At 33.2% G+C, this 57671-nt stretch carries 41 protein-coding genes, 4 tRNA genes and 3 rRNA genes (1 of these 48 running past the window's edge); 25 read left to right on the top strand and 23 right to left on the bottom strand.

The annotated features are described in order from the left end of the window. The 4 genes from BGS40_RS09845 to BGS40_RS08145 form a co-directional block, all read left to right on the top strand. Positions 1-257 carry the final stretch of a glycosyl transferase family 90 gene (locus tag BGS40_RS09845; protein ID WP_096738605.1) on the top strand. 355 nt of this gene lie to the left of the window's left edge, so the window shows 257 of its 612 coding nt (coding positions 356-612); its start codon lies beyond the left edge, outside the window; the stop codon is at positions 255-257. Between the two features lie 139 nt (positions 258-396). Beyond that, positions 397-472: transfer RNA gene (locus BGS40_RS08155), tRNA-Ala, on the top strand. A 3-nt stretch (positions 473-475) separates the two neighbouring features. Next, positions 476-551: transfer RNA gene (locus BGS40_RS08150), tRNA-Val, on the top strand. A 27-nt stretch (positions 552-578) separates the two neighbouring features. Beyond that, on the top strand, positions 579-1109 hold the full coding sequence (locus BGS40_RS08145; RefSeq protein ID WP_002783539.1) for a GNAT family N-acetyltransferase: 531 nt from the start codon (positions 579-581) through the stop codon (positions 1107-1109). Here the strand turns inward: BGS40_RS08145 and leuD are convergent. From leuD to leuA, 4 genes are read right to left on the bottom strand one after another with little or no spacing between them, the layout of a single operon-like run. Continuing rightward, the gene (leuD, locus tag BGS40_RS08140; protein ID WP_057035592.1) at positions 1089-1691 is read right to left on the bottom strand and encodes a 3-isopropylmalate dehydratase small subunit; all 603 of its coding nucleotides are present in this window, start codon (positions 1689-1691) and stop codon (positions 1089-1091) included. The genes BGS40_RS08145 and leuD overlap by 21 nt on opposite strands. A gap of 1 nt (position 1692) precedes the next feature. Continuing rightward, positions 1693-3105, bottom strand: coding sequence for a 3-isopropylmalate dehydratase large subunit (gene leuC / locus BGS40_RS08135; RefSeq protein WP_096738604.1), 1413 nt, complete (start codon positions 3103-3105; stop codon positions 1693-1695). Beyond that, complete coding sequence (leuB, locus tag BGS40_RS08130; protein WP_057035594.1) at positions 3092-4168, bottom strand: 3-isopropylmalate dehydrogenase; 1077 nt, start codon at positions 4166-4168, stop codon at positions 3092-3094. The genes leuC and leuB overlap by 14 nt, the downstream gene beginning before the upstream one ends. Next, on the bottom strand, positions 4165-5700 hold the full coding sequence (gene leuA, locus BGS40_RS08125; protein WP_002922281.1) for a 2-isopropylmalate synthase: 1536 nt from the start codon (positions 5698-5700) through the stop codon (positions 4165-4167). The genes leuB and leuA overlap by 4 nt, the downstream gene beginning before the upstream one ends. A gap of 319 nt (positions 5701-6019) precedes the next feature. On the opposite strand from leuA, the gene BGS40_RS08120 reads away from it, so the two are divergent. Continuing rightward, positions 6020-6649 (top strand): hypothetical protein, encoded by a 630-nt coding sequence (locus BGS40_RS08120; RefSeq protein ID WP_002876996.1) that lies wholly within the window; start codon positions 6020-6022, stop codon positions 6647-6649. Between the two features lie 35 nt (positions 6650-6684). Here the strand turns inward: BGS40_RS08120 and BGS40_RS08115 are convergent, their stop codons facing one another. The 4 genes from BGS40_RS08115 to ruvC form a co-directional block, all read right to left on the bottom strand. Continuing rightward, positions 6685-7329 carry an outer membrane beta-barrel protein gene (locus BGS40_RS08115; RefSeq protein ID WP_002872302.1) on the bottom strand — a complete coding sequence of 215 codons (645 nt, stop codon included), beginning with the start codon at positions 7327-7329 and terminating at the stop codon, positions 6685-6687. A 137-nt stretch (positions 7330-7466) separates the two neighbouring features. Next, positions 7467-7850 carry a preQ(1) synthase gene (gene queF, locus BGS40_RS08110; RefSeq protein ID WP_012006802.1) on the bottom strand — a complete coding sequence of 128 codons (384 nt, stop codon included), beginning with the start codon at positions 7848-7850 and terminating at the stop codon, positions 7467-7469. 245 nt (positions 7851-8095) lie between these two features. Then, complete coding sequence (gene flgE / locus BGS40_RS08105; RefSeq protein WP_096738603.1) at positions 8096-10711, bottom strand: flagellar hook protein FlgE; 2616 nt, start codon at positions 10709-10711, stop codon at positions 8096-8098. Positions 10712-10914: 203 nt separating this feature from the next. Beyond that, entirely contained in the window at positions 10915-11397 is a 483-nt protein-coding gene (gene ruvC / locus BGS40_RS08100; RefSeq protein ID WP_010891952.1) for a crossover junction endodeoxyribonuclease RuvC, read from the bottom strand. Positions 11398-11492: 95 nt separating this feature from the next. On the opposite strand from ruvC, the gene dnaA reads away from it, so the two are divergent. From dnaA to gyrB, 3 genes are all read left to right on the top strand, one after another. Then, positions 11493-12815, top strand: a complete 1323-nt coding sequence (gene dnaA, locus BGS40_RS08095) for a chromosomal replication initiator protein DnaA (RefSeq protein WP_002872304.1) — start codon at positions 11493-11495, stop codon at positions 12813-12815. A 159-nt stretch (positions 12816-12974) separates the two neighbouring features. Further along, positions 12975-14042: a DNA polymerase III subunit beta gene (gene dnaN, locus BGS40_RS08090; RefSeq protein WP_002872305.1), complete on the top strand. Its 1068-nt coding sequence runs from the start codon at positions 12975-12977 to the stop codon at positions 14040-14042. 28 nt (positions 14043-14070) lie between these two features. Then, positions 14071-16380 (top strand): DNA topoisomerase (ATP-hydrolyzing) subunit B, encoded by a 2310-nt coding sequence (gyrB, locus tag BGS40_RS08085; protein WP_002878709.1) that lies wholly within the window; start codon positions 14071-14073, stop codon positions 16378-16380. A gap of 25 nt (positions 16381-16405) precedes the next feature. Here the strand turns inward: gyrB and sorB are convergent, their stop codons facing one another. After that, complete coding sequence (gene sorB, locus BGS40_RS08080; protein ID WP_002853099.1) at positions 16406-16747, bottom strand: sulfite:cytochrome c oxidoreductase monoheme cytochrome C subunit; 342 nt, start codon at positions 16745-16747, stop codon at positions 16406-16408. 2 nt (positions 16748-16749) lie between these two features. Then, positions 16750-17988, bottom strand: a complete 1239-nt coding sequence (gene sorA, locus BGS40_RS08075) for a sulfite:cytochrome c oxidoreductase molybdopterin oxidoreductase subunit (protein WP_002859724.1) — start codon at positions 17986-17988, stop codon at positions 16750-16752. A gap of 203 nt (positions 17989-18191) precedes the next feature. Here sorA and BGS40_RS08070 point away from each other — a divergent pair, with 203 nt between their 5' ends. The 3 genes from BGS40_RS08070 (at position 18192) to BGS40_RS08060 (ending at position 25578) form a co-directional block, all read left to right on the top strand. Next, positions 18192-19499: a Na+/H+ antiporter family protein gene (locus BGS40_RS08070; RefSeq protein WP_072227286.1), complete on the top strand. Its 1308-nt coding sequence runs from the start codon at positions 18192-18194 to the stop codon at positions 19497-19499. 133 nt (positions 19500-19632) lie between these two features. After that, complete coding sequence (gene gltB, locus BGS40_RS08065; RefSeq protein ID WP_096738602.1) at positions 19633-24123, top strand: glutamate synthase large subunit; 4491 nt, start codon at positions 19633-19635, stop codon at positions 24121-24123. 9 nt (positions 24124-24132) lie between these two features. Next, positions 24133-25578 (top strand): glutamate synthase subunit beta, encoded by a 1446-nt coding sequence (locus BGS40_RS08060; RefSeq protein WP_002858828.1) that lies wholly within the window; start codon positions 24133-24135, stop codon positions 25576-25578. Here BGS40_RS08060 and BGS40_RS08055 read toward each other — a convergent pair whose 3' ends face one another. The 3 genes from BGS40_RS08055 to BGS40_RS08045 all read right to left on the bottom strand — a co-directional run bounded on the left by BGS40_RS08055 (position 25579) and on the right by BGS40_RS08045 (position 27138). After that, entirely contained in the window at positions 25579-26154 is a 576-nt protein-coding gene (locus BGS40_RS08055; RefSeq protein WP_002857688.1) for a ribonuclease HII, read from the bottom strand. Positions 26155-26186: 32 nt separating this feature from the next. Continuing rightward, positions 26187-26426, bottom strand: a complete 240-nt coding sequence (locus tag BGS40_RS08050) for a ComEA family DNA-binding protein (protein WP_002853093.1) — start codon at positions 26424-26426, stop codon at positions 26187-26189. A gap of 64 nt (positions 26427-26490) precedes the next feature. Continuing rightward, positions 26491-27138, bottom strand: coding sequence for a ferritin family protein (locus BGS40_RS08045; protein WP_002853081.1), 648 nt, complete (start codon positions 27136-27138; stop codon positions 26491-26493). A gap of 159 nt (positions 27139-27297) precedes the next feature. Here BGS40_RS08045 and ilvD point away from each other — a divergent pair, with 159 nt between their 5' ends. Continuing rightward, positions 27298-28974: a dihydroxy-acid dehydratase gene (gene ilvD / locus BGS40_RS08040; RefSeq protein WP_002857690.1), complete on the top strand. Its 1677-nt coding sequence runs from the start codon at positions 27298-27300 to the stop codon at positions 28972-28974. 11 nt (positions 28975-28985) lie between these two features. Here the strand turns inward: ilvD and BGS40_RS08035 are convergent, their stop codons facing one another. Both BGS40_RS08035 and BGS40_RS08030 read right to left on the bottom strand, forming a co-directional pair. Continuing rightward, positions 28986-29510, bottom strand: coding sequence for a YagU family protein (locus BGS40_RS08035; protein ID WP_002857701.1), 525 nt, complete (start codon positions 29508-29510; stop codon positions 28986-28988). 91 nt (positions 29511-29601) lie between these two features. Then, positions 29602-30828 (bottom strand): HD domain-containing protein, encoded by a 1227-nt coding sequence (locus tag BGS40_RS08030; RefSeq protein WP_002853125.1) that lies wholly within the window; start codon positions 30826-30828, stop codon positions 29602-29604. Positions 30829-30904: 76 nt separating this feature from the next. On the opposite strand from BGS40_RS08030, the gene queC reads away from it, so the two are divergent. Further along, positions 30905-31579 (top strand): 7-cyano-7-deazaguanine synthase QueC, encoded by a 675-nt coding sequence (gene queC, locus BGS40_RS08025; RefSeq protein WP_002858807.1) that lies wholly within the window; start codon positions 30905-30907, stop codon positions 31577-31579. 20 nt (positions 31580-31599) lie between these two features. Here the strand turns inward: queC and dsbI are convergent, their stop codons facing one another. The 6 genes from dsbI to BGS40_RS07995 form a co-directional block, all read right to left on the bottom strand. Beyond that, on the bottom strand, positions 31600-33126 hold the full coding sequence (gene dsbI, locus BGS40_RS08020) for a disulfide bond formation protein DsbI (RefSeq protein ID WP_002787430.1): 1527 nt from the start codon (positions 33124-33126) through the stop codon (positions 31600-31602). A gap of 11 nt (positions 33127-33137) precedes the next feature. Continuing rightward, positions 33138-33305 (bottom strand): disulfide bond formation protein Dba, encoded by a 168-nt coding sequence (gene dba / locus BGS40_RS08015; RefSeq protein ID WP_002779270.1) that lies wholly within the window; start codon positions 33303-33305, stop codon positions 33138-33140. A 105-nt stretch (positions 33306-33410) separates the two neighbouring features. Continuing rightward, entirely contained in the window at positions 33411-35189 is a 1779-nt protein-coding gene (locus tag BGS40_RS08010; protein ID WP_096738601.1) for a methyl-accepting chemotaxis protein, read from the bottom strand. Continuing rightward, entirely contained in the window at positions 35179-36093 is a 915-nt protein-coding gene (locus tag BGS40_RS08005) for a cytochrome-c peroxidase (protein WP_019260216.1), read from the bottom strand. The genes BGS40_RS08010 and BGS40_RS08005 overlap by 11 nt, the downstream gene beginning before the upstream one ends. Before the next feature lie 94 nt (positions 36094-36187). After that, complete coding sequence (locus BGS40_RS08000; protein ID WP_096738600.1) at positions 36188-37054, bottom strand: fumarylacetoacetate hydrolase family protein; 867 nt, start codon at positions 37052-37054, stop codon at positions 36188-36190. Between the two features lie 112 nt (positions 37055-37166). Beyond that, positions 37167-38069 (bottom strand): RluA family pseudouridine synthase, encoded by a 903-nt coding sequence (locus tag BGS40_RS07995; RefSeq protein WP_057095858.1) that lies wholly within the window; start codon positions 38067-38069, stop codon positions 37167-37169. A 77-nt stretch (positions 38070-38146) separates the two neighbouring features. Between BGS40_RS07995 and purB the strand changes: the two genes are divergently transcribed. Beyond that, the gene (purB, locus tag BGS40_RS07990) at positions 38147-39475 is read left to right on the top strand and encodes an adenylosuccinate lyase (RefSeq protein ID WP_096738599.1); all 1329 of its coding nucleotides are present in this window, start codon (positions 38147-38149) and stop codon (positions 39473-39475) included. 15 nt (positions 39476-39490) lie between these two features. Continuing rightward, positions 39491-41860 (top strand): ribonucleoside-diphosphate reductase subunit alpha, encoded by a 2370-nt coding sequence (locus tag BGS40_RS07985; protein WP_096738598.1) that lies wholly within the window; start codon positions 39491-39493, stop codon positions 41858-41860. Positions 41861-41898: 38 nt separating this feature from the next. Here the strand turns inward: BGS40_RS07985 and BGS40_RS07980 are convergent, their stop codons facing one another. After that, complete coding sequence (locus BGS40_RS07980; RefSeq protein WP_052795004.1) at positions 41899-43284, bottom strand: cation:dicarboxylate symporter family transporter; 1386 nt, start codon at positions 43282-43284, stop codon at positions 41899-41901. Between the two features lie 120 nt (positions 43285-43404). Then, the gene (gene thyX, locus BGS40_RS07975) at positions 43405-44028 is read right to left on the bottom strand and encodes an FAD-dependent thymidylate synthase (protein WP_002853111.1); all 624 of its coding nucleotides are present in this window, start codon (positions 44026-44028) and stop codon (positions 43405-43407) included. Between the two features lie 119 nt (positions 44029-44147). On the opposite strand from thyX, the gene BGS40_RS07970 reads away from it, so the two are divergent. The 10 genes from BGS40_RS07970 (at position 44148) to rrf (ending at position 57665) form a co-directional block, all read left to right on the top strand. Beyond that, positions 44148-45779, top strand: coding sequence for a CTP synthase (locus BGS40_RS07970; protein ID WP_052786624.1), 1632 nt, complete (start codon positions 44148-44150; stop codon positions 45777-45779). Then, complete coding sequence (gene recJ, locus BGS40_RS07965; protein ID WP_052786625.1) at positions 45766-47337, top strand: single-stranded-DNA-specific exonuclease RecJ; 1572 nt, start codon at positions 45766-45768, stop codon at positions 47335-47337. The genes BGS40_RS07970 and recJ overlap by 14 nt, the downstream gene beginning before the upstream one ends. Before the next feature lie 83 nt (positions 47338-47420). Then, positions 47421-48428, top strand: a complete 1008-nt coding sequence (locus tag BGS40_RS07960) for a type II asparaginase (RefSeq protein ID WP_257841733.1) — start codon at positions 47421-47423, stop codon at positions 48426-48428. 265 nt (positions 48429-48693) lie between these two features. Further along, positions 48694-51090, top strand: a complete 2397-nt coding sequence (locus BGS40_RS07955) for a molybdopterin-dependent oxidoreductase (RefSeq protein WP_096738596.1) — start codon at positions 48694-48696, stop codon at positions 51088-51090. Between the two features lie 2 nt (positions 51091-51092). Next, the gene (locus tag BGS40_RS07950; RefSeq protein ID WP_002871164.1) at positions 51093-51626 is read left to right on the top strand and encodes a hypothetical protein; all 534 of its coding nucleotides are present in this window, start codon (positions 51093-51095) and stop codon (positions 51624-51626) included. A gap of 452 nt (positions 51627-52078) precedes the next feature. Continuing rightward, positions 52079-53591, top strand: a 16S ribosomal RNA gene (locus BGS40_RS07945). Between the two features lie 102 nt (positions 53592-53693). Further along, positions 53694-53769 (top strand) — tRNA-Ala (locus tag BGS40_RS07940). Between the two features lie 8 nt (positions 53770-53777). Continuing rightward, a tRNA-Ile gene (locus BGS40_RS07935) sits at positions 53778-53854 on the top strand. Positions 53855-54386: 532 nt separating this feature from the next. Then, a 23S ribosomal RNA gene (locus BGS40_RS07930) occupies positions 54387-57293 on the top strand. 255 nt (positions 57294-57548) lie between these two features. Then, positions 57549-57665, top strand: a 5S ribosomal RNA gene (gene rrf / locus BGS40_RS07925). The 16S, 23S and 5S rRNA genes sit together here with 2 tRNA genes alongside, the layout of an rRNA operon. The last annotated feature ends 6 nt before the right edge of the window (positions 57666-57671 follow it).

Here is a 57671-nt window from a genome sequence, read left to right as displayed (position 1 = left end):
TTATGGAAGGAACTTTAAAACCAAATTATCACTTTGCTTTGATTGATAATGAGAATTTGTCAGCAGTAATTGAATATTTTAAAAGTCGCCCAAAAGATGCATTGGAAATTATTAATAATGCTCATCAATATATTAAGAAATTTTTAAATAAGAAAAAAGAATTCCATATAGGAATTTTGGTTTTGACCAAATATTTTTATTATTCTAGACAACTTGAACTTAACAAAAAAAGAGATATTTTAGAATTAATCAAATAGTAAAATTACTCTCATTAATTCTCTAATTTTTCATAAAAAATAAATCTTTTTATACATATATTACATCATAAATTAAAAATTTGATTTTAGTTTTCAGCCAAAAACAAGTAATATTGCGATAAAATCTCAGACTTATAAAGGGGCATTAGCTCAGCTGGGAGAGCACAACGCTGGCAGCGTTGGGGTCAGCGGTTCGAACCCGCTATGCTCCACCATATGGTTCCGTAGCTCAGCTGGTAGAGCACTACCTTGACATGGTAGTGGCCGTTGGTTCAAGTCCAATCGGAGCCACCATCACCCTTCCTTATACAAAGGATTATCATGCAAAACACTATCATACAAAAAGCCGTCAATAAAGATTTAAATTCTATACTTGAAATCACAAAAGATGCTTTAAATGCTATGAAAACTATGAATTTTCACCAATGGGATGAGAATTATCCCAATGAAATAGTTTTTCAAGAAGATATACAAGCACAAGAACTTTATGTGTTTAAAGAAAATGATGAAATTTTAGGCTTTATCTGTATCAATGAAAAATTTGAACCTGAATTTTACAAACAAGTTATTTTTAACAAAAATTATGATGATAAAGCCTTTTATCTACACCGTTTAGCTGTCAAACAAAATGCAAAAGGCAAAGGCGTGGCACAAAAACTTTTAAATTTTTGCGAAAATTTTGCCTTGGAAAATCACAAGGCAAGTTTAAGAGCAGATACTCATAGTAAAAATTTTCCTATGAATTCGCTTTTTAAAAAGCTTGATTTTAATTTTTGTGGAAACTTTGACATACCTAATTACCAAGATCCTTTTTTAGCTTATGAAAAAATTCTAAACCAAAAAGCTTTTTGAGTTTTTTTCATAGGCTTTGATTTGTGCTTCATGTTTTAAAGTTAAAGCTATATTATCAAGTCCTTCCAAAAGACAAATTCTGTGAAAATCATCTAAATCAAAAGAAAAAATCTTATCTTTAAAAAATACTCTTTTTTCCAACAAAGAAATTTCTATATTTTTATCTTGGGATTTTTTTAACTCATCAACTATTTCCAAAACCTTATCTTTAGCAAGTTCTACGGTAAGCAAACCATTTCCTAAGGCATTGTTTTTAAAAATATCCGCAAAAGAAGGTGCAATAATAGCTCTAATACCATAATCAACCAAAGCCCAAGGCGCATGCTCTCTTGAAGAGCCACTACCAAAATTTTCAAAACTCACCAAAATAGAGCTATTTTGATATTCTTTTTTATTGAGATTAAAATCCATATTTAAAACACTTTCTTTATCATCTAAATAACGCAAATCATGGAACAAATGCTTGCCAAAACCTTGCTTAGACACTGCAAGTAAAAATTGCTTAGGTATAATTTGATCTGTGTCTATATTGGCATATTCTAAAGGACAAGCTATACCTTTGTGTATAATAAATTTTTGCATATTAAACTCCTAAATACTTTCTATTATCACAAATAACACCTTCTATGGCACAAGCTGCTGCACTTGCAGGACTCATCAAATGAGTGATAGAACCTTTACCTTGTCTGCCTACAAAGTTACGATTTGAAGTTGAAGCAACTCTTTGACCTGAATTTGCTTTGTCATCATTCATACCAAGACACATAGAACACCCTGCATATCTCCACTCACACCCTGCCTCGATAAAAATCTTATCAAGTCCTAAATTTTCAGCTTCTTTTCTTACTTGCATTGAACCAGGCACGATTAAAGCTTTAACATTTTTATGAATTTTGCGCCCTTTTAAGATATCAGCGGCTATTTTAAGATCTTCTAAACGCCCATTTGTGCAAGATCCTATAAATACAATGTCGATTTTTACCCCTTCTATAACTTGATCTTGCTCTAAATTTACATAAGATAAAGCATCAAGCAAAGATTTTTGCTCACTTTGATTTTTAAAATCACTTATTTTTGGAATTTTTTCATCTATGCCAATCACTTGCGAAGGATTTGTTCCATAGCTAATTTGTGGTTTTATCTTGCTTACATCTAGAGTAATACTCTCATCATATTTTGCTCCTTCATCACTTCTTAAACTCTTCCAATACTCACAATACTTTTGAAATTCTTCTCCTTTAGGTGCAAATTCCTTTCCCTTAATATACTCAAAAGTGATCTCATCAGGAGCTATCATACCTACTTTCGCTCCAAATTCTATAGCCATATTACAAAGAGTCATTCTAGCTTCCATGCTTAAATTTCTTATAAGTTCTCCGCAAAATTCTATAGCATAGCCTGTGCCTTTTGCTGTGCCATATTGTGCAATCAAATACAAAATCAAATCCTTAGCATAAACGCCTTTTTGAAACTGCCCTTTACATTCGATTTTCATGGTTTTAAGTTTGGCTTGTTTTAAAGTTTGCGTTGCCATGACATGCTCTACTTCACTCGTGCCTATACCAAAGGCTAAAGCTCCAAAAGCCCCATGTGTTGCCGTATGAGAATCCCCACAAACTAAAGTAACCCCAGGTAAAGTAAAGCCAAGCTCAGGACCTACTATATGAACTATGCCTTGATTTTTATCTTCAAGTCCTAAAAGCCTTACTCCAAATTCCTTAGTATTTTGCATCAAAGTTGTAATTTGCTCTTTTGCCATATCAGAACAAGCATTTAAATCCACACTTTTAGTTGAAACATCATGATCTATGGTAGCCAAAGTTAAATCCGCTCTTGCCATTCTACGCTTAGCCATTTTAATCCCTGAAAATGCTTGAGGGCTTGTTACTTCATGGATTAAATGTCTATCGATATAAAGTATAGGAAGTTCGTTTTTGCCTTCATAAACCACATGAGCATCAAAGACTTTCTCATATAAAGTTTTAGCCATTATTATTCTCCTTTAAAATTTCTAAAATACAATCCCCCATTTCATCGGTATTTAAATACGACTTAGTATTTAAATCCTTGGTCATTTTTCCTTGCGCCAATGCCAAAGATATAGCATTTTCTATATCCTGTGCGGCTTGTTCTTCTTTGAAACTATACTTTAACATCAAAGCCGCACTTAAAATTTGAGCTATAGGATTAGCTATATTTAAATGAGCTATATCAGGCGCACTTCCACCTGCTGGCTCATAAAGTCCAAAACCTTTATCGTTTAAACTTGCTGAACTTAACAAACCCAAAGATCCATTAATGGCAGCTAACTCATCACTCAAAATATCACCAAAAAGATTTGAACAAAGCATAACATCAAAAATGCTAGGATTTTTTACAATCTGCATCGCAGCATTATCCACATACATGTACTCTAAGTTTATATCTTGATAATCTTTTGCAACATTTGCCACCACTTCTCGCCACAAAATAGAACTTGCTAAAACATTCGCCTTGTCGATTAAATGCACTTTTTTCTTTCTTATTCTTGCACTTTCAAAAGCGATATGAGCTATCCTTTCTATCTCTTTTTTAGTGTAAATTTCAGTATCATACGCACTTTCTTTACCTAAATCTTGCTTACCAAAATAAATCCCACCTGTAAGCTCTCTAACACATAAAATATCCACTCCTTTTTGGATAATCTCATTTTTTAAAGGTGAAGCATAAGTTAAACTTTCATAAATTTTACAAGGACGCAAATTTGCAAACAAATTAAAATGCTTTCTTAAAGGCAAAAGCGAGGCTCTTTCAGGTCTTTGATCTATGGGCAAATTATCCCACTTAGGCCCTCCAACAGAGCCAAATAAAATCGCATCACTTTGCTCACAAAGCTTTAAAGTTTCATCACTTAAAGCCACTCCATAAGCATCTATACTTGCACCGCCTATTTTAGCTTCATTAAATTCAAAACTAAAATTGTATTTTTGCGCGATAAAAGTTAAAATTTTTAAAGCCTCTTTCATTACCAAAGGCCCTATACCATCTCCTGCTAAGACAGCTACTTTATAAGTTTTCATGCCATTTTCCTTTCTTCTACTTTTAAAGAGCGATAAATCGCATTGTAAGCACTCACAAAAGCTTGTGCTGAAGCTTCTATAACATCTGTTGAAATTCCTTTTCCATGGAATTTTCTCCCTTTAAATTCCAAATCCACATCCACTTGTCCTTGAGCATCTACCCCTGAACTTTTTGCATTGATGCTATAAGCTTTTAGCGCAGGCTTTAAATTCGTTATCCTAGCAATGCAGTTAAAAACTGCTTCAACAGGACCATTTCCTGTGCAAGCTTCAGTTTTTAACTCTTCTTTAATACGCATACAAACACAAGCAGTTGGGATATTGCCACTAATCACGCTTAATTTTTCAAGTATAAATTTATTTTCTTCTTCATTTTCATAGCTTAAAAACATCAAAGCTTCCAAATCATAATCATACACTTGACCCTTTTTATCCGCAAGGCGTAAAAAACGCTCATAAACATCATCTAAATTATAAGTATTTTCATCATAGCCTAAATTTTCAAGGCAAGTTTTTATCATAGCCCTTCCACTTCTTGCCGTCATTAACATACGATTTTCATGAATTCCTATGGCACTAGGGCTTATGATCTCGTAAGTTTGCCTATTTTTAAGCACTCCATCTTGATGAATGCCTGAACTATGAGAAAACGCATTGCTACCCACTATAGCTTTATGCGAAGGTATACTTTCATTAGTGATAGCTGAAACTAATTTTGAAGTTTTAAAGATATTTTCACATTTAATATCAGTATAAAAACCTTTTAAATAATCTTTCCTAGTTTTTATCGCCATAACCACTTCCTCTAAAGCACAATTACCCGCCCTTTCGCCAAGTCCATTTATAGTGCACTCTATCTGTCTTGCACCTTGTAAAATAGCACTTAAACTATTGCCCGTTGCCATACCTAAGTCATTGTGACAATGCACAGAAATGATAGCTTTGTCTATATTTGGCACTTTGTTAAATAAAATTTTGATGATATTAGCAAATTCACTTGGTAAGGTATAGCCTACGGTATCTGGGATATTTATAGTTTTAGCGCCTGCTTTTATCGCATTTTCCACCATAAAACAAAGATTATCTATCGGAGTTCTTCCTGCATCTTCGCATGAGAATTCTACATCATCAGTATAAGATCTTGCTCTTATAATCGCTCTTTTTGCCATAGACAAAATTTCATCAAAATCTTTTTTTAATTTATCTTGCATATGCAAAGTCGAAGTGGCTATAAAAGTATGAATTCTAAAATGCTTTGCCACTTTTAAAGCTTCATAAGCCATATCTATATCTTTATCCAATGCTCTAGAAAGTGCACAAATAGTTGAGTTTTTAACCTTAGAAGCGATCTTTTGCACCGCTTTAAAATCCCCTTGTGAAGATACCGGAAAACCTGCTTCTATAACATCTACGCCTAAATTTTCAAGCGCTAAAGCGATTTGTAATTTTTGATTGATACTCAAAGAACTGCCTAAAGCTTGTTCTCCATCACGCAAAGTGGTATCAAAGATTATGATTTTATTATCTTTCATGATTTAATCCTTTAAAACCAAACAGACTGAATGAATTAAAAATTCAAAAACTTAACAACAATGATAAAAAATTAAAAATGTAAAAAATGATTAAAAATAAAATTGAGTTTTAGAGTGAGAGTTGCAGTAGCAGATTAAAAGTATTGTCTTTACTTTTTTGTTGGACTGAATTTGAAATTTCAAAAATTTGTTTCATCTTTTCCTCCTTTGTTAAAATTAATACTTAATGTATCATATTTTTAGTAAATGTGTTTGTAAAATTCTTAAATTAAGAAAATTATTGATATAATTGTAATTTTAAGTAACAAAAAGGAAGTTGATGTTAAAAGAACTCTTAGAGATTAAAAAAGAAATGGAACCTGTTATCCACGAAGCCAATGTGAAATTAAATGTCCTAGCTCGTGAAGTCATAGTCCGAAAAAAAGAATACGAAATTTATGGGCCTATGGTAGATCGTGTTTATCTTGATAATGCCATTTATGTTAAAGTTATGTCAAGTGGACGTGATGTAAAAACAGACAATGTGACTATAAAAAATGGTTTTTATATGGTTTTTGTTGCCCCTGAAAAAGAAAGCACAAAAGATATCAAAAATAAACTCAAAGTAGCTTATGAAGGACTTGATAACAAATTTATCGCTACACTTATACGCTCTTGCCAACGCTTTAAAGAGATCATAAACAAAACCCAAGCTACACTTGCTAAAGCTTCTAAAATGAATGTGGTAGTAAAAACGAATTTAGGTGAAGCAAGTGCTGCTCTAAAATTTAACATCACTATAGAATATACCAAAGAGAATCAAAAACTCACTCGTGAAAATTCAAAATCAGCAGGAAGTTTCAGAGATACTAAAACTTATATCAATCTTGTAGTAGAAAAAAATACAGAATCTCAAATTTGTGAAAAACTACTTGATGATGTTGAAAAATACTTTATCGGTGGAGGTTGATTTCATTAATGCAAGTTATAAAAACTTGCATTAGATTAAAATTTATAATTATATCCTAAATATACACCATAATTTGTTTGTTTAGGATCGTAAAAGTTTGAACCCACTTTATTTTGATAAAAATTTCTAGAATTATAATGAATTTGCTCTGCTTTAAAGCCTAATTCTATTTCATTATGTGGTGTTAAATCATATAAAGCACCTATTTTCGCTCCATAAAAATAACCGTCAAAATTTTGCGACAAAGATAAAAAGCTTGTTTTTAAGGTAAGATCTGTTCTTGCATATCCTCCATACACACCTAAAACAGCTCTGGTTTTTTCAAAAAGCTTAGGAGTAAAATCATAACCTGTGAAAAATTTATGTGTAGTAAAATCACCTTCGATTTGAATTTTAGGAGTTTTGATAAAATCACTAAATTCATCAGAATAATTATAACCAGCATAAATTCTATGATTTTCATTTAAACGATATCCAAGTTTTAGACCAAACGATGGTATATTACCTGAAATATCTCCATTAAAATTTCGCTTTGTATTCTTATGTTTTAACTCACTTTTTACTTGAGCATGCATCCAAGCTGCATCAGTACCTATAAAAAAACCAGAATTCTCATCTGCTAAAGCCAAATTTGAAAACAAAGTAGTGCTTGCGATAATGCTTAATAATTTTTTATTCATAACCTAACTCCTTATAATAAAATTCGATCTAAAAAATTTAGATCTTTTTATATTATATATTCTTCAAAGATTAAATAAGAATTTTTGATAAAATACTTAATCTTTGCATAAAAATATGTTAATATTTTACTCAAATATTATTTTGGCACTACCATATCGCTACAACATTCTATCACCGTATGTACATTTCCACGCGGGTTAAAATCCCCCACAACTTTAATCCATTTTGGTTTTAATTTATCTTTTAAAGTATTATAAATTTCATTGATACTTGCTTCATGTGAAACATTTCTATACATAAAAGTATTGATATAAAGTTTTATCGCCTTAAGCTCAACCACAAATTTATCAGGCATATACTCAAGATAAATCGTCGCAAAGTCAGGATAACCCGAACGCGGACAACAACACATAAATTCAGGTAAAGTGATTTTAATGATATAGTCATTTTTGGCATCATTTGGCCAAATTTCCATATTTTCTACATCAAATTCTTTGATTTCCTTTTCACCATAACGCATAAATTTCCTTAAAATTTAAATTCGAGCAAAAATTATAACAAAATAAGTTTTTAAAACGATTATGATACAGATAAGAAAATGCAATTTTATTGCAACTCACCCCCTAGCAAGAGTGAGTTAGCAATAAATTGAAGGCAGTTCAAGCCTAAGCCTAGTATTACAAGACTACCAAGATAGGCTTGTAAAGCAAGGCTGCTCCCTTTAAGGGAGCAAAAAACAATATTTTATAGAATACTAAGCTTAAATTATTGTTTAAGCTGGATTAGAGTTTGAAGCATTTGATCACTCGTTGAAATGGTTTTTGAGTTTGCTTGATAACCTCTTTGAATGATAATAAGCTCTGTTAAAGAACGACTTAAATCCACATTTGACATTTCAAGAGCTGAGGTTTTCATCTCACCACGACCTCCTGTTCCTGCTTCACCTACTACGATATTACCACTATTTGCAGTGACTTTAAAAAGATTTCCACCAATTTCCTCAAGACCTGAGTTATTTGCCACTGAAGCCATTGCTATTTTTGCTACAGCAAAGGTTTTGCCATTAGTAAATTCACCTAAGATATTACCTTTGTCATCCACACGGATAGCATCAGGTTTTAAGTTACCTGAAGTATAACCATCAGTTGCTTGTCCTGTTAGAGTTGAAGCGGAATTTGAGCTTACAAGACCGTCATTACTTCCACTTGTTCCAAAGGAAAGTTTGATTTGTTGATTTGGTGCGGCACCGTTATTTGGTGAAAAATTTATCGTTCTTGGTGTATAACTAGCTAAAGAGCCGTCATTGTTAAATCTTGCTGTTCCTACGATGATATTTGTAGGACCTTCGCCTGTAGTGTTGATCTCAGCAGGTTCAGGTACACGGATGATCATTTGCCATTCATTACCCCCATCTTGAGTGGTACTTTGCTTAACAAACTGCACTTCTAAAGTGTGTTTTGAACCTAAGGAGTCGTAAATTTCAAGTCCTGCTGAAAAAGCAGAAAGCTTAAGTTGCTCACTTTCTTTGATCTGATTTCCTATAACCAAAGGACCATCGAAAGCTTTAAAAATAGCAGTGAAAGCATCATTAGTACTTACAGTTCCTTGTTTGTTACTATAAGCTGTTATATTAAAACTCATATTTTTTGGATTTGTAGTTTGTGGTGTTCCTGGTTGTATTTGACCTGTATTAAAAGCATTAGCTGGTATAGTGGAATTTTCATTAGCATTGGAAATAGCAAAATGCCCATCTGCTGTTACCACTACTTTCACACTTTGATTGATATCTGCTAAAGCAAAAGTTCCACTTCCATCATAATCAACCCCATATCTAGCATCTCTTTGCAAAAGCTCTCTTAAATCTTCTGTGGTTCTAAAAGTTCTTACATTAGTATTTAAAAGTCCACCATTAACAGCATCCCAATAAGCTGCTGAACCTGGATCAGTTGGTCTTGTTGTTGGGTTATTATCATTATCTACGAACTGTGGTCCACCATCAGGATTATACATAGGACCTATATCCACAGGGTTTGAACTATAAATATATTTATGTGCTGTTATTATTTGTGCATTTAATCCACCAGTAAGTTGGACATTCGTAGCTGGTTGAGGAGGTTGTGGTGCAAATGTAATATTTGTAGCTGTCCACAAAGAAGAACCATTATTATTTATAGTTGGACCTTGATTACCACCATTATTACCAGTATTGTTGAAACTAAAGCTATTTGTATTTACATCCCATATAGCATTCCAAAGCTCACCTGCTGTATTGGTATTGGCAACCACAAGATTGATATTTTTCATATTATCTGTAGTACCATCGGCATTATCATTGACAAAATCAATTCCACTACCATCCTTATTTTTAACCGCTTTTACACCTGTTCCATCCCTTGTATCCGTTGGTGCAGTAAAGGTATTGATATAAGCAATAGCATCATCAATACTTTGAATATCAGCATTTTGAATTCTAACCCCATTTAAAGTTATATCTAAATTCACTTTTTGATTAGCTGTTCCCCAAAAAGCCGCAGTTTGATTTTGCTGTAAATTTGGATCAAAAGCATTTACTCCTACTTTATTGGTAGAATATGTTGCATCTGCATAAGATACCCAAATCCCTTGTCCATCTCTAAGATTTAATCCTGTGCCATTAGCATTAAATAAAGCTCCAGCATCTACACCCTTTTCAGTCACTTCTACAGAATTCTTAGAAGTCGTATAAAACTGAGTGGTTCCTGTATCATTTTCATCTTCTGCTCTTTGGGTTTTAGTATTCCATCCATGAACAGAATCAAGTGCATAAAGATTTCTACTTGAAGTTCCTATATTTAAACCGCTATTTAAATTCGCTTTGATAGCAACTTCAGTAGATTTTGCTGCAGGGATATGCATACCGGGATCGATAAAAATATTTTGTGGAGTTCTTGAACTATCTATAGTTTGATCATCCCAGTTGATATTCCACCCTTGGACAACAAAACCTGCATTATTAACAAAATTTCCATAAGCATCGAGTTTAAAATCCCCGCTCCTTGTAAGATAGTTTGTAAGACCACCATCATCACTCACCATAAAAAAACCATCACCATTTATAGCAACGTCAGTGTTTTTATCTGTGGTTTGAACTGAACCTTGAGAATGAATTCTAGTTGTAGAACTTACTGAAACGCCAAGACCGATTTGAAGTGGATTAGATCCGCCTCTTCCATCAGTTGGAGCTGTAGCGATTTTCACAGTTTGGCTAAACATAGTTCCAAAATCTGCACGAGAGTATTTAAAACCAGTGGTATTAACATTTGAAATGTTATTACCTTCAACATCCATCGCAACTTGATGTGCTTGTAGTCCGCTTACGCCAGACCAAAGTGATCTCATCATCTTAAATCCTTTATAAAATATTGCTTTAAAAAATTTAACGCTTTGGCTTTAAAAAACTTTTGCGTTTATGTGAAGTTTACAAGCAAGTTCTGTTCCAACTTTTGAAATTTTTTATGAATTTTTAAAAAATTTATAGAAAAAATTTAAAGGTATTTTAGGAGTTTATGAAGCTTTGGGCTTTTGTGTAATGAAAATTACCAAAATCACACCCTAACTCTTAAATTTGCTGCATGGGTTAAAGCTACTGCAATAGCATCTGTGATATCCAAAGGCTTGATATCTTTACTAAGTCCTAAAAGCCTTTTTACCATAAAAGCAACTTGTTCTTTAGTTGCTTTGGCTTTCCCTGTAACGGCTTTTTTTACTTGTAAGGGAGTGTATTCTGCAAAATCTCCATGAATTTGAAGAATTTTTAAAGATAGGGCTCCGCGAAATTGTGCGAGTTTTAAAACGGTTTTTGGATTGTAAGCAAAAAAGATATCTTCTATAGCCACCTCATCAAAAGAATGATTTTTAAAAATCAAGTCCAAACCCTCGCAAAGCTCTGTGATTTGATACTGTAAGGTACTTGGCTTTATCTTTATAAGTCCTGCTTCTATGAGAATGTTTTTTCCTTTGTCAGCTTCTATGATAGCATAGCCACAATTTCTCGAACCTGGATCTATACCTAAAATTTTCAAATTCATACCTTTTGAAAAATAAAATACAAAAGCGGATTTTAACCTTTTTTTATAAAATTTAAGATAAAATTTATACATTATGCAAAATTTAAAGAGAGATTATGAATCCAAGCCAAATACTTGAAAATTTAAAAAAAGAATTAAGCGAAAACGAATACGAAAACTATTTATCAAATTTAAAATTCAACGAAAAACAAAGCAAAGCAGATCTTTTAGTTTTTAACGCTCCAAATGAACTCATGGCTAAATTCATACAAACAAAATACGGCAAAAAAATAGCGCATTTTTATGAAGTACAAAGCGGAAATAAAGCCATCATAAATATACAAGCACAAAGTGCTAAACAAAGCAACAAAAGCACAAAAATCGACATAGCTCATATAAAAGCACAAAGCACGATTTTAAATCCTTCTTTTACTTTTGAAAGTTTTGTTGTAGGGGATTCTAACAAATACGCTTATGGAGCATGTAAAGCCATAGCACATAAAGACAAACTTGGAAAACTTTATAATCCAATCTTTATTTACGGGCCTACAGGACTTGGAAAAACACATTTACTTCAAGCAGTTGGAAATGCAAGCTTAGAAATGGGAAAAAAAGTTATTTACGCTACCAGTGAAAATTTCATCAACGATTTTACTTCAAATTTAAAAAATGGTTCTTTAGATAAATTTCATGAAAAGTATAGAAACTGCGATGTTTTACTTATAGATGATGTGCAGTTTTTAGGAAAAACCGATAAAATTCAAGAAGAATTTTTCTTTATATTTAATGAAATCAAAAATAATGATGGACAAATCATCATGACTTCAGACAATCCACCCAACATGCTAAAAGGTATAACCGAACGCTTAAAAAGTCGTTTTGCACATGGGATCATAGCTGATATAACTCCACCTCAACTAGATACAAAAATAGCCATCATAAGAAAAAAATGTGAATTTAACGATATCAATCTTTCTAATGATATCATAAACTATATCGCCACTTCTTTAGGGGATAATATAAGAGAAATAGAAGGTATTATCATAAGTTTAAATGCTTATGCAACCATACTAGGACAAGAAATCACACTTGAACTTGCCAAAAGTGTGATGAAAGATCATATCAAAGAAAAGAAAGAAAATATCACTATAGATGACATTTTATCTTTGGTATGTAAAGAATTTAACATCAAACCAAGCGATGTGAAATCCAATAAAAAAACTCAAAATATAGTCACAGCAAGACGCACTGTGATTTACCTAGCTAGGACACTTACGGCTTTGACTATGCCGCAACTTGCGAATTATTTTGAAATGAAAGATCATACGGCTATTTCACATAATGTTAAAAAAATCACAGAAATGATAGAAAATGATGCTTCTTTAAAAGCAAAAATCGAAGAACTTAAAAACAAAATTCTTGTTAAAAGTCAAAGTTAAGTGAAAGGATGTGAAAAATAAATTCTAGAGTGTGAAAAAAAGAAATTAAGCAAAGTATGATAAAATACAAATTTGATTATTTTGCTTTGAAGAATTTCACAATTTCAACAAGCTTATTATTACAACGAATTTAAAATTAAAATAAACCAAGGAGAAAAAATGAAGTTAAGTATCAATAAAAATACTTTAGAATCTGCAGTGATTTTATGTAATGCTTATGTAGAAAAAAAAGACTCAAGCACCATTACTTCTCATCTTTTTTTTCATGCTGATGAAGATAAACTTCTTATTAGAGCTAGTGATTATGAAATAGGTATCAACTATAAAATAAAAAAAATCCGCGTAGAATCAAGTGGTTTTGCTACTGCAAATGCAAAAAGTATTGCAGATGTTATTAAAAGCTTAAACAATGAAGAAGTTGTTTTAGAAACCATTGATAATTTCTTATTTATAAGACAGAAAAGCACAAAATACAAACTTCCTATGTTTAATCATGAAGATTTTCCAAATTTTCCAAATACAGAAGGAAAAAACCAATTTGACATTGATTCAAGTGACTTAAGTCGTTCTCTTAAAAAGATATTACCAAGTATTGATACAAACAACCCAAAATACTCCTTAAATGGTGCATTTTTAGATATAAAAACAGATAAAATTAACTTCGTAGGAACTGATACAAAACGCCTTGCAATCTATACTTTAGAAAAAGCAAATAATCAAGAATTTAGTTTTAGTATCCCTAAAAAAGCTATCATGGAAATGCAAAAACTTTTCTATGAAAAAATAGAAATTTTTTATGATCAAAATATGCTTATCGCTAAAAATGAAAATTTTGAATTCTTTACAAAACTTATCAATGATAAATTTCCAGATTATGAAAAAGTTATACCAAAAACTTTCAAACAAGAACTCAGTTTTTCAACTGAAGATTTTATAGATAGTCTTAAAAAAATCAGCGTTGTAACTGAAAAAATGAGACTTCATTTTAACAAAGATAAAATCATCTTTGAAGGTATAAGTTTAGACAATATGGAAGCAAAAACAGAACTTGAAATTCAAACAGGAGTAAGTGAAGAATTTAATCTTACTATAAAAATCAAATATTTACTTGATTTCTTAACTTCTATAGAAGAAGAAAAATTCACTTTAAGTGTAAATGAACCTAATTCAGCATTTATAGTCAAATCCCAAGGACTATCAATGATTATCATGCCTATGATTTTGTAATAAAACAAGTAAAAGATAAAGGAAAAATATGCAAGAAAATTACGGTGCGAGTAATATTAAAGTCTTAAAAGGCTTAGAAGCTGTTAGAAAACGCCCAGGTATGTATATAGGAGATACAAACATAGGCGGACTTCATCATATGATTTATGAAGTTGTGGATAATTCTATTGATGAAGCTATGGCAGGACATTGTGATACTATAGATGTAGAAATCACTACTGAAGGAAGCTGTATAGTTAGTGATAATGGTCGTGGTATTCCTGTTGATATGCACCCAACTGAAAATATGCCAACTTTAACTGTTGTTTTAACTGTCCTACATGCAGGGGGAAAATTCGATAAAGATACTTATAAAGTTTCAGGCGGTTTGCATGGTGTTGGGGTTTCGGTTGTAAATGCACTTTCTAAAAAACTTGTAGCTACAGTTGAAAGAAATGGAGAAATTTATCGTCAAGAATTTTCAGAAGGTAAAGTTATCAGTGAATTTGGTGTGATAGGAAAAAGTAAAAAAACAGGAACAACTATAGAATTTTGGCCTGATGATCAAATTTTTGAAGTGACTGAATTTGATTATGAAATTTTGGCTAAAAGATTTCGTGAACTTGCATACTTAAATCCAAAAATCACTATAAATTTTAAAGATAACCGCGTAGGCAAACATGAAAGTTTTCACTTTGAAGGTGGAATTTCTCAGTTTGTTACAGACTTAAATAAAAAAGAAGCTTTAACTAAAGCAATTTTCTTTAGCGTAGATGAAGAAGATGTGAATGTTGAAGTAGCTTTGCTTTACAATGATACTTATAGTGAAAATTTACTCTCTTTTGTAAATAATATCAAAACTCCAGATGGTGGAACACACGAAGCTGGTTTTAGAATGGGTTTAACTCGTGTGATAAGTAACTATATAGAAGCAAATGCAAGTGCTAGAGAAAAGGATAATAAAATCACGGGTGATGATGTGCGTGAAGGTTTGATCGCTATTGTGAGTGTAAAGGTGCCTGAACCACAATTTGAAGGACAAACCAAAGGAAAACTTGGTTCAACTTATGTGCGTCCTATAGTTTCAAAAGCAAGTTTTGAATATTTGACTAAATATTTTGAAGAAAATCCTATCGAAGCTAAAGCTATAATGAACAAAGCCTTAATGGCAGCTAGAGGAAGAGAAGCAGCGAAAAAAGCTAGAGAATTAACGCGTAAAAAAGAAAGTTTAAGCGTAGGAACTTTACCAGGGAAATTAGCTGATTGTCAAAGTAAAGATCCAAGTGAAAGTGAAATTTATCTTGTGGAAGGGGATTCTGCAGGAGGTTCTGCAAAACAAGGTAGAGAAAGATCTTTTCAAGCTATACTGCCTTTGCGTGGTAAAATTTTAAATGTTGAAAAAGCAAGATTAGATAAAATTTTAAAATCTGAGCAAATTCAAAATATGATTACCGCTTTTGGCTGTGGTATAGGTGAAGATTTTGATCTTTCAAAACTTAGATATCATAAAATCATTATCATGACAGATGCGGATGTTGATGGATCACATATACAAACCTTGCTTTTAACTTTCTTCTTCCGTTTTATGAATGAACTTGTAGCAAATGGACATATTTATCTAGCACAACCACCTTTATATCTTTATAAAAAAGCTAAAAAGCAAATTTATTTAAAAGATGAAAAAGCTTTGAGCGAATACCTGATAGAAACAGGAATAGAAGGTTTAAACTATGAAGGTATAGGAATGAATGATTTAAAAGATTATTTAAAAATCGTTGCAGCTTATCGTGCGATTTTAAAAGATCTTGAAAAGCGTTTTAATGTGATTTCTGTGATACGCTATATGATAGAAAATTCAAATTTAGTTAAAGGAAATAATGAAGAATTATTTAGTGTAATCAAACAATTTTTAGAAACACAAGGACACAATATCTTAAATCATTATATCAACGAAAATGAAATTCGAGCTTTCGTTCAAACTCAAAATGGCTTAGAAGAACTTGTGATCAATGAAGAACTTTTCACTCATCCACTATATGAAGAAGCAAGTTATATTTTTGATAAGATTAAAGATAGAGGCTTGGAATTTGATAAAGATATTTTAGAAGTTCTTGAAGATGTTGAAACCAATGCTAAAAAAGGTGCTACTATACAACGTTATAAAGGTTTAGGGGAAATGAATCCTGAACAACTTTGGGAAACCACAATGGATCCAAGCGTAAGAAGACTTTTAAAAATCACTATTGAAGATGCACAAAGTGCAAATGATACCTTTAATCTCTTTATGGGTGATGAGGTTGAACCAAGACGCGATTATATCCAAGCACACGCTAAAGATGTAAAGCATTTGGATGTGTAAATTTATCATTGAAGAAATGATTTCTTCAATGAGTTTTGTTTTGTAAGAGTATAGCTAGAGGAATTCTTCTTCTTGTATCGTATTTTTCTCCATAATATTTTTCAAGATAATTTAAAATTTTTTCTTCATCTTCAGGTTCTATTTCCCAAAGTCCTTCACTATCTTGCATCCATCTTATAGCTGCTAACCAAGCTTTTCTACTTGCATGCATGTTGGTAATGAGATTGGATCCATGACAAGCTAAACAATTTGCTTCCACTAAAGGTGAATCAGGATCGATAATCAATCCTGTATCAGGGTTAATTTCAAGATTTTGAGCCCAACTTGCACTTAAAAACAATGCTAAGATCAATATAATTTTTTTCATACTTAAACTCCATAAACATTAACTCTATGGCATGCATTATTGATATATCCTCCTGGATTCCACTGTGCTAAAACCATAGGTTGACTGTTACCTTGACTATCGATAGCTCTTGCCCAAATTTCATAATATCCTTTTGTTGGTATTGATATTTGAGCACTCCATTTTTGCCATGCTAATCTATTTAATGGTTTTTCTACCTTTGCTTTAGTCCATGTTACGCCATAATCATTGCTTATATAAACTTCACTAACTTCAAGTTCTCCAGCCCAAGCTTTACCTCTAACTTCAAATTTTTTATTTGCTTTTATTTCAGAACCATTTTTGATATTAGTAATTACAGATCTTATAGGCATTGATTCTATGATTTTCATCTCGCCTTTATAGTTAAAATCTCCTGGTTTTACCGGATTTACAGGAACTTTATAAGAACCTTCCATCTTTTCACCATCATGAATTTTATTTCTTACTGAAATTTTATAAAGCCATTTACCGCTTGTACTTGCAGGATAACCACCACAAACAAGTCTAAGTGGATAGCCATTGACTAAAGGAATATCTTTGCCTTCATAAGCCCAAGCTATTAGAGTTTCATCTTGTAAAGCTTTAGAAATAGGAACTCCTCTACTAATAGGTGAAGTTTCTTCACCATTTAATTTTGTATCTATGCCATAATATCCGATATAAACCGCATCATTTTTGATGCCACAATCTTTTAAAATATCTTTTAAACGCACTCCTGTCCATCTACCGCAAGCTACTGCACCATAACCCCATTGAGTTCCTTTTGTGCTAGGTATAACTTCGGATCTACCATTTCCACCGCATTCAACTGTTAAGGCATAAGTATAGGTTTTAAATTTCTTTTTTAAATCTTCTATGGTGTAAGATTTTTTATTGATAATGCTTTCTCCATCGATTTCTAAAGTCCAACCTTTGTGAAGTCTTTCTTTTATCGTTTCTAGGCTTGGTGGTAAGCCATTATTTCTAACAAAGAAATTTTCAGGTTTGGTAAAATCAGAATCAAGAGCATAAATTTCAGTTTCTGCTGTTAATGGTTTTTCGCCATGGTAGATAAGATCTTTTTTACCTTCTATTTTAAAATCAGGCAATTCTTTTGCCAAAGCCTTACTTCCTAAAAAATTCTCAAAAGAAAAATTTGACAATACACTGATGCCAAGCAAACCAAATCCTATATTTTTTAAGAAATTTCTGCGATCTTCTTTTTGATTGTTTTGTTTCATTGAAATATCCTTATATTTTTATGATTTTTTTATTTTATTATAAATTTTAGGAATTTAAATAATTGATTATATTAATCTTTTTGATTAAAAAAATTAATTATTTTTATAATTTTGCATATTAAAATAAAATCATTATATGTTCGAGTTTTATTACATTTTAACTAAGTTTTTTCTACAATTAAATTTTTAAAATTATTTAAGGAATAATTTTGACTTTACTTACTAATCCTATCATTATCAGTGTTGTTTTGATGACTTTACTTTGTTTGTTTCGTTTTAATGTACTTTTGAGTCTTTTGATCTCAGCTCTTGTTGCAGGTGTATTTTCTCATCTTGAACTCGTAGATACTATGAATATACTTATAAGCGGAATGAAAGAAAATTTAAAAACAGCTCTTAGCTATATACTTTTAGGGGCCATTGCCGCAGCGATTTCAAAGACAAATTTAACTGCATATTTGATTAAGATAGTAAGTCATTTTATATCTCATAAAAAATATTTATTGCTTTTGTCTATAGCTTTGATTTCTTGTTTTTCTCAAAATTTAATTCCTATTCATGTGGCTTTTATACCTTTGTTGATTCCACCTCTTTTAAGTCTTTTTAATAAACTTAAAATCGATCGTAGAGCGGTTGCTTGTGCTTTAACTTTTGGACTTACTACGCCTTATATGGTTTTGCCAGTAGGCTTTGGACTTACTTTTCAAGATCTTTTAAAAGATAATTTAAATGCAAATAATGTAAGTGTATCTTTAAATGATGTTACAAATACTATGTATTTCGCTGCTATTTGTATGATAGCAGGACTTTTTCTAGCGCTTTTTGTGTTTTATCGTAAGTCAAGAGAGTATCAAGAAGTAGAAATTGCTAAAGTGGATTTAGAAAATCTTGAAATGACGCGTAAAGAATGGGGTGTTTTAGCTGGGCTTGTTTTAACTTTAATTTTGCAAATTTTGACTATGAATTTACCTTTATCAGGGCTTTTGGGTTTTGTTTTAATGGTTATTTTGGGTGGAGTTGAATTTTCAAAAGTCAATGAAGTTTTTGATGATGGGCTTAAAATGATGGGTTTTATAGCTTTTGTTATCCTTGTTGCTGCAGGATATGGAGAAGTTTTAAAAGAAAGTGGATCAGTAGTAGATCTTGTAAATTCAGTCGTTCCTTGGATGGAGCAAAGTAAATTTTTAGCAGTATTTTTCATGCTTTTAATAGGACTTATCATCACTATGGGTATAGGTACTTCTTTTGGAACTATACCTATCATAGCTACGCTTTTTTGTCCTATTTGTTTGGAACTTGGTTTTAGTACAGCACTTATTATATTTATCTTAGGAGTAGCAGGAGCTTTAGGAGATGCAGGAAGTCCAGCCAGTGAAACAACCATGGGAACTACTGTAGGATTAAATGCTGATAAACAACACGATCACATTAAAGATACTTGCATACCAACTTTTATTTTTTATAATGGTCCATTATTGATTTTGGGTAGTATTATCGCCATGTTTTTATAATTTTTGCAAATCTATCAAAATATTTTTTAATTTATTTATTTTTAAGATAAAAATTATATCGATTTTAAAAAAATGTATGCTATAATCCTTATAAAGCTAACAAAATTTAAATCAGTCTTATAAGGAGAGCAAAATGGATTTAGAAAATATCCTAGAAAATAATCAAAGCATAGGTTTATATCACCCAAAGAACGAACACGATGCCTGTGGTATCGCTGCAGTTGCTAATATACGCGGTATTGCTTCTTATAAGGTTATTTGTGATGCTTTAGAAATTTTGATGAATCTTGAACACCGAGGTGGTGCAGGAGCTGAAGAAAATTCAGGTGATGGGGCGGGGATTTTAATCCAAATTCCACATGATTTTTTTAAAACTCAAGAATTGGGTTTTGAACTTCCTAAAAAGGGTGATTATGCTGTAGCACAGATGTTTTTATCACCCAATACTGATGCAAAAGAAGAAGCAAAAGAAATATTTTTACAAGGTTTAAAGGATAAAAAACTTGAATTTTTAGGTTTTAGAGAAGTGCCTTTTAATCCTAGTGATATAGGTGCAAGTGCTTTAAAAGCTATGCCTTATTTTTTACAAGCCTTTGTGAAAAAACCAAGTAAAATAAGTGCAGGACTTGAGTTTGAAAGAGTGCTTTATAGTACGCGTCGACTTATAGAAAAAAGAGCTATTAATGTGCCAAAATTTTATTTTTCAAGTTTTTCTTCACGCACCATAGTTTATAAAGGAATGCTTCTTTCAACTCAATTGAGCGATTTTTATCTTGATTTTAAAGATGTCAATATGAAATCAGCCATCGCTTTGGTGCATTCTCGCTTTTCGACTAATACCTTCCCAAGTTGGGAAAGAGCCCATCCAAACCGTTATATGGTGCATAATGGAGAGATTAATACCATACGCGGAAATGTTGATAGCATAAGAGCTAGAGAAGGCTTGATGCAAAGTGAGTATTTTGAAAATTTAGATGAAATTTTTCCTATCATAGCTAAGCCTAGCAGTGATTCTGCAATGTTTGATAATACTTTAGAATTTTTAGCTCTAAATGGTCGTACTTTAGAAGAAGCTTTTATGATGATGGTGCCAGAACCTTGGCACAAAAATGAAAATATGGAAAGCAAAAAGCGTGCTTTTTATGAATATCATTCTTTATTGATGGAGCCTTGGGATGGGCCTGCTGCTATAGTTTTTACTGATGGAGTGATTATGGGGGCGAGTTTGGATAGAAATGGTTTTCGTCCTTCAAGGTATTATCTTACAAAAGATGATATGCTCATACTTTCAAGTGAAACAGGGGCATTAAAACTTGATGAAAAAAATATCAAAGCCAAAAAACGCTTAGAACCTGGAAAACTTTTACTCGTTGATACAGCAAGAGGTAGGGTTATAGCTGATAATGAAATCAAAGAGCATTATGCTAATGCTAAGCCTTATAAAAAATGGCTTAAAAATTTAGTTGAACTTGAAAAACAAAAAAGCGGAGTTTATAAACATCAGTTTTTAAAAGAAGATGAGGTTTTAAAACTCCAAAAAGCTTTTGGTTGGAGTTATGATGAGCTTAAAATGAGTGTGGCTGCTATGGCTCAAAATGGTAAAGAAGCTATAGCAGCTATGGGTGTAGATACTCCTTTGGCTATACTTTCTAAAACTTATCAACCTTTGTATAATTATTTTAAACAACTTTTTGCACAAGTAACTAATCCTCCTCTTGATGCCATAAGAGAAGAGATCGTTACTTCTACAAGGATTTATCTAGGAAGCGAAGGCAATTTATTAAAACCCGATGAAAACAATGCAAAACGCGTAAAAATAGCCTTGCCTGTGATAAGCAATGAAGAACTTTTTGAAGTTAAGGCTTTAAATAAATTTCAAGTTAAAGAATTTTCTATACTTTATGATTATTCTAAAAAAACTTTAGAAAAGGCTTTAGATGAACTTTGCGTTAAGATAGAAGATGAGGTTAAAAAAGGTGTTTCTATTATCATTTTAAGCGATAAAGGAGTGGATGAAAAAAACGCTTATATCCCTGCTTTGCTTGCTGTTTCTGGAGTGCATAATCATCTAGTAAGAAAAAATTTAAGAACACATACAAGTCTTATCATCGAAAGTGGTGAACCTAGAGAAATTCATCATTTTGCATGTCTTTTAGGTTATGGTGCGACTGTTATTAATCCTTATTTGGTTTATGAGAGTATACAAAAACTCATTGCCAATAAAGATTTAAATTTAAGTTATGAAAAGGCGGTAGAAAATTTCATCAAGGCAAGTTCAAGTGGTATAGTCAAAATTGCTTCTAAAATGGGGGTTTCTACCTTGCAAAGTTATAATGGTTCTGCACTTTTTGAATGTCTGGGCTTAAGCTCTAAGGTGATTGATAAATACTTCACTTCTACAACTTCACGCATTGAAGGTATGGATTTAGAAGATTTTGAAAAAGAACTCATTGCTTTACACAAACATGCTTTTAACGATACACATAAGGCTTTAGATTCTAAAGGAATTCATGGTTTTAGAAGTGCTAAAGAAGAACATTTAATCGATCCGCTTGTGATTTTTAATCTTCAGCAAGCCTGTCGCAACAAAGACTATAAAAGCTTTAAAAAATACTCGGCTTTAGTAGATGAAAAACAAGTTAATTTGCGTTCTTTGATGGAATTTGATTTTAGTGAAGCTATCAGTATAGATAAGGTTGAAAGTGTAGAAAGTATAGTTAAACGCTTTAGAACAGGGGCGATGAGTTATGGTTCTATTTCTAAAGAAGCACACGAGTGTTTAGCACAGGCTATGAATAAAATAGGTGCTAAATCAAATTCAGGTGAAGGTGGCGAGGATGAAGAACGCTATGAAATCAAAGAGGGTGTGGATAAAAACTCAGCCATTAAGCAAGTAGCAAGTGGGCGTTTTGGCGTGGATTTAAACTACTTAAGTCATGCAAAAGAAATTCAAATCAAAGTCGCTCAAGGCGCAAAACCAGGTGAAGGCGGACAATTAATGGGCTTTAAAGTCTATCCTTGGATAGCTAAGGCTAGACATTCTACTGCAGGTGTGACGCTGATTTCCCCACCTCCTCATCATGATATTTATTCTATAGAAGATTTAGCTCAACTTATTTATGACCTAAAAAATGCTAACAAAGACGCTAAAATTTCAGTAAAACTTGTAAGCGAAAATGGCATAGGAACGGTTGCTGCAGGTGTGGCTAAGGCAGGAGCGAATTTAATCCTTGTTTCAGGTTATGATGGAGGTACGGGTGCAAGTCCTAGAACTTCTATACCGCATGCAGGAATTCCTTGGGAGTTAGGTTTGGCTGAAACACATCAAACTTTGATTTTAAATAAGCTTAGAGATAGGGTAAGATTAGAAACTGATGGAAAGCTTATGAATGGGCGTGATTTAGCCATAGCAGCACTTTTAGGAGCTGAAGAATTTGGTTTTGCAACCGCGCCTTTGATTGTTTTAGGTTGTACAATGATGAGAGTTTGTCATCTAAATACCTGTCCTTTTGGTATAGCCACTCAAGATACAGAACTTAGAGATCGTTTCAAAGGCAAAGTAGATGATGTGATTAATTTCATGTATTTTATAGCTGAGGAGCTTAGAGAATACATGGCAAGGCTTGGTTTTGAACGCCTAGATGATATGATAGGTCGCGTGGATAAACTCCGCCAAAAAAGTGTGCAAGGTAAAGCAGGAAAGCTAAATTTAGATAAAATTTTAAAATCCTTGCCTACTTATAATAGAACCGCTGTGCATTTTAAAGATTATAAAGACAATAAACTTGAAAAAACGATTGATTATAGAATTTTACTACCACTTTGTAAAAATGCTGTGGAGAAAAAAGAGCCTATCAAACTTTCTTTAGAAGTAGGAAATCAAAGTCGTACTTTTGCAACTATGCTTTCAAGTGAAATTTTAAAAACTTATGGAAAAGATGCTTTAGATGAAGATAGTATCCATATCAAAGCTATAGGCAATGCAGGCAATAGCTTTGGAGCGTTTTTGTTAAAGGGTATTAAACTTGAGATTGTAGGCGATAGCAATGATTATTTAGGCAAGGGTTTAAGTGGTGGTAAAATCATAGCAAAAATTTCAAATGAAGCCACTTTTTCACCTGAAGAAAATATCATCGCAGGAAATGCTTGTTTATACGGAGCTACAAAAGGTGAAGTGTATTTAGATGGTATAGCAGGGGAAAGATTTTGTGTAAGAAATTCAGGGGCTTTGGCTGTGGTTTTAGGAACAGGCGTGCATGGTTGTGAATATATGACAGGTGGACAAGTTGTAGTTCTTGGAGATGTGGGTGCGAATTTCGCTGCTGGTATGAGTGGGGGCGTTGTTTATATTTTTGGAAGACACAATGAAGCTCATGTAAATACCGAGCTTGTGGATATTAAAGATCTTAATGCTAAGGATGAAAAAGAATTAAAAGCTGTGATAGAAAAACATATCACTTATACAGATTCTAAAAAGGCTAAAGATATTTTAGAAAAATTCGATAAAAAAGACTTTTTTAAAGTCACGCCAAGAGATTATGAAAAGATGTTAAAAATGCTTGATCTTTGTAAAAATGAAAAAGATCCAAATTTAGCAGCATTTTTGAAAATCACACAAAAATAAGGAGTAAAAATGGGAAATGCAAGAGGTTTTTTAGATTTTAAAAGAATGGATTTTAAAAAAATTGCTCCTAAGGAAAGGGTTTTAAATTACAAAGAATTTACTATACCTTTGGATAAAAAAGAACAAGAAATTCAGGGCGGACGATGTATGGATTGTGGTGTGGCCTTTTGTCATACGGGTGTGATGAGCGAAGGAAAAGATGTAGGCTGTCCTTTAAACAATCTCATTCCTGAATGGAACGATCTTATTTATCGTTCTTTATGGGAAGAAGCTTATGAAAGACTTGATCTTACCAATCCTTTTCCTGAATTTACCGGTCGTGTTTGCCCTGCTCCTTGTGAGGATTCTTGTGTGTGTGCGATAAATGGTGTTAGTGTGAGCATAAAAAATAATGAATTATCCATTATAGAAAATGCTTTTAAGGAAAATTTAGTAAGAGTAAATAAACCTAAGCAATACAATGGCAAAAAAATCGCTATCATAGGAAGTGGACCTGCTGGGCTTGCTTGTGCTAACACTTTAAATTCACTAGGTTATAAAGTAAGTGTTTTTGAAAGAAGCGATAAAATAGGTGGACTTTTGATGTATGGTATCCCTGATATGAAGCTTGATAAAAGTATAGTTCAAAGACGGGTGGATTTGCTTAAAAAAAGCGGGATTGAATTTAAAGCGAATGAAAATATAGACAGCAAAGATAAGGTTTCAAAACTTCTAAAAGAATTTGATGCTTTGGTGCTTTGTACAGGAGCAAGCAAGCCTATAGATCTTGATATAGAAGGCAGAAAGCTAAAAGGGGTTGAATTTGCCCTTGATTTTTTAACGCAAAATACCAAAACTTTGTTAAAAACAGGCAAGGGTGCAGATATGGCCAAAGGTAAAAATGTCTTGGTTATAGGAAGCGGGGATACAAGTGTGGATTGTATTGCTGTGGCGACAAGACAAGGGGCTAAATCTATAGTGCGTTTTGAAAGAAGTCCAAAAAGACCTTTGCAAAGAAGCCAAAACAATCCTTGGCCTTTAAAAGCTGACATTTTTACTACTGATTATGGTTTAGAAGAAGCCATTGCTGTATATGGCAAAGATCCTAGGGAATATCAAAAAATGACAAAGAAATTTTTAGGAAAAACTCATGTAGAATGTGTTGAAGCAAATGATTTAAAACGCGAGTTTAAAGAAGGCAAGGCTATAAATGTTGAAATTCCAAATTCTAAAAAAACTTATAAAGCGGATTTAGTGCTTTTAGCTATGGGTTTTAGCGGGTGCGAAGAAGCTATCGCTAAAAATTTTGGAGTGAAATTAGATGAGAAAAACAACATAAGCACAGAAAATTTCCAAACCACTCATAAAAAAATCTTTGCTTGTGGAGATGCTAGAAAAGGACAATCTTTAGTTGTTTGGGCTATAAAAGATGGTATAGAATGTGCTTTGAGTTTGCATCAAAATTTAGCAAAATAATCATAAAAGTTTAAAACTTTTTCGGTGGAGTTTGCAAATTCCAAATTTAGCTATAAATTCTTTATGGGCTTTTGTGCCATAGGCTTTGTTTTTTTCAAATTCATAACAAGGAAAGTCTTTAGCTAAGAAATTCATCACCCTATCTTTACTAACTTTTGCGAGTATGCTAGCTGCACTTACTTGCAAAATGCTAGCATCGGCTTTGATTTGTGTTTTTATCCCGTTTATACCTAGGTTGGTGTTTCCATCATATAAGAAGTTATTTTCTGTTTTAAAATGCTTTTTTATAAGTTTTAAGCCTTTTTTTAAACAAGTGCTTAAGCCTAGTGCGTCGATTTGTTCTGAAGAAAAAGCAAGTATGAGATAGTTTGAATTTTTGATGATGATTTCATAAAGTTCTTCGCGTTTTTTTTCGCTTAGTTTTTTAGAATCACACAACCCATCAAGTTGTTTGTTCAGTTTGCAAGCTGCCATCATCATAGGACCTGCTAAAGCACCGCGTCCTGCTTCATCAATACCGATTAAATTTATATCAAATTCGTTTAAAAGTTCTTTTGTGTCAAATAAAGTTTTCAAATTTTTCTAAAAAGAAGGGCAAAAATGCCCTTTTATTCTATTGTGATATCATTTTTGATTTTTTCAAAAAGCTTATCACCTATGCCTTTAACTTTTTTAAGATCATCAATACTTGTAAAATTTGCTTCTTTGCGGTATTCTAAAATCGCTTTAGCCTTAGCTTCGCCAATACCATTTAAACTTTTTAATTCTTTTAGTGTTGCAGTGTTGATATTTACAGCACCAAAGAGAAAAGCTGTTAAAGCAAAAAATAAAAATAGTAATTTTTTCATTTTCTTATCCTTTTATTAAAAAATAATTATAATATTATCTTAAAAAGGATAAGAATTTCTTAACTTAACCCAAAAATTCACGTTTAAAATACTCTTTTGGTGCTTTACATAAAGGACAGGCTGCTGGAGCTTTTTTGCCACGATGTATATGTCCGCATACTTCACAAACCCATAATTCTTCTACTTCACTATTAAAAAATTCTTCTTCTTCGAGCATTTTTTTAAGCGCTAGATATTCTCTTTCGTGTTCAATTTCTACTTTACCAATAGCTGTAAATAATCTCGCTATAGCCTTTTTGCCTTCATCTTCAGCGATTTTTGCAAAATTTGGATACATAGTTGTGTGCTCATAGTTTTCACCTTCTGCAGCAGTTACTAGGTTTTTTGTAGTTACTTCTAAAGGTTTGCCATCAACGATTTCATGATAAGCTTTAAATTCTGCTCTTGCATGCCATTTTTCATTTTCAGCCGCTTCTCTAAAATGTCTAGCAACCGCATGCCAACCTTCTTCTTCAGCTACATCAGCAAATAAATCGTATTTGTTTCTTGCCATAGATTCGCCTGCAAAAGCTTTCATTAAATTTACTGCAGTTAAATCTGTAGTGATACATTTCATTTCTTCACCACAACAACTAAGCTTACCGCCACCTACATTTTGAACTTCTACTTCATTGCCACATTTTTGGCATTTATAGGTTTCATATTGTCTCATTTTGACTCCTTTTTTGATTATCAAAAAGTATTGTATTATAAAAAAATATTTTTGTCAATTAATAATTTTTATCATTTATGAAAATGTATATCAAAATAAATTTCACAAAAATTAAGCTTTGCTAAATATAATTTTAAAAAATTATTATCAGGAGTTACAATGAGAAGCGATGCGATAAAAAAAGGACATTTAAGAGCACCTAATCGTTCTTTACTTCGTGCTTGTGGTTTGAAAGATGAAGATTTTGACAAACCTTTTATAGGTGTAGCAAATAGCTATATAGATATAATCCCAGGGCATTATTTTTTAAATGATTATGCTAAAATCATTAAAGATGAGATACGCAAAAATGGTTGCGTACCTTTTGAGTTTAATACCATAGGTGTAGATGATGGTATAGCTATGGGACATGAAGGTATGCTTTATTCTTTACCAAGTCGTGAACTTATCGCAAATTCTATTGAAACAGTGATGAATGCTCATCAACTTGATGCTTTAATCTGTATTCCAAACTGCGATAAAATTACTCCTGGTATGTTAATGGGAGCTTTAAGGGTCAATGTTCCAACCATTTTTGTAAGTGGTGGGCCTATGGCTTCAGGAGTAACCAAAAAAGGAGAAAAGATCAGCCTTAGCTCTGTTTTTGAAGCTGTAGGGGCTTATGAATCCAAAAAAATTAGTGAAGAAGAATTTAAAGATATAGAATGTTCAGCCTGTCCAAGTGGTGGATCTTGTTCGGGAATGTTTACAGCAAATTCTATGAATACCTTATGCGAAGCTATGGGTATAGCACTAGAAGGCAATGGAACCATTTTAGCTTTAAGTAAAGAAAGAGAAGAGCTTTTAAGAAAAGCAGCGCGTCGTATTTGTGAAATCGCCCTAGATGAACGTTTTAAAATTCGTAATATTATCACTCAAAAAGCTGTGCGTAATGCTATGGTAGTAGATATGGCAATGGGTGGAAGTAGCAATACAGTTTTACACATGCTTGCCATTTCGCGTGAAGCAGGGGTAGCACTAGACATTAAAGATTTAAATTTCATCTCAAGTAAAGTTGCACATATAGCAAAAATAGCCCCATCGCTAAATAGTGTTTATATGGATGATATCCACAAAGCAGGCGGTGTGAGTGCAGTTATGGCTGAAATTTCAAGCAGACAAGGACATATTTTAGAACTTGATGCACTGACCATTACAGGAGAAAGTCTCAAAGAACGCTTAAAAAATGCCAAAATTAAAGATGAAAATATCATTCGTAAAGTAGATAATGCTTACTCAAAAGTAGGTGGGCTTGCCATTTTGTTTGGAAATTTAGCCGAGCAAGGTTGCGTTATAAAAACCGCAGGAATAATCGGAGAAAGAAAATTTAAAGGCAAAGCTGTTTGTTTTAACTCTCAAGATGAAGCTATAAAAGGCATTATCAAAGGCAAGGTGCAAAAAGGAAATGTTTGTGTAATACGCTATGAAGGTCCAAAAGGGGGTCCTGGTATGCAAGAAATGTTAAGTCCTACTTCACTTTTAATGGGTATGGGTTTAGGTGCTGATGTAGCTTTAATCACCGATGGTCGTTTTAGTGGGGCTACAAGGGGTTTAAGCGTCGGTCATATTTCCCCTGAAGCAGCTGAAGGTGGTCTTATAGGACTTTTAAAAGATGGAGATGAAATAGAAATTGATGTAGATGCTTATACTATCCATGCAAATGTAAGTGAAGAAGAAATTGCTAAACGTAAAAAAGAATTTGCATTGCCTCAAAAAGAGGTGTCTTCAAGATGGCTTAGAATGTATCAAAAACTTGTTAGCAATGCTAGTAAAGGTGCGGTTTTAGATATGGAATGAAAGGTTTCCTTTCATTCTTCTATTTCTTTGGTTATACGATTTCTTATATCTCTACGAACTATTTCCATGCCCCACAGCCAAACAATATGGCCAAAAATTTCAGACAGGTGTTCATCAAAAGGAATTTCAGAAAGTGGTGGAACTTCTGCAATTAAAGGCATTACAATAACATGGGCAAAAAGATAAACAAAAAATCCAAAAACTGCACCTTGCCACATAGTAATACGGTGCCATTTTTCCGCTATCATACAATAAGCCACTCCAAAAATAATAGAAAAACCGACATGTACTATAAAAATTGACAAAGGCATTTGCATACCTGAAAACATATAAGTCCAATCAGTAGGCAAGCCTAGTTGTTCTAGAAAAATTTTAGGTGGAGTAACACGTTCTAAAGCATCTGCTGGCCAAAAAACATTGGGATTTCTTGGAGGAAAAGGTACTTCCCAACCCCATTTAACAATAGCTCCGAAAATACCCGCTAATATACCTATAAAAAAGGCTAAAGTATAGCGCTTTTGAAAGTATTTTTTCATAATAACTCCTTTATATTTTATACAAAATAAAATTTGAATTTATAATATTTTTATTTAAAACATATTGAAAATAGTAGTATAAAAATCTTATTTAAATTTTAAAATACTCTCTTAAACTTTCACAAATTTCAAAAAAATTCACCCCATCTATGGTAGGATTTTCTTTAAAAAACTCATGCATTCCTAAAAAACCACTTTCAAGTTCTTTAGACTTTACACCATAACTTATACTAAGTCCTGCTTCTATATAAGCAGCAATTTTATCGCAGTATTTAAGCGCCTTACCATCTATAGCACCAAATTCATTTTCATTAAAAGAGCTTAAACTTCCGCTGCAAAGCTCGATTTTAGCATTTTTATAAGTGCGATTTTCAAACTCATTTTTTACAAAATTTGACTCACCGTTTCTACCTTCTCTAATGCCTAAAATATAAGAAAACTCAGCTCTTAAACCCTCAGGTACAAAGGGTAAAATTCTTTCATTAATAAGTTTCATTTCATAATCATTTATGATATCATGAAGTCCATCAATGCCGTATTTTACAGGGCTGATAATATCACGTGTTAAAGACTCTGGCAAATCATGAAACAAAGCACAATAAAAATTATTTTCAAGTCTTTTATCGCAAGCCTTGATTTTTAGTGAGTAAAAATATCCTAAAATCGCCACCACAAGCATATGTCCTAAAACCGCGGTTTCTGGTATGCGTGGAGTTTGAGCCCAACGTTTTTGAAAGCGAAGTCTTCCGCTAAGATCAATAATTTTGGCTATTTTTTGATTTAAAGCGATTTTTCTAGCTCCTATAAGCTCATAGTAATCTTCCAATTCTTCTTCAACTTTGTTTTTAATCTCATCAATATCATTTAAAAAAGCTGAGGTTTGATAAACTATGTTAAATTCCCATCTTGTAGCAAAATATGAAGCTGCTTTTAAGATAAGTCTTTCTTTAGCATAAGCATTACCGTTTAAATACGCTTCAAAACGCTTTAGAAATTCCCCATCTTCTATATCTTCTATCATAGGTTCGATTTTGCTTAAAACCCAAGCATTAACTTCAGCTTTTTTTTGACGCACGATTTCATGATACACATCAGGGCGTATATCAGTTACCACAACACGACTTAAAAACTCAAAAATTCCCCCTTCTATAATCACTCTCATATCCACATCTTTTTCCATTTTAGCGATAAAATATGCGATGATGAATTTATGAGCTTGTTTGTCAAGTTCAACCAAATTTGCCATTCTTGGATAATCATTCCAACGACTGATAGAAGCGGCTTTAAAAATGTGTTCTATGAGTTTTATGTTTATCATGCTTTTGCCTTTTTTGCAATTTAAATTTAAAAATTTTCGTTAAAATTGTGAAATTATAGCAAATTTAAGGATAAAAATGAGTAAAAAAGCACTTTGTATCATAAGTGGCGGTATGGATAGTACTTTGTGTGCTTATCTGGCCAAAAAAGAAGGTTATGAAATCATCGCTTTGCATTTTGACTATGAACAACGCACTCAAGAAAAAGAAAAAGAATGTTTTAAGCAAATTTGCAAGGCTTTAAAAGTAGAAAAATCTTATATTTTAGATGTGAGTTTTATCAAAGATATAGGGGGTAATGCCTTAACCGATAAAAGTATAGACATCCCTAAAAATGAGCTTTGTACAAGCGATACTCCACCTATCACTTATGTGCCTTTTCGCAATGGAATTTTCTTAAGTATAGCAGGATCTTTGGCTGAAAAGGAAAATTGTGAGAGTGTTTTTATAGGGGTGGTAGAAGAAGATGGCAGTGGTTATCCCGACTGTACTGATGAGTTTATACAAAAGGCACAAGAATTTATCAATGAAGGTACGAGTAAGAATTTCAAAGTTTGTATAAAAACTCCGCTTGTTAGACTAAACAAAGCTAAAATTGTAGAACTAGCCTTAAAAGAAAATGTACCTTTAGAACTTACTTGGTCTTGTTATGAGAGTGAAGATGAAGCTTGTGGGGAGTGTGATAGTTGTTTGCTTCGTTTAAGAGGTTTTGAAAAAGCAGGATTTAAAGATAAGATTAAATATAAGTCCTAGTTTTCACTAGGACTTAAAGCTTAGTTTAAAGTATAAAGCTTGTTTGCTCCATCTTGATAAGAAAGAATATTGATTTTTCCATCTTTAAAGAAAATGCTTCTAGCATTAGTGATAGAGCTTGGGAAAGCGATAGTTTTCACTACTTCTTCTTTGACTGGATCAATTACAGCAATCACATTGTGATTTTTGCTAAGTGCATAAATTTCCCCATCTTTAAAAGTCATAGAAGTTACATAAAGATCGCCTAAAGTTTTACCTTCTTTAAGATTTGCTTTTGGAGTAAATTCTCCTGAAAGAACACGATCTTTTAAAGAAACTTTAGAGATTACAAAAGTTTTAGCATCTTTGTTGTTTGGAACAGTTGCAAGATAAAGATAATTTCCATCTGTAGTCATACTTGCTACATGGTTAAATTTTGCTCTTACGGTATCAAGTCTTCCGCGACCTAAACTTTCGCCTTGACCTTTAAATTTATCATTGCCTTTTACAAAGTCAGCGTATTGTTTAGCGATATCTTCTTCACTTGCATTAGGATTTTTTGCAAATCTTAAGAAAGATTTGTTTGAGCCCATAAGAATGAATTTATCGTTCATATAAGGTATGATACCGATGATTGGATCGATAGAAGCTGAAAAATAAGGATCAAGTTCAAAACCTTCTTTAACGCTAAAATTATTATCTAAGAAAGCTACATCCCATTTAGAACTTGCTACAAATTCGTTATTGATATAATCAAGAGTATTGATGGCTTTGTCAAAATTTATGGTTTGTTCATTTGTGATTTTAAGCTCATCATTGATTTTTGCAAATGGAGCATTGTTGATATCATTATCAAATTTTATGCCAAGTTTTTCACTTGCAGGTGCAAAAGCATAATCAGGAGCTTTAACATCGCGTTTTCCTAAGAAAGAAATATTTTGCCATAAACCATTCCAACCTTCTTTACTCCAAATGATGTATTTTGGATTTAAACTAAATCTTACAGGATCGCCTTGTCCTACATAAGGAGGAATACCTGTGCTAACAAAGGCTTGGAAAACATTTGATGCTACGATGATAGCACTGATTAAAACTGCTGCAAAGCTAAATTTAGTATATTTTCTAAACTTTTCTCCATTTAGTTCAGCTTCAAAAGCATTAAATTTAGGAGCAAAAGCAAAAATCACACCTAAGAGCAATACAACAGCCCAAAATACTACTTCAGCCCAAAAATAAGTATGGATACCAAAAACTGCTAAACCAAAACCTTGATCTAAATCTCTATGAGCGTGATTACCATAGTGAGCAAAAGATTGATAAAGTCCTACTGCTGTCATGATTAAAAGAGCAGCAAGGTATTTACCTTTCATACCATAACGAACAATGAAAAGCGCCATTACACCGATAAAGATCATTGCTTCTCTTTGTCCCCAGCAAAGCGTGCAAGGACTATCGCCCAACATATAACCAAATATCAAATTTGCAATACCTACAGGCAAGAGTATAATCAAAAAGCCTGCTAAACACATTAGTGTGTAGAAATTTTTTGTTTTATTGATTTCGTTCATTTAGCCCTTCCTTACAGATTCATTATTGTTAATAGTGCGCCTGTTTTGTGGCCAACATAGAAAAAAACCATTAAAAGCCAAGCTACCATTACCAAACCAAAAGCCAAATTTTCTTTTTCTGGTTTTTTGATAATCAGTATCAAGGCGATTAAAACTAATAAAAGTTCAAGAAACTCCATAGCATCTCCTTTGAAATAAAAACTGCTAATTTTACTTGAAAAACATAAATTAAAAATAAAATTTTTATTGAAATTTCACGTTAAGTTAAATTAACGTGAAAAAAGTTACTGAAAGCTACTTAATTTTTCGGAGAGTTTAGAGGCACCATTTAGAACATTTTGAGAGATATTATTGATTTCACATGATAAATCTTTAACAGAATTTGCAAGTTCGTTAACTTTGTCTATATTTGTTCCTAGGATAAGCATTTTATCTTTTACTTCCATGCTTTTATCTTTCATGGTTTGGGTTGATTCTATAGAGCTTTCCAATTTATGCATAGAATTTACAAGTTCTTGTTGTAAATCATTGGTTTTTGAAGAGGTTTCTTTCATAGAATCATGGATAAGATCCATTAAGGCTTTGTTGTCATTGATTTGTTGGACTATAGTATTAACAGTAGCATTGATATTTAAAAGAGATTTGCTTGTTTTATCAGCAAGTTGTCCAACTTCATCGGCTACAACAGCAAATCCACGCCCATGTTCGCCTGCTCTTGCAGCTTCGATAGCTGCATTTAGAGCAAGTAAATTAGTTTGATCAGCTATATCTTTAATGGAATTTGTGATTTCTATAATATTATCCGCACTTTGGGTTAGACTATCCATATTGGCTACTACATTTTGTTCTTTTTCATTGTTTTCGTTTATTAAATTTACAAGTTCAGATAGAGTAAGTTCTACTTTATCCATTAGTATGTGCATATCTTGCATATTTTCTATACTTTCTTGTGCTAAATTTCCCGCAAGATTGATATGATCATCTAAAACATGAGTGATTTCTTTAACTCCTTGAATTTGTTCATGTTGAGAATTAGAACTGTTTTCAAGCATCATAGAATTGCTTTTGAGTTTTTGTGAATTTTGATGACTTGATTTAGCATTTTCTATGGCTTCTATGATCGAGTTTTGAACGGTGGATATAAATGAATTAATATATTGAGCGCTTTGTCCAAGCTCGCTTTTTGGATCTATGTTTAAACGAGAATGTAGATTGGCTTCTTTGCTAGCTAAATTAGCACTTAGTTTTTCTAAAGTATGAATTGGTATGATGACTTTTTTTAGTGTTAATAAAATAAAAAATACAAATAATACGATAGTAATTCCAAATACTGCCAAAGCGATATAAAATTTAAATAAATTAGATTGTTCTATAGTATTTTGGGTAAAAGTGTCAAGTTGTTTTAACTCTTTCATAAGGGAATTATTTTCATAAATAGAAGAATTATCTTGCATAATAGAAATTTGCTTTACAATCATTTTATAGTGTTTTAAAAAAAGTTGCAAATTTTCATTTTTTGCATCATTTTTGATTTCTTTCATAAGACTGTTGAGTTGATTTAATGTTGTTTTTTGTAAAATACTTTCAGTTGAAAGAACGCTTAACATGGAGTTCATTGTTTTATAGTTGTTTTTATTTGTTTCATGGTTTTGTTCCAATTCTTCAAAATAATTTTTAGCTAGTTCAAATAAATAAAGTTTTGAATTTACTGCTATGGAATTTGCGGATTTAAAATAATTAAGCTGAATTAGTTTGGCATTAAAAATTTCTTCTGCTTTGCTTATGTCAATCCCAAAAGTTTTAAGTTTTGCAAAGTTTTCTTGCATTTTTTTTATCGCTTGCACACTTGGGTCATAGTTGATAAAATTAAAACTATTTTGAAAAATAGAATTGATTTTTTCATCTGAAATTTCTAGTTGCTGAACTATGTTTATCAAGTCTTTATTGTCTTTAGATGAAGAATAGTTATTAAAAATAATAGCTAATAAAACAAGAATGAAAGTCAAAACTAGTGTAGATAAGATAATAAATTTTATCAAAAATGAACTTTTTTTATTTGTCATGATATTCTCCTGTTAAGCTTTCTAAGAATGCAACTATATTGTCAACTGTTTCTTGATCTAAAAATTTTCCTAGTTGATAGTAAGCCATAAACTGAACACAAGCATCTAAAGTAGGTATAGAACCATCATGAAAATAAGGCGCGGTTTTGGCTATATTTCTAAGACTAGGAACTTTAAATACCATTTTATCAGCTTCTCTTTTTGTGATTTCATAGCGCCCTAAATCTTCTTGGTTTGGGTATTCTTCAAAAATACCGATTTTTTGAAACATATTCCCACCTATATTTTGACCTTGATGACAAGAAATGCAACCATTAGCTTTAAAATCTTCATAGCCTTTTTTAGCTTGAGCTGAAATAGCATTTTGATCCCCGCTAAGATAGCGATCAAAAGGAGAATTTGGGGTGATTAAGGTTTTTTCAAATTCAGCAATTGCAAGGGCTATGTTTTCTACTGTAACTTCTCCATAAAGTTTTTTAAAAGTTTTCACATAATTTTCATTTGAATTAACTTTTTGTAAAAGAAGTTCAGGACTTAGCCCCATTTCTTTGGGATTGAAAAAAGGTACTGTAGCTTGTTCTGTTAAATCTTTAGCTCTGCCATTCCAAAATTGCACAAAATTAAACACAGAATTAAAGGTTGTAGGAGTGTTAAAGGGTTTATCGAGTTGATTATCAACTCCTATTGAAAATTCAAGCCCATCAACACCGTGTTGATCAAGTCTATGGCAAGTATTGCATGAAACTTTTCCATCTTTAGATAAACTTTTATCCATATAAAGACTTTTTCCAAGTTCAGCTTTTTCTTTATCATAAGAGATGGAATTTGGAATAGGGGTTATCATATCTACTGCAAAGACTATATTTGCATAAGATAAACATAAAATCATTATTATTTTTTTCATGATAAATTTCTGCCTTAATTTAAGTGTTTAAAATGACATTATAGTATAATTTTAGTAAATTATTTAATAATTGATATTTTTTATTTAATATTTTTTATTTTATTTTATTACAAAGTTCTCCTAAATTTTCTATGACACAACGCACTTTATCTCCTGATTTTAAAAAAGTAGGTGGATTTAACCCCATACCTACTCCACTAGGAGTTCCCATAGATATAATACTTCCAGCTTTTAAAAGCATGCCTGCGCTAAGTTCTTCTAAGACATAAGCAATATCAAAAATAAACAATTGAGTGTTAGAGTTTTGGCGTAGTTCATCATTGACATAGCTTTGAAGTTGGAGTTTAGGAGGATAAGAAATTTCATCTACGCTTGTGATATAAGGTCCCATTATAGTGCTACCTTCAAGACTTTTTGCTCGGTAGAATTGTTTGTGGCGTTTTTGAAGTTCGCGAGCTGAAATTTCATTGATAATAGTATAGCCAAAGATATAATCTTTTGCATCTTTAGCTTTGATTTTATAAGCATCTTTACTTAAAATAAATGCAAGCTCACATTCATAATCAAGCTGAGAAGTTACATCTGCATGTAAAGGTATATCGCCAAAAGGTGCCGTAGCTTGATTGCAGCGTTTTCCAAAATATACAGGATATTCTCTTTCTTCAAATTTTTCACCCTTAAATTTGGCAGATTCTTTGGCATGATCTAAAAAATTAATCCCAAGACATATAATATCTTGGCGAGGTTCTATAATAGGGGCTAGATAATTTTCTTGTGGAATTTCATAGGCTATTTTAGAATCCAAGTCTGTAAGTTTGTGTTTAAATTTATCAAAATGGATAATAAATTCATTCATATCGTTAGTTTCAATGTCAAGATCATCAAAACTTACAATTTTTCCACTAGAATTTAGTACTCCTAGATTGGGTTTTTGACCCTGTATAAAATTAACAAATTTCATTTGGAAAATCTCGCTTTTTTATTTAATTATACTTAAAGTTTTAGCAAGAATTATTTTTTTGTTTTAAAATTTGGTAAAAAAGTGATTGATTGTAGCGTAGTGAAACATCATTTTATTTTATAGAATTGTTGAAAATTTCTTTTATGTTTATTTTTGAGTTGATATTAAAATTTTGATTTTTATATTGAAATTTCAAACGATAAGAGTGCAAACACAAACGCAAGGCACCTGTAAGTTTTAAGCGTTCTTTGGGGGTTAATTTTTCATCTAAAATACTTTCGATTTGTTCTTTGCTAAGCCCATAAAGTGGATCGCCTAAAATGGTATGGTTTTTATAGTGTAAATGCACTCTTATTTGGTGTTGTCTGCCTGTTAAGGGTTTGCAGAGTAAAAGAGTAGCGTTGATTTTAGGAAAGTATTCTAAAATTTCAAACTCAGTGATAGCTTGTTTTCCTTCCTTACAAATTTGCATCCTTGTTTTTACATCATCGTAGTTTTTGGCTAAATTTATGGCTTTATCAATTATAAAATTTTCTTCTATTTTTCCGTTAGCTAGAGCAAGGTATTCTTTTTGAACCAGTTTTTTTTCAAACAAAGCTTTAAGATCAATTTGAGCTTTTTTATTTTTGGCTACAAGTATAAGTCCGCTCGTTTCTTTATCAAGTCTGTGTGCTACGCAAGCTTCTTTTCCCCAAAGATGCCAAATTTCATCACTAAGACTGTATTTACAATGTCTACCATTTGGATGACTTAAGATCCCACTTTCTTTTTCAAGTATGGCAAAGTCTTCATTTTCAAAGACAATTTCTACTCCTTTGGGATTGTTTTTATAGACTATAAGCTCTACTAAACCATTTAAAATTTCATTCTTTTTTTCTACTAAAATTCCATCACAAAAAAGTCTTTTTTTGTCTATGAGTTTTTGTGCTTCATTTATGCTAATTTTTAAATTTTCCATAAGGACTTGAAATGCCTTTTTTCCATTATTTGAGAGTTTTATTTTTATGTAAGCCATTTAATAACTTTCTTAGGATAATTTGATATAATTTCTGTTTTTTAAAATATAAAATTATAGCTAAAAAGGTTTCAAAGATGGTTGAAAGATATAGCAGAGAAATCATGGCTAAAAAATGGGACATGCAAGCAAAATACGATGCGTGGTTAAAAGTAGAATTAGCTGCTGTAAAAGCTTGGAATAAACTCGGTCTCATTAATGACACAGACTGCGAAAAAATTCTTAAAAATGCAAAATTTGATATTGCAAGAATAGACGAAATAGAAAAAACCACAAAACACGATGTTATCGCTTTTCTTACAAGTGTAAGTGAAAGTTTGGGAGAAGAGAGTCGTTTTGTGCATTATGCAATGACAAGTTCTGACTGTATAGATACGGCTGTTGCTTTACAGATAAAAGAGAGTTTGGAGCTTATTTTAGAAGATGTTTCTTTGCTTTTAGAAGTGATCAAAAAGCGTGCTTTGGAGCATAAAAATACCTTAATGGTAGGAAGAAGTCATGGAATTCATGGAGAGCCTATCACTTTCGGTTTAGTGTTAGCTATTTGGTATGATGAAATTTTGCATGCAAAAGAGCTTTTAGAACATGCAAAAGAAGTGATAAGCTATGGAAAAATCAGTGGTGCAATGGGAAATTTTGCCCATGCTCCTTTGGAATTTGAAGAAGAAGTTTGTAAAAATTTAGGTCTTAAAGCTGCCCCTGTTTCAAATCAAGTGATCCAAAGAGATCGTTATGCTCAAGTTATTTCTGCTATTGCAATTTTAGCTTCAAGTTGTGAGCAAATCGCTGTAGCGATAAGACATTTTCAAAGAACTGAAGTTTATGAGGCTGAAGAGTATTTTAGTGTAGGACAAAAAGGAAGTTCAGCTATGCCACATAAAAGAAATCCTGTTTTAAGTGAAAATATCACAGGGCTTTGTCGCGTGCTTAGATCTTTTGTAACTCCAGCTTTAGAAAATGTTGCACTTTGGCATGAAAGAGATATATCTCATTCTAGTGTTGAAAGATTTATTTTACCTGATGCTTTTATCACAGCTGATTTTATGCTTATGCGTCTTACAAATTTGATTGATAAGCTTTTGGTTTATCCTGAAAATATGATGAAAAATTTAAATCTTACAGGCGGACTTGTATTTTCAGGGAGGGTGCTTTTAGAGCTTCCATTTAAAGGCATTAGTCGTGAAGAAGCTTATAAAATAGTTCAAAGAAACGCTATGAAAGTTTGGGCAGATTTGCAAAATGGCAAGGCTGCTATCAATGAAAAAAATGAAAGTTTGTTTTTGTTAGCGCTTTTAAGCGATGAAGATTTAAGAAAAAGTTTGAGCGAAGAGGATGTAAGAAAATGTTTCGATTATAGCTACTACACAAAAAATGTTGATGCAATTTTTAAAAGAACATTTAAATAAAAATCAAGGAAGGCAATGAAAGTTATTAAAAGAAATGGTCGCACAGAAGAATTGGATGTTTCTAAGATCAAAAAATGCACCTCTGATGCTGTAAAAGATTTAGAAGGTGTGAATTTAAGCGAACTTGAACTCGATGCAAAGATTCAATTTCGTGATGGAATTTCAACTGAAGAAATTCAAAAAACTTTAATTAAAACTGCAGTAGATAAGATAGATATTGATTGTCCAAATTGGACCTTTGTTGCAGCTAGACTTTTTTTATTTGATTTATATAAAAAAGTTAATGGTATGAATCGCTATAATCATCTGCGTGAGTATTTTGAAAAGGGCGAAAAAGAAGGAAGAATCTTACTTGGTCTTAAAGAAAAATACGATTTAGATGATTTAAATGCTTATATTAAACCTGAACGCGATATGCAATTTACTTATCTTGGTATTAAAACTTTATATGATAGATACTTGATTAAAGATAGTAAAGGTATGCCTATAGAACTTCCTCAACAAATGTTTATGGCCATTGCGATGTTTTTAGCGCAGAATGAATTTAATCCTCAAGAATGGGCGAAGAAATTTTATGATTTAATTTCTAAATTTGAACTCATGCTTGCAACTCCGACTTTATCTAATGCAAGAACAACGCGCCATCAGCTTAGTTCTTGTTATATAGGATCAACCCCTGATAATATTGAAGGTATTTTTGATTCTTATCAAGAAATGGCTTTGCTTTCTAAATTTGGTGGCGGTATAGGTTGGGATTGGTCTAAAGTGCGTGCTATGGGTGGAAGCATAGATGGGCATAAAAATGCCGCAGGAGGGATTATACCTTTCTTGAAAATTACTAATGATATTGCCGTGGCAGTAGATCAGCTAGGAACCAGAAAAGGAGCTATAGCTGTTTATATAGAACCTTGGCACATGGATATAAGTGATTTTATTGATTTGCGTAAAAATTCAGGTGAAGAAAGACGCCGTGCTCATGAACTTTTTCCTGCTTTATGGATCAATGATCTTTTTATGAAGAGAGTAAGAGCTAATGATAAATGGACTCTTTTTGATCCTGCGGATACGGCGGATTTGTGTGATTTATATGGTGAAGCTTTTGAAAAACGCTATGAAGAATATGAAAAAGATGAAAGCATTACCAAAGAAATCGTAGAAGCTAAAGAGCTTTGGAAGAAAATTTTGCTAAATTATTTTGAAACAGGCTTGCCATTTTTATGTTTTAAGGATAGCGCTAATAGAGCAAATCCAAATGCTCATGTAGGAATTATTAGAAGTTCAAATTTATGTACTGAAATTTTTCAAAATACTGAGGCAAATTATTATCAAATTAAAGTAGTTTTTGAAAATGGAGATGAGCTTCATTTTGATGAAGAGCAAAAAGTTGTGATCGATGGGGGATATGAAAAACCAGCCAAAAAAATCTCAACTTTAGATAGTATTGATGGTAATAAAGTTTATATAGTAGAAAAATATAAAAATGATGGAAAAACAGCCGTTTGTAATCTAGCAAGTATAAATCTTAGCAAAGTATATACTAAAGAAGATATAGAGCGTGTTGTGCCAACGGCTATTCGTATGCTTGATAATGTGATAGATTTAAATTTTTATCCTCATAGAAAAGTAAAAGATACAAATTTAAAATCTCGCGCCATAGGTCTTGGAGTCATGGGTGAGGCACAAATGCTTGCTGAGGCTAAGATTTATTGGGGAAGCGATGAGCATTTAAATAAAATCGATGAGATTATGGAACAAATTAGCTTTGAGGCTATTAATGCGAGTTCAAATTTAGCTCTTGAAAAAGGTTCTTATGAAGATTTTGAAGGATCAAATTGGAGCAAGGGGATTTTTCCTATTGATGTAGCAAGTCCTAAGGCTAAAGCTTTAACTTTAAGAGAGGGCTTATTTGATCAAAGTGAATGCGACTGGGTTAAACTTAGAGAAAAAGTTAAAAAAGATGGTATGAGAAATGGTTATTTGATGGCCATTGCACCTACTTCTTCTATTTCTATTTTGGTGGGTACTACGCAGACTATAGAACCTGTTTACAAAAGAAAGTGGTTTGAACAAAATTTAAGTGGTATGATACCTGTTGTTGTGCCAAATTTAAGCCTTGATACTTGGCAATACTATACTCCAGCCTACGAACTTGATCAAAAAATTCTTGTAAAGGCTGCTGCTGTGCGTGGCAAATGGATCGATCAAGGGCAGAGTTTAAATATCTTTTTATCGCTTGATAAAGCAAGTGGGGGATATTTAAATGAAATTTATCAACTCGCTTGGGAGCTTGGAGTAAAATCTACTTATTATCTAAGAAGCGAAAGCCCTGATAGTGAAAAAGTCAATGTTGCAGATCGTAGCATAGAATGTGAAGGTTGCCAATAAATACTAAAACCCAATGAAAAACATTGGGTTTTAAAAGATTAAGAATTGTAAATTTCTTTATCTAGGGCTTTTAGATTTTTTGCAGTACAAAGTGCTGAAGTCATAGCTCCTGAGACATTACTTGCTGTTCTTGCCATATCTATAATAGGATCTATAGCTAAAATCAAACTTAGCATGACAAAATTATTACCAAATCCAATCCCTGTTAGCATAATAGAAGCTGCCATAGTTGCACTTCCAGGTACTCCAGCTATACCCAAGGATCCAATAACAGCTACCAAAACTATCATTAAAGCAAATGTAAAATCAATATGTGTATGTGTAGCAAAAGCTACAAAAACTGCCGCTAAAGCTGGAAAATATCCCGCACAACCATTAAGTCCTGTTGTTGTACCTATAGATGCTACAAAATTAGCTATAGCTGAATTAACTCCAAATTTATTTTGCAAAGTTGAAGTAGTCATAGGCAAAGTGCCCAAAGAAGATCTTGAGCTAAATGCAAATAACCATACAGGAAATGCTTTTTTTGCATATTTTATAGGGTTTAGCCCTTGTGAAGCAAGAAGTAAAAAATGCACCCCGAACATCATAAACATAGCTATATAAATAAGCATTATAAAAAGTCCAGCTGTTTTGATAGCTTCAAAACCATTGCTTAAAAGCACATTAGCCATCATACAAACTACAGCATAAGGCATAAATCTAATAACTGTAGCAGTCATGTTCATCATAATATTATAAAAAGTTAGGATAAAATTATGAAAACTTTTAAAGGCTTGTTCATACTCTTCTTTTTTAGAAATTTTTTTAGCACTAATTCCTATAAAAAAAGAAAAAATGACAATAGCTATAATATTTTCTTTATTAATAGCTGCAATGATGTTGCTAGGTATTAGCCCTAGTATAATATTTGAAAAAGTTTGAATTTCGCGAATTTGTTTATTTCCTTCATATATAGCAAAATTACTTCCTAAATCAAAACTATAACCTAAAAATATACCCAAGGTTGCAGCTATGGCTGTGCTAAAGAGTATCCAAAAAAGACTTATTCCAAGCAAGGAGGATATTTTGATATTTTTATCAATTTCTATAATTACTTTTATAATGCAAATGCTTACAAGAGGAACAACCAGCATTTTTATAAAAGCTACAAAAACAGAACTTACAAATGCAAACCAATGTTTTGTTTCGCTATACCAAAGAATATTACTTGCTTCTTTGGCATCTGGAAAATTTGCCAAATATTGCAAAGCAAAACCAAACCCCAAACCCATTAAAAGCGCAAATAGCATGCGAAGAGAAAAATTGATTTTTATATCCCGCATTTTTTTTAATGCGTAAAAAACAACACAAAGCATAGCAAGAGTAGTTATAGTATGAGCTTGTGAAAGCATTAGAAAATCTTGAAAAAATTGTTTATCCATAAAAAGTCCTTATAAGAAACTATAATCAAGCACAAGGTATTATGAAAATATACTTGCGTAAAGCTTGATTTTATAAATGGTAGCATAACAATATTTTAAATAAGATAAAATTAGTATGATTTATTCTATATCTTTATGTAAGCAATGTTCAAATATAAATTTGTGTTCTTGTGGCAAGGCTTCAAATAAAGCATTTGCTAAATTTCTAATCTCCCAAAGAGCTGATTTTGAACTACGCAAAGAAATGAAATTCTGCAAACTTCTTGCATTAATCGTTAGTGTAAGTTCAGTTTTATAGCTTTCTGGTAAGCAGTATTTGGCTATATCTAGACTAATGCTTTTTTGTAAAATAGTGCGTAAATTTTCTAAGGCTTTAATGCTTGCGTTATCAACCTCTTCATTACCACAAAGCACAAGATAACGGCTTGCATTTTCAAAATCTCCTATTTTAAATTCAGCTTCATTGCGAAGTTCTTTTAAGGTATAACGCGTGCTTTTTACACTAGGACTAGTGTGACGGTGTCTTGCAACTTCTTGTAAGCAAGCTCTTGAAATTCCTTGTATATAAAAAGTATAGTTTAGATGTTCTAAGGTTGAAGCGTGTTTGAATTTGTTGCCCACGCGATCGATAAGTTCTTTATCTTTTTCGCCACCGCAATCGCCTTTTTCAAAGCTTTGCCAACAAGTTCTTGTTGCATGAGAACAAACAGATAATGGAGTGTGAAAAAGTAAAGTGATTTGCATGCTTATTCCTTTTTTGATAAAAATATTTTTTGTAATTCTTGCATTTTTTACTTAAAATTCTAATGAAATAAAAAGTTTTATCAAGCTATAATTAGATAAAAAAATAAGGCTTATTATCAATGAAACAAACAAAATATATTTTTGTAACAGGTGGAGTTTTAAGTTCTTTGGGTAAAGGGATAGCCGCTGCTTCTATCGCAACACTTTTAAAAAATTCAGGGCTTAAAGTGAGTATTTTAAAAGCTGATCCTTATATCAATGTTGATCCAGGCACTATGAGTCCTTTTGAGCATGGAGAGGTTTTTGTAACTGATGATGGAGCAGAAACGGATCTTGATTTGGGGCATTATGAGCGTTTTTTGGATGAGAGTTTATCTCAAGATAATAACTTCACTACAGGACGGGTTTATCAAAGTGTGATTGAAAAAGAAAGGCGTGGAGAATATCTTGGCAAAACCATTCAAGTTATCCCTCATATAGTAGGAGAAATCAAAGATCGCATTAAAAAAGCAGGAGAAGGCAAAGATATACTTATCGTTGAAATAGGCGGAACTGTTGGGGATATAGAAGGCTTGCCTTTTTTAGAAGCTATTCGTGCTTTGCGTTTGGAAGTGGGTAAAAATAATGCTATGAATATTCATCTTACTCTAGTACCTTTTATTAAGGCTGCAGGGGAATTAAAAACAAAGCCAACTCAACATAGTGTAGGCGAGTTAAGACGCATAGGCATTAGTCCTGATATGATTATTTGTCGTAGTGAAAAAGCTCTTGATAGAGATTTAAAAGATAAAATTGCTATTTCTTGCGGGGTGGAAAAAAATTGCGTGATAGAAAGTGTTGATGCGGCTAGTATTTATCAAATTCCACTTAATTTTTTAAAGCAAGATATTTTAAGCCCTATTGCTGAAATTTTGGATTTGAAAAATTTAAAACCTAATATGGAAAATTGGGACTCTTTGGTAAAAAGAGTTATAGCTCCAAGCAATGAAGTTAAAATCGCTTTTGTAGGCAAATATGTGGATTTAAAAGAAAGTTATAAAAGCCTTACTGAAGCTATTATACACGCAGGTGCAGCCCTAGATACTAAAGTGGAGTTAAAATGGGTAGATAGTGAAAAACTTGAAAATATGGAAAGTGCTGAAGTATTTAAAGATGTGAGTGGAATTTTGGTTGCTGGGGGATTTGGATATCGTGGTGTAGAAGGTAAGATAAAAGCCATTCAATACGCAAGAGAAAATAAAATTCCTTTTTTAGGAATTTGTTTAGGTATGCAGCTTGCTTTGGTGGAATTTGCTAGAAATGTATTAAAACTTAAAGATGCAAATTCAAGTGAATTTAATGAAAAATGCCAAAATCCTGTGGTTTATTTGATTGATGAATTTATGGATACAAATGGAGAAAAACAAATTCGTACTGCAAAAACTCCTTTAGGTGGAACTATGCGTTTAGGGGCTTATAAATGTGATATCAAGGAAAAATCCCTTTTGGCTAAGGTTTATAATGAAGTAAAGAGTGTAAAAGAACGCCATCGTCATCGCTATGAAGCAAATCCAAAATATAGAGCAGATTTTGAAAAACACGGTTTGATTGTAAGTGGTGAAAGCAAAGGATTGATTGAAGCAGTTGAGCTTAACTGTCATCCTTTTTTCTTGGCTGTGCAGTTTCATCCAGAATTTACATCAAGACTTGAGCATGTTAATCCTGTGATTTGCAGTTTTATCAAGGCAGCTATAAACTATGAAGATAATTAATAAAAATGAAATTAAAAAAATTTTAGCTTCACGCTTTGAAAAAGATTTGCATACCAAACTTTGCGATCTGCCTTTGCCATGCTGTTTAAAGGATGTATATAAAGCAGCTAATCGCATCAAAGAAGCTGTAGAAAAAAATGAGAAAGTCGCTATAGTAGGAGATTATGATGTTGATGGAATCATTTCTTGTGTTATTATGGCAGAATTTTTCGATGATATAGGTTTTGATTATATTATAAGAATTCCGAATCGTTTTAAAGATGGATATGGATTAAATGCTGAGATCATCAACGAACTTGATGTAAATTTAATAATAACAGTAGACAATGGAATAGCTGCTCTTGAAGCAGCCAAACTCTGTAAAGAAAAAAATATAGATTTGATTATCACTGATCATCATATGCCTCAAGATGTTTTACCTGATGCTTTTGCTATTATCAATCCAAAGCAAAAAGATTGTGATTTTCCAGAAATTGAAATTTGTGGAGCTCAAGTCGCATGGTATTTGATAGCGGCTTTAAAAGAGGTGTGCAAGCTTAAATATGACATGTGTAAATTTTTAGAACTTTTGGCGATTGCAATTGTTGCAGATATGATGGAACTTAGAGATTTAAATCGTGCTTTAGTAAGGCGTGGTATAGATCATATTAACAAATCTAAAAGGGCTGCTTTTAGGGCTATTAAGCATTATTATCAAAAGGATAAATTTGCTCTTGATAATATAGGATTTTTAATTGCTCCGCTTATAAATAGTGCTGGAAGAATGGATGATGCAAGTATTTCTTATGAATTTTTACACACTAAAGATTTTAATAAAGCTTTAGAATATCTAGAGCAAATTGTTAGTTTTAATGAAAGTCGTAAAGATGAAGAAAAACAGCTTTTTGAAGATAGTTTAAATCAAATCGATGAAAACGATTCTTGTATTGTGGTATCGGGTTTAAATTGGCATGAAGGTGTTTTAGGGATTGTGGCAAGTCGTTTAGCTAAACATTTTAATAAACCTGCTTTTGTATTTTCTCAAAATGAAGAACACTTAAAAGGCAGCGCAAGAAGTGTTGGCAAGATTGATATTTTAGCTTTAATTTCTAAGACAAATTCTATATTAAGCAATTATGGTGGTCATAAAGGTGCTGCTGGAATCAGTTTAAACTCTGAAAATTTTGAACAATTTAAAAATAAAATCAAAAAAGAATGTTCGCAAATTTCTGAAAGTGAATTTTTGGATACAGATGAAATTTTAGGAATCTTAGAACCTAGCGAAATTGATTTTGAAATGCTTGAAATTTTAGAATCTTTTGAACCTTTTGGACATAAAAATCCACGACCTTTTTTTGTTTTAGAAAATCTTTGTGTAAAAAATAAAAAACTTCTAGGTAAAGATGAAAAACACTTAAAGCTTGTTTTAACTAAGGAAAATAAAACCATAGAAGCTTTATTTTTTAATTTTGATAAAGAGCCAGAATTGAATCAAAATATTTCTTTGCTTGGAAGTATTTCTAAGAATGAATTTAGGGGAATGGTAACTCCACAGTTTGTTGTTAAAGAGATTTTATAAAAATTTTTACTTATAATTTGCATTAATAACATTAAAAAATTAATATACAAGAGATTAAAAAATTATTTATATGTTGTCTTTTTATAGGAGTATGTATGAAAAAAGCTAAATCAAGGATTGCTATTTTAGGAACAGGCGGAACGATAGCAGGCTTCATTGATAGCACTATTGCTACAACAGGATATACGGCCGGAGCCATTGATATAGATGTATTAATTAAAGCAGTTCCGCAAATTAGAGATTTAGCAGATATTAGTTGGGAGCAAATAGCAAATATTGATAGTTCAAATATGTGTGATGAAATTTGGTTAAGACTTGCTAAAAAAATTGCTAAGCTTTTTGCTGAGGGGATAGACGGTGTGGTGATAACTCATGGTACTGATACTATGGAAGAAACTGCTTATTTTTTAAATTTAACCATTAAAAGTGATAAGCCCGTAGTTCTAGTTGGCGCTATGCGTCCATCAACTGCTATAAGTGCGGATGGTCCGAAAAATCTTTATAATGCAGTGGCATTAGTTGCCAATAAAGAAGCTAAGAATAAGGGTGTTATGGTAGCTATAAATGATAAAATTTTAAGCGCTAGAGGCGTAGTAAAAACTCATAGTTTAAATGTTGATGCTTTCTCTTCTCCTGATTTTGGGGATTTGGGTTATATAGTAGATGGTAAAGTCTTTTTCTATAATAATGTTACTAAAGCTCACACAAAAAACGCTCCTTTTGATGTAAGCAAACTCACAAGTTTGCCAAAAGTAGATATTCTTTATAGCTATTCAAATGATGGTAGTGGTGTCGCTGCAAAAGCTTTATTTGAACATGGAACTAAGGGCATAGTTGTTGCAGGAAGTGGAGCAGGAAGTATACACAAAAATCAAAAAGATGTTTTAAAAGAGCTTTTAAAAAAAGGGCTTAAGGTTGTTGTAAGTTCTCGCATCCAATCAGGTAGTGTGGTTGTAAGTCAAGAAGACCAAAATTTAGGTTTTATTTGTGCACAAGATTTAAATCCACAAAAGGCTAGAATTCTTTTGTTGCTAGCATTAACTAAAACAAACAATAATAAAAAAATTAAAGAATATTTTCTAAAGTATTAAAGTTTATAAAAATTAATTTCATTGCAATTGAGGAATAAAAATTAAGTTTATAATATTAAAAATTAATGCGAGTACTAGAGGTAATGTTTCGTTAAAAAGTAAATAATCAATTTTTATTTTAAAAAAATATTCAAATATAATTTTAATGATTTGATAAAAATTTAATTTTAATAATATAAATTATTTTTATAATTAATTTAGCATATTTTAAAACTATCGTATTATAATTAATTTGAAATTATTTCAAATTTAATAAAGGTATAAAATGGGTATTTCAAGAAGAAAATTTCTTAAAACTTTGGCCGCAACTTCTGCAATTGCTTCTGTAAATCCACTTATGGCAGCTAAAGAAACTAAATTTTATGATATAAAAAAAGTTCCTCATGCGACGCATTTTGGTGCATTTTGGGCTGATGTAAATTCAGAAGGTAAAATAGTAAAAGTTACTCCTCAGCAATCTGATAAACATCCTTCGGTAATTACAGATGCTATTATTGATAGGACTTATTCAGATACAAGAGTGAAATATCCTTGTGTTAGAAAAAGTTTTTTAGAAGGTAAGAAAAAACCTAGTTTAAGAGGTAAAGAGCCTTTTGTAAGAGTGAGCTGGGAAAAAGCCTATGAGCTTATTTTGCAAAAATTTAAAGAAACTCCTATTGAAAATTTATTTAATGCAAGTTATGGTGGTTGGGGACATGTAGGTTTATTGCATAATTGTAATTCTGTAGCAGGAAGATTTTTTAATACAGCACTTGGTGGACATATAGGTACAGATGGTGAGTATAGTAATGGTGCAGCTGGAAAAGTAAATGCTAGTATTATGGGAGATTTGGAGGTTTATTCTTTGCAAACAACCCATGAACAAATTTTAAAAAATACTCAAGTTTATGTACTTTGGGGTACAGATCTTTATAAATGCAATCAAATCGATTTTAAAGTTGCAAATCGTGGGAATGATGAGTATTATAAAAAGTATCGCAAATCGAATATAAAATTTATAAGCATTGATCCTCAATATACTCAAACTGCAGAAATTTTAGATGCGCAGTGGATTAAAATCCGTCCAAATACAGATGTAGCTTTGATGCTTGGTATTATGAATTATCTTTATAAAAGCGGAAAGTACGATAAAAAATTTATAGAAAAATATACCGATGGTTTTGATAAGTTTTTACCTTATTTATTGGGTAAAAGCGATGGTATAGAAAAAACTCCTGCATGGGCTTCAAAAATAACAGGTTTGGATGAAAAGGTTATTATTTCTTTGGCAGATACTTTTGTTAAAAATCGCACTTTTTTAGCAGGAAACTGGGCTATGCAAAGAGCACATCATGGCGAGCAAGCTGATTGGACTTTGATGGTTTTAGCAGCTATGATAGGACAGATTGGCCTACCAGGAGGTGGATTCGGCTTTTCTATGCATTATTCAGGTGGCGGACAGGCATTTTCAGGTGTAAGACTTCCAGTAGGTTTGCCGCAAGGTAAAAATAATCTTGATTTTAATATTCCAGCAAGTAGGGTTTCAGAAGCTATTTTAAATCCAGGTAAAACTATTAAATTTAAAGGTAAAGAAATTACTTTTCCTAAAATTAAAATGATGTATGTAGTAGGCGCTTCTATTTTAGGACATCATCCAGATACAAATGAGCTTATTCGTGCGATTCGAACTCTAGATACTGTTATTGTGCATGAGCCTTGGTGGACTCCTATGGCAAAAATGGCAGATATTGTTTTACCTTCAACTACAACTTTGGAAAGAGATGATATTAGTTTTGGTGGATCGTATTCTCAAGACTATGTTTATGCGATGAAAAAAGTGATAGAACCAGTTTTTGAAAGTAAGAATGATTATGATATTTTTGAAGAAATGGCAAAAAGAATAGGGGAAAGAGAACATAAAAAATTTACCGGAGGAAAAACAAAAGAACAATGGCTTGAAGGATTTTATGGAAGAAGCGATTGTCCTGATTACTTAAGTTTTAAGGAATTTTGGGATAAAGGTTTTATTCATTTTATGCCACCAAAAGAAGCCTATGATTTTGTAAGACACTCAGAATTTAGAGCCGATCCAGTCGCAAATAAACTTGCAACAGAAAGTGGTAAAATTCAAATTTATTCACCTAAATTTGAAAAATATAATTTAGAAGATTTTAAAGCACATCCAACTTGGTTTGAACCGGCAGAATGGTTGGGAAATGAAAAACTTACAAAGAATTTTCCATTCCATTTATTAAGTCCGCATCCAAGATATAGAGTACATTCTCAACTTGATAACACTTGGGTAAGAGATCTTTACAAGATTCAAGGTCGTGAGCCGGTGGTTATAAATAGTGAAGATGCTAAAAAGCTTGGTATTGCCCATGGTGAAGTAGTAGAAGTATATAATGATCGTGGAAGTTTATTAGCGGGTGCTTTTGTAACAGATAAAATTATGCCAGGAGTAGTTAGCATACAAGAAGGTGCTTGGTATGATCCTGAAGATGTGAATGATAGAAAACCAAGATGTAATGCCGGACATGTTAATGTTTTAACAAGTTCAAGGCCAACTTCAACCATGGCACAAGCAACAAGTGTAAATACTTGTTTAGTGGCTATTCGCAAGGTTAAAGGAGCTGTAAAACCTTATAAATCAATAACACCACCAGAAATCATAGGAGCTTAATAATGAAAAAGTTTTTAATTTTATTAACTTGTTTATGTGGAATTTCTTTTGCACAAGATGCATATATTTTTAATGAAAAAGTGGAAATTTTAGATCCGAAATCTAAAAAAGCCGTAGGTGAAATTTATGAAGGGGTTAAGGTTGAAGTACTTAAAAAAGAAGGCGATATGAGTCTAATTAGAGTTGGTGGATTTGCAGTGGAAAATGATCCAAAAACTTTGGCTTTTACTAAAGATGGAATTTATGTACTTTTAAAGCTTAAAAATCAAAATGTTTCTCCTATTATGGAATTTTGGGTAAAAAACAAAGATTTGACTGATAAAGAAATTGATGCTTGGGATGAGGTGGAATTGACTTATTATGATACTTGTACTTCTTGCCATGCAGCTCATAAACCAAAAGAACATTTAATGGAAGAATGGGATGCTTATTTATCGGCTATGCAGGGTTTTGCAAAAATTACTGATGAAGAAAAAGCTAGAATATTGCGTTTTTTACAATCTCATGCTAGCGATGGTCCTGTAAATTTAAATTAATTTTATTTTTTAATTTTCCAAAACAAGGCTAAATTCTAAGCCTTGTTTAATCCCCTTTTAAGTTTAATTGGTTATACTTTCATTTCCTTTTTTTGAAAAAAGGACTTAAAATCTTTTAAATTATAAAGTTTCACTAGCTTAGTAGATTTTATAAATTAACTCTTTTGGTTTTTGTCTTATAAACTAAAAGCTTTTTTATAAATCTTGTTTTTTAATTTAAAAACTTTTCTTTTAAAAATGATTTTTTGTTTTGTTCTTTTAACTTAGTATTGTTATTCAAATCTTATTAGTCAATCTTTGAAATCTAAATAAGTGATCGATTGAGCCAGAAAGATTTAGGCATAAGTAATTATGTAAAATCTATTCAATCTAATAATTAAAAAGATTAAAAGTTTTTCTTTTAATCTTTCATAACTTTTTCTTTGAAGAAAAAGATTAAACTATCTATAATTTTTATGGAGAGTTTGATCCTGGCTCAGAGTGAACGCTGGCGGCGTGCCTAATACATGCAAGTCGAACGATGAAGCTTCTAGCTTGCTAGAAGTGGATTAGTGGCGCACGGGTGAGTAAGGTATAGTTAATCTGCCCTACACAAGAGGACAACAGTTGGAAACGACTGCTAATACTCTATACTCCTGCTTAACACAAGTTGAGTAGGGAAAGTTTTTCGGTGTAGGATGAGACTATATAGTATCAGCTAGTTGGTAAGGTAATGGCTTACCAAGGCTATGACGCTTAACTGGTCTGAGAGGATGATCAGTCACACTGGAACTGAGACACGGTCCAGACTCCTACGGGAGGCAGCAGTAGGGAATATTGCGCAATGGGGGAAACCCTGACGCAGCAACGCCGCGTGGAGGATGACACTTTTCGGAGCGTAAACTCCTTTTCTTAGGGAAGAATTCTGACGGTACCTAAGGAATAAGCACCGGCTAACTCCGTGCCAGCAGCCGCGGTAATACGGAGGGTGCAAGCGTTACTCGGAATCACTGGGCGTAAAGGGCGCGTAGGCGGATTATCAAGTCTCTTGTGAAATCTAATGGCTTAACCATTAAACTGCTTGGGAAACTGATAGTCTAGAGTGAGGGAGAGGCAGATGGAATTGGTGGTGTAGGGGTAAAATCCGTAGATATCACCAAGAATACCCATTGCGAAGGCGATCTGCTGGAACTCAACTGACGCTAAGGCGCGAAAGCGTGGGGAGCAAACAGGATTAGATACCCTGGTAGTCCACGCCCTAAACGATGTACACTAGTTGTTGGGGTGCTAGTCATCTCAGTAATGCAGCTAACGCATTAAGTGTACCGCCTGGGGAGTACGGTCGCAAGATTAAAACTCAAAGGAATAGACGGGGACCCGCACAAGCGGTGGAGCATGTGGTTTAATTCGAAGATACGCGAAGAACCTTACCTGGGCTTGATATCCTAAGAACCTTTTAGAGATAAGAGGGTGCTAGCTTGCTAGAACTTAGAGACAGGTGCTGCACGGCTGTCGTCAGCTCGTGTCGTGAGATGTTGGGTTAAGTCCCGCAACGAGCGCAACCCACGTATTTAGTTGCTAACGGTTCGGCCGAGCACTCTAAATAGACTGCCTTCGTAAGGAGGAGGAAGGTGTGGACGACGTCAAGTCATCATGGCCCTTATGCCCAGGGCGACACACGTGCTACAATGGCATATACAATGAGACGCAATACCGCGAGGTGGAGCAAATCTATAAAATATGTCCCAGTTCGGATTGTTCTCTGCAACTCGAGAGCATGAAGCCGGAATCGCTAGTAATCGTAGATCAGCCATGCTACGGTGAATACGTTCCCGGGTCTTGTACTCACCGCCCGTCACACCATGGGAGTTGATTTCACTCGAAGCCGGAATACTAAACTAGTTACCGTCCACAGTGGAATCAGCGACTGGGGTGAAGTCGTAACAAGGTAACCGTAGGAGAACCTGCGGTTGGATCACCTCCTTTCTAGAGTACAAAGTAATAAGTCTCACAACTATTACTTCAATATATAAACTCAATTGATTCTTGTTTAGATTTTAAAGATTGATGATAAAGCTAATTGTTTATGGGGAATTAGCTCAGCTGGGAGAGCGCCTGCTTTGCACGCAGGAGGTCAGCGGTTCGATCCCGCTATTCTCCACCATTTATTAAGGGCCTATAGCTCAGCTGGTTAGAGTGCACCCCTGATAAGGGTGAGGTCACAAGTTCAAGTCTTGTTAGGCCCACCATAAAAAAGATTTGAATAAAGAAGCTTTAAAATCTAAAGCAAGTATATAAAATAGATTAAATATAAAATATAAACTCTATACTTAGATTTATTTTTATCTTTAACTATAAAAGAATATACTTTAATAGATATAAGTAGCATACATTATGCATTTATATTTATAATGATTATGTTAATATATATACTTCCTTTAGGTTTTAAACCTAAATGTTCTTTTTAATTATCATTGTTAAGAGTCACAAGCAAGTTTTAATAAAAACAATTTTACAGGACTTGTTAAAGGATAAAACCTATTTATTTTTTCTTTAGTTTAACTTAACTTTTAGCTGTCTTCTCTTCTATGAATAAAGAGAATATTAGATTTAAGGATTATAAATTAAAGACAAGTTTCAAACTCACAGCTTAGTTGAGACTAAATCATTTAGTTTTATATTAAGTGTTTGAATGCTTTCCGTCTTAAGATAAAGAAGTCTTATCATAAAAACTTTAACAAGGAAGTGATGCGTTTTAGAATCAATAATAAAAGGTAAAAAAGGTAAGCTACTAAGAGCGAATGGTGGATGCCTTGACTGGTAAAGGCGATGAAGGACGTACTAGACTGCGATAAGCTACGGGGAGCTGTCAAGAAGCTTTGATCCGTAGATTTCCGAATGGGGCAACCCAATGTATAGAGATATACATTACCTATATAGGAGCGAACGAGGGGAATTGAAACATCTTAGTACCCTCAGGAAAAGAAATCAATAGAGATTGCGTCAGTAGCGGCGAGCGAAAGCGCAAGAGGGCAAACCCAGTGCTTGCACTGGGGGTTGTAGGACTGCAATGTGCAAGAGGTAAGTTTAGCAGAACATTCTGGAAAGTATAACCATAGAGGGTGATAGTCCCGTATGCGAAAAACAAACCTTAGCTAGCAGTATCCTGAGTAGGGCGGGACACGAGGAATCCTGTCTGAATCCGGGTCGACCACGATCCAACCCTAAATACTAATACCAGATCGATAGTGCACAAGTACCGTGAGGGAAAGGTGAAAAGAACTGAGGTGATCAGAGTGAAATAGAACCTGAAACCATTTGCTTACAATCATTCAGAGCCCTATGTAGCAATACAGGGTGATGGACTGCCTTTTGCATAATGAGCCTGCGAGTTGTGGTGTCTGGCAAGGTTAAGCAAACGCGAAGCCGTAGCGAAAGCGAGTCTGAATAGGGCGCTTAGTCAGATGCTGCAGACCCGAAACGAAGTGATCTATCCATGAGCAAGTTGAAGCTAGTGTAAGAACTAGTGGAGGACTGAACCCATAGGCGTTGAAAAGCCCCGGGATGACTTGTGGATAGGGGTGAAAGGCCAATCAAACTTCGTGATAGCTGGTTCTCTCCGAAATATATTTAGGTATAGCGTTGTGTCGTAATATAAGGGGGTAGAGCACTGAATGGGCTAGGGCATACACCAATGTACCAAACCCTATCAAACTCCGAATACCTTATATGTAATCACAGCAGTCAGGCGGCGAGTGATAAAATCCGTCGTCAAGAGGGAAACAACCCAGACTACCAGCTAAGGTCCCTAAATCTTACTTAAGTGGAAAACGATGTGAAGTTACTTAAACAACCAGGAGGTTGGCTTAGAAGCAGCCATCCTTTAAAGAAAGCGTAATAGCTCACTGGTCTAGTGATTTTGCGCGGAAAATATAACGGGGCTAAAGTAAGTACCGAAGCTGTAGACTTAGTTTACTAAGTGGTAGGAGAGCGTTCTATTTGCGTCGAAGGTATACCGGTAAGGAGTGCTGGAGCGAATAGAAGTGAGCATGCAGGCATGAGTAGCGATAATTAATGTGAGAATCATTAACGCCGTAAACCCAAGGTTTCCTACGCGATGCTCGTCATCGTAGGGTTAGTCGGGTCCTAAGTCGAGTCCGAAAGGGGTAGACGATGGCAAATTGGTTAATATTCCAATACCAACATTAGTGTGCGATGGAAGGACGCTTAGGGCTAAGGGGGCTAGCGGATGGAAGTGCTAGTCTAAGGTCGTAGGAGGTTATATAGGCAAATCCGTATAACAATACTCCGAGAACTGAAAGGCTTTTTGAAGTCTTCGGATGGATAGAAGAACCCCTGATGCCGTCGAGCCAAGAAAAGTTTCTAAGTTTAGCTAATGTTGCCCGTACCGTAAACCGACACAGGTGGGTGGGATGAGTATTCTAAGGCGCGTGGAAGAACTCTCTTTAAGGAACTCTGCAAAATAGCACCGTATCTTCGGTATAAGGTGTGGTTAGCTTTGTATTAGGATTTACTCCGAAAGCAAGGAAACTTACAACAAAGAGTCCCTCCCGACTGTTTACCAAAAACACAGCACTCTGCTAACTCGTAAGAGGATGTATAGGGTGTGACGCCTGCCCGGTGCTCGAAGGTTAATTGATGGGGTTAGCATTAGCGAAGCTCTTGATCGAAGCCCGAGTAAACGGCGGCCGTAACTATAACGGTCCTAAGGTAGCGAAATTCCTTGTCGGTTAAATACCGACCTGCATGAATGGCGTAACGAGATGGGAGCTGTCTCAAAGAGGGATCCAGTGAAATTGTAGTGGAGGTGAAAATTCCTCCTACCCGCGGCAAGACGGAAAGACCCCGTGGACCTTTACTACAGCTTGACACTGCTACTTGGATAAGAATGTGCAGGATAGGTGGGAGGCTTTGAGTATATGACGCCAGTTGTATATGAGCCATTGTTGAGATACCACTCTTTCTTATTTGGGTAGCTAACCAGCTTGAGTTATCCTCAAGTGGGACAATGTCTGGTGGGTAGTTTGACTGGGGCGGTCGCCTCCCAAATAATAACGGAGGCTTACAAAGGTTGGCTCAGAACGGTTGGAAATCGTTCGTAGAGTATAAAGGTATAAGCCAGCTTAACTGCAAGACATACAAGTCAAGCAGAGACGAAAGTCGGTCTTAGTGATCCGGTGGTTCTGTGTGGAAGGGCCATCGCTCAAAGGATAAAAGGTACCCCGGGGATAACAGGCTGATCTCCCCCAAGAGCTCACATCGACGGGGAGGTTTGGCACCTCGATGTCGGCTCATCGCATCCTGGGGCTGGAGCAGGTCCCAAGGGTATGGCTGTTCGCCATTTAAAGCGGTACGCGAGCTGGGTTCAGAACGTCGTGAGACAGTTCGGTCCCTATCTGCCGTGGGCGTAAGAAGATTGAAGAGATTTGACCCTAGTACGAGAGGACCGGGTTGAACAAACCACTGGTGTAGCTGTTGTTCTGCCAAGAGCATCGCAGCGTAGCTAAGTTTGGAAAGGATAAACGCTGAAAGCATCTAAGCGTGAAGCCAACTCTAAGATGAATCTTCTCTAAGCTCTCTAGAAGACTACTAGTTTGATAGGCTGGGTGTGTAATGGATGAAAGTCCTTTAGCTGACCAGTACTAATAGAGCGTTTGGCTTATCTTTAATAAAGCATCACTTCCTTGTTAAGGTTTTTAAGAAGACTTTGAATATAGATAATATTTAGAGTTTAATAGAAATCTTTCAAGTAGAGTTTGTATTAGAACTTGCTCTTAACATTGTTTTTTAAGTATTCTATATAAAAACTTATCAAAGATAAAAGATAAGAAAAGAAGAAAGAGAATAAAGAAAAAATTAAAGGAATAAAAGATTAAGTTTTATTCTTAAATTCAATCTTTCAAAGAATATTTAAATAACAATGTCCGTGATTATACAGATGTGGAAACGCCTTGCTCCATCCCGAACCAAGAAGCTAAGCACATCGTGGGTGATGATACTACGCCTTACTGGCAGGGGGAAAGTAGCTCATTGCGGACTTGTTAA

This window comes from Campylobacter sp. 107 (assembly GCF_002383835.1).
Lineage (GTDB): Bacteria > Campylobacterota > Campylobacteria > Campylobacterales > Campylobacteraceae > Campylobacter_D > Campylobacter_D jejuni.
This window is presented reverse-complemented; position numbering and strand designations above follow the sequence as displayed.

Bases quoted from the DNA above. Each gene is read 5' to 3' on its own strand.
- leuD (WP_057035592.1), bottom strand. From the start codon at position 1,691: ATGCAAAAATTTATTATACACAAAGGTATAGCTTGTCCTTTAGAATAT.
- BGS40_RS07970 (WP_052786624.1), top strand. From the start codon at position 44,148: ATGAAACAAACAAAATATATTTTTGTAACAGGTGGAGTTTTAAGTTCT.
- purB (WP_096738599.1), top strand. From the start codon at position 38,147: ATGGTTGAAAGATATAGCAGAGAAATCATGGCTAAAAAATGGGACATG.
- BGS40_RS07955 (WP_096738596.1), top strand. From the start codon at position 48,694: ATGGGTATTTCAAGAAGAAAATTTCTTAAAACTTTGGCCGCAACTTCT.
- queF (WP_012006802.1), bottom strand. From the start codon at position 7,850: ATGCGTTATGGTGAAAAGGAAATCAAAGAATTTGATGTAGAAAATATG.
- BGS40_RS08050 (WP_002853093.1), bottom strand. From the start codon at position 26,426: ATGAAAAAATTACTATTTTTATTTTTTGCTTTAACAGCTTTTCTCTTT.
- leuA (WP_002922281.1), bottom strand. From the start codon at position 5,700: ATGAAAGATAATAAAATCATAATCTTTGATACCACTTTGCGTGATGGA.
- BGS40_RS08060 (WP_002858828.1), top strand. From the start codon at position 24,133: ATGGGAAATGCAAGAGGTTTTTTAGATTTTAAAAGAATGGATTTTAAA.
- BGS40_RS07995 (WP_057095858.1), bottom strand. From the start codon at position 38,069: ATGGCTTACATAAAAATAAAACTCTCAAATAATGGAAAAAAGGCATTT.
- BGS40_RS08030 (WP_002853125.1), bottom strand. From the start codon at position 30,828: ATGATAAACATAAAACTCATAGAACACATTTTTAAAGCCGCTTCTATC.
- gltB (WP_096738602.1), top strand. From the start codon at position 19,633: ATGGATTTAGAAAATATCCTAGAAAATAATCAAAGCATAGGTTTATAT.
- BGS40_RS08010 (WP_096738601.1), bottom strand. From the start codon at position 35,189: ATGACAAATAAAAAAAGTTCATTTTTGATAAAATTTATTATCTTATCT.
- BGS40_RS08145 (WP_002783539.1), top strand. From the start codon at position 579: ATGCAAAACACTATCATACAAAAAGCCGTCAATAAAGATTTAAATTCT.
- gyrB (WP_002878709.1), top strand. From the start codon at position 14,071: ATGCAAGAAAATTACGGTGCGAGTAATATTAAAGTCTTAAAAGGCTTA.
- dba (WP_002779270.1), bottom strand. From the start codon at position 33,305: ATGGAGTTTCTTGAACTTTTATTAGTTTTAATCGCCTTGATACTGATT.
- BGS40_RS08115 (WP_002872302.1), bottom strand. From the start codon at position 7,329: ATGAATAAAAAATTATTAAGCATTATCGCAAGCACTACTTTGTTTTCA.
- flgE (WP_096738603.1), bottom strand. From the start codon at position 10,711: ATGATGAGATCACTTTGGTCTGGCGTAAGCGGACTACAAGCACATCAA.
- sorB (WP_002853099.1), bottom strand. From the start codon at position 16,747: ATGAAAAAAATTATATTGATCTTAGCATTGTTTTTAAGTGCAAGTTGG.
- thyX (WP_002853111.1), bottom strand. From the start codon at position 44,028: ATGCAAATCACTTTACTTTTTCACACTCCATTATCTGTTTGTTCTCAT.
- ilvD (WP_002857690.1), top strand. From the start codon at position 27,298: ATGAGAAGCGATGCGATAAAAAAAGGACATTTAAGAGCACCTAATCGT.
- BGS40_RS08000 (WP_096738600.1), bottom strand. From the start codon at position 37,054: ATGAAATTTGTTAATTTTATACAGGGTCAAAAACCCAATCTAGGAGTA.
- BGS40_RS08045 (WP_002853081.1), bottom strand. From the start codon at position 27,138: ATGAGACAATATGAAACCTATAAATGCCAAAAATGTGGCAATGAAGTA.
- BGS40_RS07985 (WP_096738598.1), top strand. From the start codon at position 39,491: ATGAAAGTTATTAAAAGAAATGGTCGCACAGAAGAATTGGATGTTTCT.
- dnaN (WP_002872305.1), top strand. From the start codon at position 12,975: ATGAAGTTAAGTATCAATAAAAATACTTTAGAATCTGCAGTGATTTTA.
- leuB (WP_057035594.1), bottom strand. From the start codon at position 4,168: ATGAAAACTTATAAAGTAGCTGTCTTAGCAGGAGATGGTATAGGGCCT.
- ruvC (WP_010891952.1), bottom strand. From the start codon at position 11,397: ATGAATTTGAAAATTTTAGGTATAGATCCAGGTTCGAGAAATTGTGGC.
- BGS40_RS07950 (WP_002871164.1), top strand. From the start codon at position 51,093: ATGAAAAAGTTTTTAATTTTATTAACTTGTTTATGTGGAATTTCTTTT.
- BGS40_RS08005 (WP_019260216.1), bottom strand. From the start codon at position 36,093: ATGAAAAAAATAATAATGATTTTATGTTTATCTTATGCAAATATAGTC.
- queC (WP_002858807.1), top strand. From the start codon at position 30,905: ATGAGTAAAAAAGCACTTTGTATCATAAGTGGCGGTATGGATAGTACT.
- recJ (WP_052786625.1), top strand. From the start codon at position 45,766: ATGAAGATAATTAATAAAAATGAAATTAAAAAAATTTTAGCTTCACGC.
- BGS40_RS08035 (WP_002857701.1), bottom strand. From the start codon at position 29,510: ATGAAAAAATACTTTCAAAAGCGCTATACTTTAGCCTTTTTTATAGGT.
- BGS40_RS07980 (WP_052795004.1), bottom strand. From the start codon at position 43,284: ATGGATAAACAATTTTTTCAAGATTTTCTAATGCTTTCACAAGCTCAT.
- dsbI (WP_002787430.1), bottom strand. From the start codon at position 33,126: ATGAACGAAATCAATAAAACAAAAAATTTCTACACACTAATGTGTTTA.
- dnaA (WP_002872304.1), top strand. From the start codon at position 11,493: ATGAATCCAAGCCAAATACTTGAAAATTTAAAAAAAGAATTAAGCGAA.
- sorA (WP_002859724.1), bottom strand. From the start codon at position 17,988: ATGAAACAAAACAATCAAAAAGAAGATCGCAGAAATTTCTTAAAAAAT.
- BGS40_RS08120 (WP_002876996.1), top strand. From the start codon at position 6,020: ATGTTAAAAGAACTCTTAGAGATTAAAAAAGAAATGGAACCTGTTATC.